This window comes from Oscillospiraceae bacterium (assembly GCA_034925865.1).
Classification (GTDB): domain Bacteria; phylum Bacillota; class Clostridia; order Oscillospirales; family SIG627; genus SIG704.
Genome location: JAYFRN010000025.1, coordinates 1 through 57,671 on the forward strand (window position 1 = coordinate 1; position 57,671 = coordinate 57,671).

The window sequence follows — 57,671 nt, forward strand, 5'->3', positions numbered from 1 at the left end:
CTTGTAGACTACAAGTTTGATAGGTCGCATGTGTAAGCACAGTAATGTGTTCAGCTTAGCGATACTAATTGACCGATAGCTTGAACTACTACATTCCTTATGTTTCATCTTCTTTATTCGGTTTTCAGGGTATTACCTGAATAGAATTAGTCAGTGTCTATATTGAGAAGGGTCCACCCGTTCCCATTCCGAACACGGTAGTTAAGCTTCTCTATGCCGAAGATACTTGGCGGGGGACCGCCCGGGAAAATAGGTCGATGCTGACATTTTTATTCCTCCTTAGCTCAGTTGGTAGAGCGCGTGACTGTTAATCACGATGTCGCTGGTTCGAGCCCAGCAGGGGGAGCCAAATAAAGCAAGTCTTACGACTTGCTTTTTTTTGTCGTGCGCGCAGCGGGCGCGTTTACTCAGCAGTGAAAGTTCACTACAGGCATGGCAGTAGGAACTGTTAGTAGAAGACAAGGGTGTCCATCGCGAGATAGAATCTGAAGAAAGTCGGATCTGGGAAGGATAATAACCCACGGGCAAAACCTTGATCTGACGAACAAAAATTGCATACAAGGCATACCCGAAACGGACGAGTTTCCCACACAAAACGAGGTCCAATACTGTACAAATTTCGGAATGTAAATGCAGCAAATATACGAGGTGAAAGTGAACGAGCTTACCCGGGGAAGTCTCACAGACAGAGAAATCAGCAATAAAAATGAATTGTGAGAAGTCAGCAGAGTCATTACTGTACTGTACGGCGGATATCAGGACTTTGAAAAGCTTAAATGGTTTCTTATATTAAGGCTTGTCGACGAAGCGGATTGGACAGCGTATAACAGGAAGTTCGGAAAAATGAAACCTGATCCGGAAAGGCCGCGCGACGGTAAATGGAGCCTTGTCGGATATGAGGATTTTGATGATGATGTTGATTTTGTAGGCCTGCACGGCGCGGGAACGGATAATGGTTTGAATTTCTACGATTATAAAATTAAATATGCAGGACTTAATCAAAGATGTAATGGAGATTTAAACGGAGATCAGGCAAAAACTCTTGAAAAGTTGCTTCAAGGAAAAGAAAACGAATGCGACCGTGATATTCTCGAAATGATGAAAGTGAGAGGATATTTAAGAAATGACGGTAAAAACTATCTGCCTACATTTCCGATATTCAAAAACGGTTATTCCGCGATAGAGCAAAGCTGTACAAAAGAAACATATAATAAAAAGCTGCTTCCGCTGATCAATCAACTTGAAAAGCTATTCGGTGAGCTTTATATAGTAGTAGCTGATTATGTTTCTGCCGATATTCCTCCGCGGTTTGCCGATTGTCCACAAGTGGCATGTAATACTTTTTCCATGCGGGGACATATGGTAAAAATGGGTCTGGAAAGCGGTATTATAACAATGCCGGAGGATATAATGCATACGACTATTGCCATGGCATGCGGGATTAATTAATTCGGTAAATGATATAAGATACAATCTTGACGGCGCATATGTATTGCGATATAATACATATAATGAAAAAATAAAACGGCAAAAGAAAAGCCCGTCACCTTGCCTATTATGGCAAGATCACAGGCTTTTTCTGGCAGGGGCACTAGGATTTGAACCCAGGGCACGTGGTTTTGGAGACCACTGCTCTACCAGCTGAGCTATACCCCTATAAATAATTATATGCATCCGCTAACGGATTTGCAACGGCGATATTATAACATGCCTTGCCGCAGTTGTCAATAGCGGATTTTCAATTACGAATTATTTTTGTCGATATGTGAATGATAGGCGACAGGAAAAGAGAAGCTTTGTCGATCGTTAATCAAGAAGGATGTATATGAAAAAGAATTTATTGATAGTAGAGGACGATTCCAAAATCAGGAAACTGCTGAGTCTCTATTTCACAGATGAGGGCTTTAATATTTTAGAGGCTGAGACCGGGCGTGATGCTATCATGATCTTCAAAAATGAAAAGATCGATCTTGTCTTTCTGGATATCATGCTGCCTGAGATTGACGGCCTCCGTGTTTGTGAAATTTTGCGGGAAAAATCAGACGTTCCTGTCATAATGCTAACAGCAAAATCACAGGAGGAGGATAAGCTCCGAGGCTTTGAATACGGTGCGGATGAATATGTTACCAAGCCATTCAGCTTGAAAGTACTTGCTGCCAGAGCATATGCTCTAATGAAGAGAGTAGATGGGACGGTCAGCAAAAGCAACAATATTGAAGAATATGCCGGGCTTAAGATCAATTTGGCAAGTGGTGAGGTTTTTATCAACGATATTTCAATAGTGTTGACGCGAAAAGAAAACGATTTGTTGATTTTCCTTATCCAAAACAAAGGTATAATCCTTTCAAAGGAACAGATTTTGGACAAGGTTTGGGGTTTTGATTATGATGGTGACCCAAGAACAGTGGACACTCATATAAAAAGGCTTCGGGATAAATTATTGGATCAGAAAAATCTGATTCAAAATGTACGCAACCGAGGATACTGTTTTGCGTTAAAGGATCAGAAATCCGTTAATATGGAGGAATCTGATGTTTCGAAATAAAATCACAAGGAAGTTGACTCTGCTTGTCGCCACATCCTTGGTGCTGTTGATTGGAATTGTGATTGCGGCACAGTTTCTGATCATCAGCAGAAACTATATGACGACCGAATACAACCAGGAGCGGGTAAGCCGTCTTTTTAAAGACATCTATCCGCTTATTAAACGTTATCAAACGGCCCAAGGCGATTCAAATCAAATTTTATCCGCTCTGAACGATTATGCGCGGGAGAACAGATGCTGCTGTCTGATTCTGAATAAAAGCTATGAGATTGAGCAGACATCGTACAATATTGACATGCTAAATCGCTCTTATCTGGATTATGTTCAGAAGTGGTTCCGCAGCGGACAACACGATACAAATTTGGATCAGACTTATGCGAACTCAGATCAAATATTTCCAAACTCACATCAGATCTTCCAAATTTTAAATTTCTTTCATATGCCTACGAGATATATCGGAATTTATTACCCCATATATATAGCCAATGAGGAGACGGGTTTACAAGAAAAATCCACTTTTGTAGCCATTACAAAAGAAGTATATATAAATGAAAACTATACAATTCTGATGAAATACAGCGGATATCTGTTTGGAATTATTGCGATTGTTGCAATTGTGTTGTCAATTGTTTTCTCTCGTCTTGTAACCAGACCGGTTCTGAAAATTCGGGATGCAGCGGCACACATGATCGGTATGGATTTCACACAGAAGTGCGACTATAAAGCACATGATGAACTGGGTGATCTGGCAAGTAGCATTAATTATCTTGCTGAAAAACTAAATGAAGCCATTAAACAGCTTAACGAAGCCAACGGAAAACTGCAAAGTGATCTGAATGCCCAGCTTGAGATAGACCGGATGAGGAAGAGCTTTATTGCATCGGCTTCACATGAATTAAAAACACCTCTGACGCTGATACGCGGCTATTTAGAAATGATGGAGGATCACCGGCTCCCTGCTGACGAGTTAAAAAACGCCGAGGCAATCATGATCGGTGAAATCGACCAGTTGGACAAGCTGGTACTGGATTTATTAGACTTGTCCCGGCTCGAATCCGATGCTTATGAACTACATCAGGAGAATTTCAACAGCTCAGAGCTGCTGAACCAGATTACAGAAAAATGCAGTGTTGTTATAAGAAAACAAAAGATTAATCTCTGCCTGAAGTGTGAAGCCGATCCATCCGATGTCAGAGCGGATCGACACGGGATTGAGCAGGTAATTACGAATTTCTTGTCGAATGCCATTAAAAATACGCCCGAAAACGGAACTATTGTTGTAAAATCTGAAAATGAAAAGGACCTCATTAAAATTTCCGTTTTCAATGAAGGTTCTCACATTAATGAAATTGATTTGGCAAGAATTTGGGATCCGTTTTATAGGACCGATCAATCCAGAGCCAGGAAAACAGGAGGAACTGGTCTGGGCTTAACAATTTGCCGAGAAATTCTTGAAAAGCATGGATGTTCTTATGGCGCTGAAAATATAGAAGGCGGAGTAATGTTCTTTTTCACTCTGAAGAATTATTATAATTTAAGCAAATAGGAATTCAGGTAAGATGGAAAATTCTCGATTCCACTAAAACTGTATATAGTTATCACTTCTCAGTTATGACGGTATACAATCGTATAGAGCCTCAGATGTTTATTAACTTGGCAATTAAATAATATAAGAAAGAAAAAGCTCTTGTATATAGACTTTTCTATCTTATAAAACAAAACTTATTTATATGCCGTTTATTAAATGCTGGCACCATAAAAAAATAGAGATATATAAATCCAGATAATGCTTTTTATGCTAAATAAAAAGCTTTCGGAGCAAGCCATCGTTTATTAACGATGGCTTTTTGTATTCTGATGTAAAAGTAGTATATGGGCTTTTTTCGTTATAAGCTAGAATATTTCCGCATTTTATAGTTTGTTTTGTCACTTTGGCGTAACACAGCTTTTCTATACTTTATAAACCATAGGTCATCAAATCGGTAATTAAAACCTTGTTTCATAAGATAGAAAAGCCTATATACCATGGCGTTTCCTATTAAAGTGATAATTATTTAATTACCGAGATAATAACATGATCTCTGAAATTATTGCTTTAATATGAGGGATTGATTATGGAAGGAATTAAAAGCGGCAGAAGTGTCGGTATTGATATAATAAAATCGATGGCTGCCATTTTTGTACTCTGCGTTCATTTTTCGTTAAATACCAAATATTATCAAACGCCAATTATCAATACCAACATGTTTATCCAGTCATGTTTAAGATGGCTTTTTTTTGCCGGTGTTCCACTTTTTATAATATGTACAGGATATCTGAATTACAAGAATAAAATCAGCCGCTCATATTATCTCAAAATATTTCGTGTGCTGATACCTTATGTATTGATCAGTATTCTTTGTCTGATTTTAAAAAAGCCTGTCAGCTTTCAAAACGCGGTATACTCAATATTTAACTTTACGGCCGATTCATATTCGTGGTATGTAAACATGTATATCGGCTTGTTCCTGCTGGCTCCTTTATTTAATGTCGTTATAAATACCTTGGACAAAAAAAAGCTTTTTATACTGCTGTGCACACTGCTTTTCGTTATAGCTGTACCGGCTACCTTGAATCCTTTTTTCGTTAACATCCCCAAGATTTCCTTTATTTATTTCCCTGACTGGTGGAAGGGTTTATATCCTATTCTTTATTACTTTATAGGCGCATACATATCAAAATACCAAATAACAATTAAAAAATCCATTAGCTTCGCGATTGTCGTCATTTTAATTTGTCTGCAGACAGTACTGCAGATAATGTTAAATCAGTATAAGTTTAATAACTGGTTTATGTCCGATTACAGTTCGCTATTTGTTGTTGCGGAAAGCATTGGTTTGTTTTTGCTGTTTTATTCATCCAATGTTAAAAGAAAAGCTTTTCAAAGCATTGTTAAATGTGTTTCGATGCTCACGCTTGAAATTTATCTTTGCAGCTATATCACCGATTCTTATTTATATCCGTACTTCAGCAGCCATTTTTATGGACCCACAAATCCGATGTCGCAGGAAATGATTTTTAAAAATTACTTTCTGATGATTGTTCCTTTAACATTTATATCCAGCCTTGCGCTTTCGATTGCTATCTACGCACTGTACAAGCTATGCAAAAAGGTCTTAAGACTTTGATATAAATACCAGACTGATGTATCCGTGTAATGACTATAATATGTAATTTATATAACCGCCGGAGGGTAATCCTCCGGTTTTTTGTTATTCATATTTGTACTTTTGTATATATTGTATAACATCGGCAAAATTACGTCCGAGTAAAATTTCAAAAGAATATTCCTCACTTAATCTTATTAACTCGGCATTTAAATAATTACCACTCAAAGAGAGAAGTCTCTGGTATATGGGCTTTTCTCTCTTATAAAACAATGCTTATTAAATTCCGTTTTAATAACTGATAAAAAACTGCGACAATTAAACTTGCAATTTTTATGCCGTGTTGACATCTCAACAGTCTATTGACAGCGATAACGAAATGTATTATAATCTATTATGAATTGACATAACTCAGACATGGTTTTATTATAAACCGTGAAAAACCGCATATTAAGAAAATAAAACAAAAACGGAAGCGCTGTATGACTTTAAAGCGTATCGGAATGATTTTGTATTTTGAGGAGAATAAAATGCAAACAAGAAAATTTCTGCGGGCGGTTTCTTCATTGCTTGCTGCTGCAATGTGTGTTGCTTTTGTCCCATCCTTCGGGACGATCGGGGCATCGGCCGCTTCTGCTGAGCCGCTTAAAACACGTTCAACTGTATATACGGCGGAAAAGGTCGCCAATGCCCGTGAAAATATAGAGAAATATGACTGGGCGAAGGAAGAAGCCGATCAGGTTATAAAAACTGCAGATACATATGTAGAAAAAGGCCTTGACTTTTGGTGGGGTCTTGTCACCTCTCAGCAGCTTCCGCGTTCATACGGCGTCAATCAGACCTTCGGCTGTCCGAACTGCGGCAAGGAAATTGACGCATACGGCAACTATCCGTATGTATTCGATGTATTGAACGAGGAATGGAAAATGACATGCCCGAATTGCGGCATGAAATTCCCGACAAACGATTTCAGCGCTTATTATAAATCCTCTCTTGATGAAAACGGAAATTTCATCAAGGGCAAGGGCGACAGCTCCCTTTTAAAAAACACTCTTTATCCCGAAAAGGGCGAGAAATGGGGTGTTGACGACGGCTTCGGATATGTTGCTCCGGACGGAAAGAAATATACATTTATTGCTCACTACAATCACTTTGCGCTTTGGTACGCAAACGGAATACAAGAAGATATCCTGCGTATGGCGGCGGAAAAGCTTTCACTCGCGTATGTATATACGGGAGAACAGAAATATGCCGATGCGGCGATTGTGCTTCTTGACAGAGTGGCCGATGTTTATCCGGATATGAGCGTCAGAAATCAAAAGGTTGCTGACGGGTTTTTGCACAGCCACGGCGGCGGAGGTACCGGAAAGGTGGTCGGGTGTATATGGGAAACAGTGCTTGTGGTTCCGTTTTTAAAGGCATACGACGCCGTTTTCAATGCTTTTCCGTCCATGAGCAGCGAGGCAATGAAGCTGCTCTCTGACAAATCCGGCGGCAAAAAGAGCAATTATAAAGACATAATGGTAAATATTGAAGATAATTTCGTAAAACGGATTTTTCCCGCTGTAAAATCAGGCGATATATACGGAAATACAGGCATGCATCAGTATGCGCTGGCACTCGCGGCGGTTGTGATCGACGATAAAACTCTGACAAAGCAATGGCTTGATTTTGATTTTCAATCCGGCACAGCCGCCTCCACTGGAATTACGGGCGGCAATATTTACGCAGGCTTTGTCAACAGTGTCGACAGGGACGGCTTCGGAAACGAGGCCGCTCCGGGATATAACAACATATGGCTTAATATGTACAGCGATCTGGCACAGCTTTTAAAGGGCTATACTATAAACGGCACTGAAATAAGCTATGACCTTTACAACCTGATAAAATATAAAAAAATGTTTTATTCGATGCTCAACCTGATCATCATGAATAAAATGACGCCATGTATCGGCGACAGCGGAAATACGGGCTGGTGCGGTATTGTCGCAAATAATACAAATTTAATTCCGGCTTATTGCGTTTACAAGGACGAGTATCTCGCGCAGGCCATATACCTTGTAAACGGCAACAGCACTGACGGCCTTGTGCTTTCCATTTTTGATAAAGATCCGGAGGCCCTGACCGGTGAAATCAAGGGAGTAATAGAAAAAAGCGGGAAGCTTAAGTCGGGAAGTGTAAATCTCGCCGGATATGGCTTTGTCGCTTTGAAAAACATCTCGGAAGCTAAAACCGAAGAACCAAAAAAAATAGAATACCCGAAATCCGTAAAATATGACTTTTCAGAGCTTAAAATATTAAACGCCTCACTTGTGACAGGCGTTGAAAAATCCGGAAACGGAGTCACATTTACTTCCTCCGAGAATCAACGTGAAATCACCTTCTGCTTCTACCTTGATAATGCCGAAGCTGTATATGATCTTCCTGTTACCTTGGGTAAAGGAAATACATCGGGAAAGTTCGACGTATATGTTGACGGAAGGCTTATTCAGTCCGAATGCGATTTCAAATCCAAGCCTTCGGAAGTGAATGCCGTTTATTTCAAAAAAACAGTAAGCCTCGCTCCCGGTCTGCACATGCTCACCTTTGATTCTGTTGCGGCAGGAGAGAGCATATGCCTCGTGTCATTTGGCGCCATACGCCAAAGCTCAGACGAGGGGTCAGGCGTTGCCGCTTCAATAAACCAGGAAACAGATCTGACCGTTTATTACGGCCGCAATACGGGTCACGGACATCTGGATAACCTCAATCTCGAGCTGTACGCGTTCGGCATGGATTTAATGCCTGATCTCGGATATCCGGAATTTGCGGATACAACTCCGCACCGCATGTATTGGGTGATGAACACAGTCAGCCATAACACCGTGCTTGTAAATGATGCGCCGCAGGACGGCAGCACCATTGCATCCGATATAAAGTATTTTGACGATTCTGAGCTAGTTAAGCTTATTTCCGTTGACGGAGCCGCGGCATATTCTGCCGCGAGCGAATACCGCCGCACGAGCGCTTTAATAAAAGTGTCCGATACGGAATCGTATGCGATCGACCTGTTCAGAGTCAAGGGTGGGAATAACCACACCTATAGCTTCCATCCTGCCGAGTTTATGGGTGATACCATAATTACCGGTCTCAACCTGACGCCGCAGGGAGGAGGTACACTCGCCGGGAAAAATGTCGAATGGGGTACGGGAACATATTCCAGCGGATATCAGTTCCTGTCCGATGTAAGGACCGATGCGGCTCCGACCGGCAGCTTTTCTATAGACTGGAGCATAAAGGATACATGGGGCTCCGCGACGGCAAACGATATTCATCTGAAGCTTTCTATGCTCGGAGCTTTAAGCTCTGTCAATCTTGCCGTTGGCACCCCGCCGCGCAACAAACCCGGCAACCCGAAGGCGCTTGATTATGTGCTGGCTAGACGCGTGGCGTCAGATTCGCTGTTTACCGCTGTTATTGAACCGTATTCGGGAGCTTCGTTCGTCAAGAGCTCGGAGCTTGCCGTGATAAAGAAGGATGGCTCCGAATATACCGGAAACGATGCCCGTGCCGTCAAAGTAACGTTGAAAAACGGCAGAGTTGATTATTTGATGTATTCAGAGGACGGCGGAACGTATGAGGTCGACGGAAAATATGAATTCAAGGGCTTCTTTGCCATTGTGTCGGAATACCAGGGCGACGCAGTCACATATGTTATGGACGCCTCCGTCAACAATATCTCCATCGACAGGCTTACCGGAAAAGTCGCGGATTTTACATCTGAGCTGACAGATAAAAACTATCTGACGGCTTCTCTTGATTCGGATGTCGACCCGTCTGCGCTTGCAGGCAGATATGTATATGTTTCAACAATTTCAAAATCCGTAAACGGAGCGTATAAAATATTTTCCGCAGAAAAAAAAGACGGAAAATACGTGCTTGATGTCGGCGATATTACATTCGTAAGCTCATACAAGAGCGCTTCAGATATCAATTCCGGTTATAATTATTACTTTGCGAAGGACGCGTTGCTGTATATTCCTGTTCCGCTGATAAATGGCGATGCGAGCAAGCTTTATACAAATTCACTCATCGCTCAGAAGCCTCTGTTTTCGGCCTTGACCGCATCACATTCCGTTCGAGCCGACGCGAAAGCCGGAGATTTTGCCGCATCACTTTACGCGGTACCGCTTACCGCCAACGAAGCATATGAGATACCCGAATATAAAATTTCACTTACAGAAGGCGGCGATTCTGAATATTTCGAGCTGCGGGACGGAAAGCTCTATATGAAAGAGGATTGCGACACAGATAAAAAGGCATATGAGCTTGTATTCAATGTAGAAAGCGGAGACTGGTCCTCAGATTTCCCGTTGACGCTTAAAGTAATGTCAAAATCTCAATCAGGCAGCACAAAATATCCGACATTTTCACTCATTAATCTTGAAAAGGCGCCTGATAACAAACCTGGCGATTTACCGATATACGTATACGTTATCATCGGCGCGTTTGTGCTTGCCGCATTGTCTTCGGCTGTGATAATAAACGAAAAAAAGAAAAAATCAAAATAAAATATTAATATAATTCATAAAGCATCGCGGAGGAAATTATTAAATGAAAGCGATAATCAACGGCAAAATAGTTCTCAGAGACAGAATAGTAGGAGACAGCGCCGTCATATTCGACGAAAAGATCAAAGACATAATTCCAAATGAAAAGGCTCAGACGCTTGAGGGAATGGAGCAGCTTATTGACGCGGCCGGCAGATATGTCGCGCCCGGGCTGATAGATATCCATATCCACGGATATGACGGGATTGATGTCAGCGATGGCAGCGAGGAAGGCGTCACGAAAATGGCGCAAGGTTTGCTTGCAAACGGTGTCACCGCGTTCTGCCCGACGACTATGACCGTTGCGAAGACGCAGATTGAAAAAGCTCTGTCTGTTATAAGAGCGCTGAAATTAAAAAGCACGCTTGGATACGACGTGTTCACAGGAGCGCAGATACTCGGCGCGAATGTTGAAGGACCGTTTATAAATCCCGAAAAGAAAGGCGCACAGGCAGAGGAATATATACTGAAGCCCGATGCCGCTTTTGTGAAACAGTATGCCGATGTTATCAAGCTGATCACGATTGCACCGGAAATGGACGAAAATTTTGCGTGCATCAGAGAGCTCGCGCGAGACACAGGCATACTTTTAAGTATGGGACATACGGGCGCAAGCTATGACGTTGCAATTGCGGCGGTAAAGGCCGGCATTTCTCATACCACGCATCTGTTCAACGCGATGACTCCTCTTATGCATCGCAATCCCGGAGTAGTCGGCGCGGCGCTTTCAACAGATGTTTCCGCAGAGCTGATATGTGATACGTTCCATATAAATCCGGGTCTTTATTCGATGGTAGAAAAGCTTAAGGGTGACAAGCTGATATTGATAACCGACTGTATATCAGCCGGCGGGCTGTCCGACGGCGTGTATTCTCTGGGCGGACAAAAGACCATAGTAAAGGGCATTGAATGCAGACTTGAAGACGGAACCATAGCCGGAAGCGTCCTTAAGCTCAACAACGCCGTAAAAAACTTCAGACAATATACGGGGCTTCCGCTTTTCAAGGCAGTATGCGCCGCTTCCATAAATCCGGCTACCGCTATCGGAGTCGCGGATAAGAAGGGTTCGATCGAAAAGGAAAAAGACGCTGACATGATTATTGTCGACGAAGATATGTCCGTGTCAAAAACGCTTGTAAGAGGCAGTGTATATTTTGAAAATTAATTTCGGAGGAAAAAAATGAATCTCAAAGTTAAAGCGGTTCTGGACAAGGATTTCAGTCCGATGTCAGAAGTATACCGTGAATTCCAACAGAATGTTAAAAAATCAGGAAAGGGCGAAGCTCTTGTAATAGGCATTGTCAGAAATAAGGGTTATGTTTCCGCATTTCCGCTGACAGTATTTAAGGATGGCATAAGCGACGAGCTCAACTGTAAGGTCGTGGACCGAATGGTTAAATCTCTGTTGTGGGTGCGTGGCGGATATAAAATCGTTATTGCCGGGAGCAAGGTTATCGGCGATTATATAAAGGCCGCTTATTCGAAAGGCGGAAGCCGCGAATTCGATGTGAATTTCATGTCACGCGTATATGAGCGTCCCTTTGAAGTAGAAAACATCTGCATATGCGAAGCCCCTGCGACGGTGGAATCTGCGACCCCCGTGGGTCGCCATCTTGCCGGCTGCCGCATCGGCTTTGACGCGGGAGGAAGCGACAGAAAGGTTAGCGCTGTTATAGACGGAGACGCGGTGTTCTCCGAAGAAGTCGTATGGCATCCGAAGCTTCAGAGCGATCCAAAATATCATTTTGACGGTATTCGTGATTCAATGAAGACCGCCGCGAAGCATATGCCGCGTGTGGATGGCATAGGCGTTTCTACCGCCGGCGTATGTATTGACAACCGTATAATGGTCGCTTCGCTGTTCATAAAGGTTTCTGACGAGGATTTTGATAAATATGTAAAGAACATTTATCTCAATGTTGCCAAAGAGCTGGGCGACAATATTCCGATAGAGGTTGCGAATGACGGCGATGTAACTGCGCTTGCCGGTGCGATGGATCTCGACGACGACTGTGTCCTTGGAATCGCCATGGGTACAAGCGAGGCCGGCGGATATGTCGATGAAAACGGCAATATCACAGGATGGCTCAACGAGCTCGCGTTCGTACCGGTCGATTTCAACGAAAACGCGATGACAGACGAATGGTCCGGCGATTACGGCTGCGGAGTTAAATATTTTTCGCAGGACGCCGTGATAAAGCTTGCGCCCGCCGCGGGGATAGAGCTTGACGCTTCGTTTTCTCCGGCTGAAAAGCTCAAGGTGGTACAGGAGCTGATGAAAAACAAAGACGAAAGAGCACGCCGTATTTATGAAACGATCGGCGTATATTTCGGATATGAAGTCGCCTTTTACGCGCTCTTTTACAAGATTAAACACGTTCTTACCCTCGGCCGCGTGACAAGCGGAGACGGCGGAGTTATTCTTCTCGAAAAAGCGAATGAAGTTTTAAAAACGGAATATCCGGAGCTTTATTCCTCCCTTGAGCTGAATATTCCCGATGAATCAAGCCGCCGTGTCGGTCAGTCGATAGCCGCCGCCAGCCTTCCGGAATAATAATAATAAATTATAAATACGGCATACGGAGGAAACACATATGAAAAAAAGCATTTATGTAATTATAATAATTGTATGCGCTGTTTTTTCCGTTGCGGCCATAACATATGCCGGTATCTCTGTATATCGCTCCAATCCGCAAAAAAAGATCAATATATCCGATATAGACAAGGCGTATATATGGGAAGGCGCCGAGGATAATTCGAATACGATGGAACTGACAAAAGCTCAGATTTACGAATTTGTTGAAACCTTCAACGCCTCGGATTCATGGCAGCCGCTTTCGGCAGAATCGGTTCCGAATTTCGGCATAATAGTAAATTTTAAAAGCGGTACGCAGCTGCGCGTTAATGAAATAGCGAGCAATATTTCCGTCAGGATTGGAAGGACAATACTCGGTCAGTATGTCGAATACGAGCTGCAGAGCCCGGATATGTGTGCTTTTATAATACGTCTGGTCACCGAAATGTGCGGAGCCGAATAAAACACCCGGAAGTGGACGCAGACGAAGGGGATACGCGGCTTCTTTAAAAAGAAGCCTGGCAAGAAACTTCATATTAATAACACGGCAACAATGTATACCCCGAAACATTTAATTATTGCCGTTTTATATCTGCAAAATAATATAATATTACAATTTCCAAAAGACGAAAGGAATATATTCCAATGAGAGTTTTGTGTATCAGCGCGCATCCGGACGACATGGAAATCAACTGCGCCGGAACGCTGCTTAAATGCAAGGCAAGAGGAGACGAGGTCTTCGTATGCCATATCAACAACGGAGATATGGGGCATTTTCAGATAATGCCTGAGGAACTCGGAAAAATGAGAATAGAGGAAGCACGCCGTTCATGCGAAATGGCAGGCTTCACCGCTCTTACCGCCAATATCGGCGACCTTGATTCCTATTATCAGGATAAAGAACAAAAAGATATAATAGTTGATATCATTCGTCAGGTCAATCCGGATTTTATAATCACGATGTCTCCCAACGATTACATGTGCGACCATACCGCGGCTTCACAGCTCGTGTTTGACGCTGCGTTCATGGCAAGCGTTCCCCATTATGAAACAAAGCATCCCGCGACCGACAAGGTGGTTCCGATATTTTATATGGACAACGCATACGGCGTTGATTTCGTACCTACTGAATATGTCGATATCTCAGATGTATTTGATATGAAGATCAAAATGCTTCTCTGCCATCAAAGTCAGGCGAAATGGCTGATGGAGCATGACAATATCGATTACACGCGCAGTGTAAGAATAATCAGCTCCTTCCGCGGTCTCCAGTGCGGCGTAGAATTCGCAGAGGGCTTTACCCAGTGCAAAACTGCGCTGAAGCTGCTTCCGAAGAGAATGCTTCCCTGAGCATTTATAAAAGAGAAACGCGATAAAAACTTTATACATGGGTAAAAATGCACAATTGCCGTGACAGGCTGAATCAGCCTGTCACGGCAATGTTTTTTATCGAAGGTTCTCAGTAAATCTAGTCTTGCGTAATTAACCGCATCACCTTATTCACCCATAAAGAAACATATGCATATTATAAGATGAAAAACCCGAAAGGAGTGTATTATGTTTAAATCCAACAGGATCAGAGCAAAATGGAATGATGATGAATATCCGGATGAAAATCCTGTCAGAAAAATTGATTATGGTCCCGAGCCATATGTGACAAATATCGAGGAAGATACCGTACAGAACAAATATTTCAGGCGTGCGCTGTGGACGGGAGAGCATCTTCAGCTTACGCTAATGAGCATACCGGTAAACGGTGAAATAGGGCTGGAAATACATCCTGACACAGATCAATTTTTGCGGATAGAAGAAGGCACCGGCATAACAGTGATGGGCGATAAAGAAGACAATCTGCCGTTCAGAAAATGGGTATATCCCGGATATGCTGTTTTCATTCCGGCGGGAACCTGGCACAATCTTGTCAATATGGGCAGAACTCCAATTAAGCTATATTCAATTTACGCGCCTCCGCAGCATCCGAGAGGCACTGTGCATCGCACAAAGGAGGAAGCGGAAGAAGCCGAAAAAACAGCTTTCGAAATCAACAAACAAAATATGGATGATGAAGTATCATATCCGAGATTCAACATGAAATAAGGAAGTCGGATACATATGTAATCAGCATTATCTGCATTAACTCACGAAAGCAAAAGCAAGCCGTCCGAAATCGGACGGCTTGCTTCTTGGCAACAATTCAGTAATTAATTACTTGGATTCTTTGAGCGCTGCAAAGCAATCGCTGCAATAAACAGGGCGATCGTTGCTGGGCTGGAACGGAACTTTCGCTTCCTTGCCGCATCTTGCGCACACGGTTGTGAACATTTCCTTCTGACCTTTTGCTGCGCCTTTTTTGCTGTCACGGCATACTTTGCATCTCTGGGGCTCGTTCTGGAATCCCTTTTCAGCATAGAATGCCTGTTCGCCAGCGGTAAAGATGAATTCTCTGCCGCAATCCTTGCATACCAATGTTTTGTCCTGATACATGATTTTACCTCGCTTCGGTGTTGAAAAATATAATTTAGCCCACGGACGGACTTAAACCGACATCTGAAAACGCTTTGACTTAAGCTACACGGGCAGAATAAGAAAAGTTAATTATTTGACTATTTATATAAAAGAAGAAAAACGCAAATGACTGTAAGACAGATTGATACTAATCAAATAACATCTTAAGCTTACTGCGGATGCGTGAAAGTGCGTTGTCAACACTTTTACGGGAAACGCCCAAAGCCGAGGCGATCTCGTCATAGCTCTTTTCAGTCAGAAAGAGCCGCAAAACCTCGTTTTCGTATCGGGATAGCAGCCCGTCGATTTTTTTGAACAGGAGCTCTGTGCTCTCTTTGTCCAAATAAAGGCTCTCCGGGGTCACCGAGTTATCGGGAAAAACAAAGGTATTATATAATTGCTCGTCTCCGGAGAAATCGTTATCCGGATCCGAAGGGGAAGAGGAATCTGGAATTTCAGCTGAGCCGCTGCGGACACTTTTTCGGTATGCGGAAATAACCGCGCGTTTCATACATAAATAAGAAAAAGTAGAAAATGAGGAATAATCGGGATTATACAGCATCACGGCTTTAAACAGAGCAATCAGTCCCTCTTGATAGAGATCGTCAAATTCGACTCCGGGACGTATAAGCCCCCTGACTATACCGCAAAGCATTGCCTTATATCTTTCCGATATAAAACGAAAAGCATCCTGATCCGATCCGCGAGCTCTGTATATCAAGGAGAGAATATCTCCGTCTTCTCCGGCCGCATGTGGATCGTGAACTGATCTGTCATTCATGAGGACTCTTTTACTCCCATACAGATACGCATATGATTATAACATTATAATACCAAATGTCAAGTCTTTTTGAGGAAATTTTAAAATTATTTTTGCGAAATTTTTAATTATTTGTCGAAACCCATAATATAAGTCTTTATTATTATTGATATTATTATGCCGTTTTATTAAATCCATATTTTGTGTGTGAAAACATTTAAGAATAATCACAAAAGAAAATAGTTATATTTAAATAGAAAAAGTTATCGGCAATGCATGATATTAAAAAATTAAAATTAACTTATAAACTCCCGATTTTAGAATTCAAGATAAATATAAAAGTATAGATGCTTCTGCATGAATTTGAAGCCCGGTATATATTGAAAGTTATGTGAAAAACGCATGCTGCCATGCGGCTATAGTTTTAATACCAAAGAGATAATAGCTATAGGGAACCTCTAAATATTCAATAACTCAAAATTACATCTCTTGTTTTCTTTTATTATCTCTACTTTTCTCGTTTTTTTGAGAGTGGAACAATAGCAAAAATGAGTTCTTAGAGGTTACCTATATGAATGATAGCCGAGACGCCGCCGCGTTGAAATGCGGCGGCGCCGGTTCTTACATTGAATTATCTCTTTCGAGATAAAATTTAATCTGCCGAATCACTCAGATATTCTATTGAATCTCCGACGAAATTCTGAAGCTCGTCTGCGTCGAGCGGCCTTTGCGCAATGACCGCGAGCATATAAATTTGTTTTGCGATCTTTGCTGCTTTTTCGGACTTGGATTGGTCGGAGATCATATCCGATAGTCTCTTAATTAAGGCGTTGGTTTTGTTTATAACAAGCTTTTCGCCCTGCTTTGAGGCATTTCCGGGTATATTCTCACCGCGTGAATACAGCTTCATCATATCAGCGAACCTCCGCTCGCTTTCAGAAAGTGTAACGAGGGCGGGATACGCTCCGCTTTTCAGAGATTCGAATACTATTTCTACTCCTTCGCCTGCGGCGGAGGTAAACAGCTTTTTAAGCGCTTCTTCATTCGCGGGCTTGTTCGTTTCGTCCTTCTGATCGGCTTCTGAGGTATTGCGAAGCGCGCTGTCAACGTCGCTGTCTATGCGCACGAACTTAAGCGGAGAAAGCTTTCCTTCGAGAAAGCTGATAAACTGAGTGTCAATAAGCGCGTCAAGCAGAAGCACATCAATGTTCTGTTCCTTGTACATGCGGATATAGTTTATCTGCTGAAGCTTGTTCGTGGCGTAATAAACGATCTTTTCCGTTATACCGGCTTTTTCAGATAGATGCGCGGAATATTCGGCGAGCGTGACATATTCATCGTCCGCGGTCTTGAAAATGACAGCGTCTTTTGTCTTGTCATAAAATTTTCCGTCGCGCATACAGCCGTATTCGACAAACGGCTTTATGTCGTCCCAGAATTTTTCATAATCGGCTCTCTGCGTGTTAAACAGTGAATTGAGCTTATCGGAGATTTTTTTAGTGATATGCGCCGATACCTTGGAAACATATCCGCTGTTCTGAAGATAGCTGCGCGACACGTTGAGCGGAAGCTCCGGACAGTCGAGGACACCCTTTAAAAGCATCATATATTCCGGAATCACTTCTTTTATATTATCCGCGACGAAAACCTGGTTGTAATAAAGTTTTACCTGACCCTCCAGGTTTTCATATTCGTGAGCGAGCTTCGGGAAATACAGTATCCCTTTGAAATTGAGAGGAAAATCGGCGTTTATGTGAATATAGAACAGCGGCTCGCGCCAGTCGTCAAATACTTTTTTATAAAAATCACGGTACATTTCGTCGGTGCATTCGGACGCCGGACGCAGCCATAGAGGCGAGGTGTCGTTTATCGGCTTTTCGGATTCATTTTCCTCTCCGTCCTTTTTCTCTTTATCAGCATTTGCTTTTTTCTCTTCGGAGCTTTTGTCGATGAAATAAATGGGTACGGACATAAAGGCGCAGTATTTATTCAGTATCCCGTTCAGACGGGCTTTATCGAGAAATTCTTTTTCGTCGTCCGATATGTGCATAACGACTTCGGTTCCTCTGACGGTCTTTTCGCCTTCACCCATTTCAAATTCTCCCGTGTCGCTGCATTTCCAATATGACGCGGGCCCATCCTGAAAGGATTTTGTATTGATCTCGACATATTCGGAAACCATGAATGCGGAATAGAAGCCGAGGCCGAAGTGTCCTATTATTCCCGACGATCCGTCGGAATCGGATTTACTCTCGTATTTTTCAATAAAGTCAAGCGCGCCCGAAAGCGCTATCTGATTGATATACCGTTTGATTTCATCGGCGGTCATGCCAATTCCGTTGTCTGAGACGGTTATGGTTGAAAGATCCTTGTCGAGAGTGACCGTGATGCGGTATTCCGCTTCATCACCGGGCGCTTCGTTCAGTGACACGAGCCTTTTATGCTTTGTTACGGCGTCGCAGGCGTTGGAGACGATTTCGCGCAGGAATATTTCTTTGTCTGAATAAAGCCAACGTTTTATAATCGGAAAAATGTGCTCTGTCTGGACAGAGATCCCGCCCTTTTCAAAAGCTTTTTCTTTATTTTGCTCTGACATACAATTACCTCTTTTGCGTTGATTTATATTTTTATATTATAATGCATTTGGATTGCCTTGTCAATATTTAGGTAAGCATTCGACAGCTTTTTGGCGCGTGTATGCCGCAAATAAAAAACCATTTCAATCGCATTTTGCAGTTATTATTAACTCGGCAATTGAATATTTACATTTAAAGAGAAAAAGGCTTTAGTATATGGGCTTTTCTCTTAATAAGACAATATCATTTAGTTGCCGATTAATAAAACACGGACAGAATCCGTAAAACATAATCAATTTACATAGAAATGTAGATTTTTATTTGTACGTATGATATAATAACCGAAAACAAAGAAATTCGGAGATATAATTGATGAGAACTTCAAAAAGAGTTATTTGCGCCGCGTTGGCGGTGATTACCATACTCATGTGCTCGCTCGTCTCATGCTCTGAGACGAATTCCACGCTGATCAGCTTTAAGGACATGAAGCTTTCGACCAACGTGTTTTTGTTTCTGGTTTCGAGATATAAGACGACTTATCTGCAATATGCTTATCAGACTATGACCGGCAAGACAGTGGCGATCAGCGATCTGACCGACTATCCTGACTTCTGGGCTCAGCAGGTCGGAGACACTGCCGCGGAGACACGCGGTGCGGGCATTCTGCAAATGACGCTTTACGATCAGGAGGCAATTCTTTATTACGCGTGGTATGCAAAGGACAAGGGCATATCGCTTACATCCGCGGAAAAGGCATCGCTGAAGGAGACGCTTGATTCAAGCATCACCTCCGTATATAAAACAAAATCGGCGTTTGAGGCCGCGCTTAAGGAATTCGGGATGACATATAATCTCTATCTCGGATATCTCGAGCTTTCAAAGCTTTCTGAAAAAGGCAAAAGCTCTCTTTATGAAGCCGGCGGCGAGGCTGAAATAAACGACGCAAAGATCCTTGATTATTTCAAGAATAATTATTATACTACAAACAGAATAAAAATAAACGTCAAAACCGATGCCGACGGAAAGGAGCTTTCCGAAGAGGATGCGGCCAAAAAGACGGCGCTCGTTGACGAAATAATGAAGAAAATGGAGGACGGCACGCTGTTTGAGGATCTTTTGGAATACGACGAGACTTCGCCGGATACAGACAAGGCCTCTGCATACAAGGATGCACACAGAACCGAATCGCTCAGCGAAATCGGCGCGTCCGCATATTTTGACACGGTTAAATCGCTTGGCATAGGCGGCATAGGTAAAGCCGAGATCGGTTCAAACATATTTATAATAAAGCGTTATGCGCTCGACGAAGCAAAGGTTACCGATTATACCTCTACAATCAAGGGCATGCTGATGACTAAGGATTTTGCGACGAGATATTCGGCGCTCAGTCAGCTTTTTGTCGTGGATAAAAGCGTTTTTGATCTTTTAAACGTTTCAAATATCCCGTTGAATAAGATGTTTGGTTGAAAAGCAAGGAAAATTGATATGGACGGATACAGAGACGATCTGGAGCCTACCTCAAAGCCGGGAAAGGTTTTGAGATGGGTGGTGCTTGCAATAGCCGCTGCTTTATATTTGTTTTTGTTCGGAAGGCTTTATATTGCGCGGGACACATCGCTTACAAAGACCGTTATACTCGACCCCAATGCTGTATCAAGGCGTACGGAGAGCATTCTACAGCTCCCGATGCCCGATCGCAGCCCGCTTTATATGATTTCGAAAGTTGCGGCCGAAGGACACAGGGAGTTTTTCGGTGTCACACGCTGCGACCCGACCACGACAATGGATCCTGAGGGAAGAATACAGATCAGATATATCACATATCTCACAAGCGCTCACAATCTTCAGTTTTCCATGAAGGTTAATACAAAATATCATCCCGTCGATAAAGACGGATATCTGCCGTATGATATTTATATCACCGCGCGGTGTCCCGGAGGGCAGACGCATAAATATAATATGTCATACTGCGCATCGGAAAACACCTTAGGGTATTATACCTTCCGATTCGGATTCAACGACATAAATATAAACCTCGAAGAAGAAACGGTTTATCTTTATATTAAGGACGGGAACAAGACCCTTTTAAGTCTGAAGCTCGCCGGCCCCCAAACAAACACAAGTGAACTTAACTCTTATAACATCGAATATAGTTATCTTAAAGACTTAAAAAAATATAAAATATACGGAGAGGGAAAAGGAGAAGCAAAATGAAAAAGGGGATCAATATATGGTCGTTTCCCAGCGGCATGACTCTTTCTGAAAAAATTGTCATGGCAAAAAAAGCCGGGTTTGAAGGGATTGAGCTTTCGCTTGATGAGGAAGGAGAGCTTTCGCTTAAATCCGGCGAAAAGGAGCTTGGCGCGATAAAGAAGCTAGCATCCGATACGGGAATTTCTCTTCCGTCGCTCGCGTCCGGGCTTTACTGGGGAAATCCGATCACGTCATCCGACCCCGCGATAAGAAAACGTTCCGCGGAAATAACAAAGCGTCAGCTCGAGGCAGCTTCTATTCTCGGCTGCCGCACGATTCTTGTCCTTCCGGGCGTTGTCAACGCTGATTTTATACCTGGATGCGAGATCGTTGAATACGATGTGGCTTATGAAAGAGCTTTAAACGGGTTCAGGACGCTTTCTGAAACCGCAAAAGAATACGGTGTGTATCTATGCCTTGAAAACGTATGGAACAAATTCCTGCTTTCACCGATTGAAATGAAAACTTTCATAGACGAAATCGGAAGCGAATATGTTTGCAGCTATTTGGATGTCGGTAATACGATCGCTTTCGGATATCCCGAGCATTGGATTAAAATACTCGGCACCAGGATCAAGTCTGTTCACTTCAAAGATTACCGCAGCTCTGTCGGTACACTTGGCGGCTTTGTCGATTTACTTGCCGGCGATGTGAATTATCCGGCTGTAGTGAACGAATTGAACCGTACAGGTTATGACGGATGGGTATTCGGTGAAATGATCCCCGCATACAATCACTATTCCGATCAGATAATTTACAATACCTCCGCGTCTATGGACAGAATATTGAGCGGAAAATGAGCGCCTTGATTTGCCCCGTGTGTTCCTGCCCGTTGGCATTCCGTGAAAACAGCTCATATTCCCGCGCGTATGTGTGCGAAAAGGGTCACAGCTTTGATATATCTTCAAAGGGATATGTCAATTTTATGACCGGTGCCGGCGCGTCCGGATCGGGCGACAACGATGAGATGGCGAGGTCGCGCCATGAATTCCTTGAGGGCGGAGCATATGCGCGGCTTGCGGATTTTATGGCCGCGGAGCTTTGTGGCTTCAGAAACGGCTTATCTGATTCTGTTTTTGCTTTTTCCTTTTCCTTTGCCGATGCCGGGTGCGGAGACGGGTATTATACAGGACGCATGGTCGAGGCTCTGTCGAAAATCGGCGAAACCGATGCATATGGCTTTGATTTGTCAAAACGCGCCGTCATGCTCGCGGCGAAACGACAGGGAGCGTTATTCGCTGTTGCAGGAGTTTTTAAAATGCCGATTGCTTCGGACTCCCTGAACGCGGTGACAAGCATATTCGCTCCGGTCGCCGACGCGGAAGCGCACAGGACGCTGAAACCCGGCGGGAGGCTTTACGTAGTGTCACCCGGAGAACGCCATTTGTACGAGCTGAAACGTATTATATATGACGAGCCGTATGAAAATATTCTCAAAGCTCCCGAAAGAGAGGGATTTGAGCGGATTGAAGAAAAGCGTCTGTCATTTCCGGCGCATCTCAACAGCAACTCGGAAATAAAAGCGCTTTTCAATATGACGCCATATGCATATAAGACCTCAGAGCGCGATGTCGGCAAGCTTGAAAACGTAAACGAACTCGATGTGACCGCGGAATTTATTATTAACATATATGAAAAGAAGCCATGCAGGAAGCTTCATTATTAAAACGGCAATTAAATAATCCTTGTTTTACAGGAGAGAAAAGCCAATAAACATAAATCTTTTCACTTATTAACGGTAATTAATTAAAAGCAGAGTTAATAAAAGAAATGCTGACAGAAAAGAACAATAAATACTTTAAAAGCTTTTACGGGCTTTAAAGTGGCCCGTTTATAAATTGATGCGGGGCCTTTAAAAGCGGCCGTAGCTTATCTATCGAAAGGTGTTTTTCGTCATGACTCAAACAGCAACAAAAACACGGACAGCTTTATCGCTTGAAGAATGCTATGATATTTCCGACAGGATTCTGTCGGGGGTATCCGGCGTTTTTTTAGGAAAACGCGATAAGATAACAAATGTGCTTTGCGCGCTGTATGCGGGCGGGCATATATTGATCGAGGATGTGCCGGGCGTCGGAAAAACGACGTTGGCGACAGCTCTCGCGAAGACGACAGGGCTTAAATGCAACCGGGCGCAATTCACCCCGGACGTAACTGCCTCGGACATAACCGGCTTCAACATGTATAACCGGAAAACCGATGAGTTTGTGTACCGTGAAGGGCTTGCCATGTGTAATATTCTGCTTGCCGATGAGATAAACAGAACCTCTCCGAAAACACAATCGAGCCTTCTTGAGGCCATGGAGGAGAGAAAGGTGACGGTGGACGGGATCACATACGAGCTTCCGAAGCCGTTTATCGTTATCGCTACGCAAAACCCATCCGGTTATGTGGGGACATATCCGCTGCCGGAGGCGCAGATAGACAGATTTCTCATGAGAATTTCACTCGGATATCCCGATGCGGAATCCGAAAAAAGAATGATTATGGACAGAAAGTCCGAAAATCCGCTGGATCTGCTTGGGCCGGCTGCCGAAAGCGGCGGAGAAGCTGTCAGGACGATTCAGAATTACTGTTCGGGCGTATACATTGATGACCGTATTTATTCATATATAGTCGAACTCGTCGCAAAAACGCGTTCTCACCGCAGCCTTGAGCTCGGAGCGAGCCCAAGAGCGTCGGTGGCGCTTATGAAAGCTTCTCAGGCAGCCGCGTTTATAGATAAACGCGATTATGTCCTTCCCGAGGATGTAAAACGGGTGTTTGCGGTGACGACGGCTCACAGATTCGTTTTTAAACAGGAGGCGCGATTCGGAAAGCTCACCGCCGAAGCGGTCGCGGCCGAGGTGTTGGAATCAACGGAGACCCCGTTCATGGGTTCGCGGAGACGGTAATGAAACGTAATCTGCGTCGTTCGCGAATTACTTATCTGTGCATAATCATATTTGCCGTGATCTTCACGCAAGCGCTGCGCACTCCGCTGTCGACAGTGCTTTTTTGGCTTGTACTGACGCTTCCTGCTTTGACTTTGATTTACGCAGTGTTGACGCTTATGGCCGTGAGATACTCCGTCACCTGCCAAAGCCCCAGGATTGAAAGAGGAGGCGTAACGACGGTCTCATGCATAATAGAAAACGCGTCGGTATTTCCGGTGTTTTATCTTGAAGCGAACCTCGTGTATCCTGACGAAGCGGCGATAAATATTAACAGATCCACGCGTGAGCTGACTCTGTTTCCGATGAGCAGGGCCGCGATTCAAACGGATATAACCTTCGGATACAGGGGTAAATTCAAGATCGGCTTTGAATCTATCGTTGTTTACGATCTGCTGAGACTTTTTTCTCTGAGACTCAAAACAGGGCGTTTTGTTGTGATTGAGGTGTCTCCCCGCAGCGAAGCAATTGAGCTGTTTGACAACGGCTTTCAGGCCGCGGCCGGCGAAGCGTCCGGCTCGCATCTTTCGCATATAGAAAAGACCGACATATTCGGAATAAGAGAATATTTACCCGGCGACAGTCTTAAAAGTATACACTGGAAGCTGTCATCGAAAACTATATCCGGAGAATTCAATCCTCTTGTTAAAATTTATGCCAATGATGATACACGCCGCAGATATGTGCTGTGCGATCTTGAGGAGAGAGCCGGCGCGCTGCCGGCGGAAGCAAGGGCAGAAACCGATGCCGCCGTGGAGGTGACGCTGGCATGTGTTTTGTCGGGAGTACGAAACGGCGAGGGATGCACAGTCTTGTGGTATGATCACGGACAAGAGGATATTCACGCAGAGGAAATCACATGCGCACAGGATTATAACAAGCTTTTCAGGGCTATCTCATTTGTTGAAAGCTATCAGGCCGGTTGCTGTCCGGGGCTTTCGCATATGATGGCGGCCTGTACCGGAACGCCTGAATCAATGGAGCTTTATCTGATTACGGCGCAGCTGTCACCCGAGTTATTCAAAGCTGTTTCGGTATCGGTAAATGTAAGAACGGCAGTGTTTCCGGTATTTTTATCATTTAATAATAAAAGCTTTGAAAGTGAAAAGGCATTATTGCGGACGATTGGCATCGGCGCCGATATCGTAAACCGCAAAATGCCGATAAAAAACAATGATTGAACTTGTTGCCACATGCCTTTTCGGGCTGGAAGGCCTTTTGGGAGAAGAAATAGACGCGCTCGGATACGAGCGGATATCGACGATTGACGGCAGAGTCACCTTCAGAGGCGACATATCGGCCATTTCAAGATGCAATATATTTTTAAGATACGCTGAGAGGGTGCTGATACTAGTCGGAAGCTTTCCCGCGGAAAGCTTTGACGCTTTATTCGAGGGTACAAAAGCACTGGGATGGACGGACTGGATCGGACGCGACGACGCGTTCCCCGTTACCGGTCATTCAATTAAGAGCCGTCTGACGAGCATACCAGACTGCCAGAAAATCGTAAAAAAGGCTATCGTGGAAAGCATGAAGCCGGAATACGGCATATCCGTGTTTCCCGAGGAAGGGATCAGATATCGCGTAGAGTTTTTCATACTTAACGATACGGCCAATCTGATGATCGATACTTCGGGCGCTCCGCTTCATAAACGCGGATACCGGCCTGATTCCTCGGTGGCTCCGATAAGAGAGACTCTGGCCGCCGCGATGGCAAAGCTTGCGCGTCCGCGCGAGGAAGTGCTTTTCTGGGATCCGATGTGCGGCAGCGGCACTATTCCGATAGAGGCAGCGCTTATCATGACCAATACGGCGCCGGGAATGTTCAGGGACTTCGCCGCGGAGGAATTTTACGACATACCCGATTCGGCATGGAAAAACGCGCGTGAGGAAGCGAGAAGCGCGGTAATACAAACCGGATTCGAAGCGTATGCTTCGGATATAAGTCCGGAATGCGTAAAGCTGACGGAAGAAAATATACGCCGCGCGGGAATGCAGAAAAACATAAAGGCATTTTGCCAGGATGCGCTTAAAATCGAAACCGGAGGACGGCGCGGCACTATTGTATGCAACCCGCCTTACGGCGAAAGGCTGATGAGCGTGAGCGAAGCAGAAAAGCTTTATTCAGATATGGGGCACGCGTTCTCCGCTTCCGCGCTCGGAAGCTGGCAGATATATGTGATAACATCGTGTGAGGACTTCGAAAGGCTTTTCGGACGCCGGGCAGATAAAAAGCGCAGACTGTATAACGGAATGATCAAATGCACATATTATCAGTTTTTCCGTTCTCCCGCATCTAAAATGGCGCCGGGTGCCCTGAAATAACGCTGAATCGATTTATGGCCATGCCTTTCGATGAGCAACATCTTCAGGCGCTTTCGATTGCTGAATTTAAGATTATTTAACGCGAAAGCAAAAATTTGCTGATTGACAGCTCTGCTTCTGTTATTGTGACAGAAATTATTAAGCCAACATATGAAAAAAAGCTCATTTTCGTAATTTTATATATAATATGGAGTATTATTAATATGGATACTGCACAAAAGACAAAGGTTGCCGTAATAGGTCTCGGAAACAGAGGCTACGGCGAATTATCGCTTCTGCTTTTAATGGACGATGTAGATATCGTCGGAGTGTGCGACCTTTACGAGGATCGGGCCGAGGCCGGGAGGGCACTCGTGGAACAACAACGGGGATATTCGCCTTTTTGCACCACGGATTACAGGCGTGTGCTTGAGATACCCGGGCTTAAGGCGATCGTGACGCCGTCGTCATGGCGCAGCCATATCGGGATCTGTATTGACGCTATGAACGCCGGAATATACGCCGCGACAGAGGTCGGCGGAGCGTATTCGCTCGATTCCTGCTGGGAGCTGGTCAAGACATATGAAAGAACCGGCATTCCTTGCATGCTGCTTGAAAATTGCTGTTACGGACGTGAAGAAATGACCGTACTCAACATGGTTAAAAATGAACTTTTCGGAGAGCTTGTCCATGCCTCCGGCGCGTATCAGCACGATCTTCGCTATGAAGTTACCCACGGGCAGGAAAACAGGCATTACAGGCTCCGCAATTTCAGCAATAGAAACGCCGAGCTGTATCCGACTCATGAGCTTGGACCGATCTCAAAGTGGCTTGATATCAATCGCGGCAACAGAATGCTTTCGCTCGTTTCCATAGCATCCAAAAGCACAGGAATACAGAGCTATGTAAAAGAAAAGCTTCCGGCGGAGCATCCCGTACAAGGGAAGAAATTTACCCAGGGAGATATAGTAACAACAATTATTAAATGCTCGCGCGGAGAGACGATCATGCTTGAGCACGGCACAAGCCTGCCGCGTCCTTATTCGAGGGCAAACCGCCTTCAAGGTACTAAGGGCATATACATGGAGGATAAAAACTACGGCATATTTATAGACGGCATGAGTCCGAAGGAAGAGGTCTGGGAGCATTTGACCGATTATTACGACAGATACGAGCATCCGCTTTGGATGCAATACCGCGTAGACGGAGTTAAAGCAGGGCACGGGGGAATGGATTATCTCGTGCTTCGCGCATTCATCGAGGCGGTTCAGTCCGGAACGGACACACCGATAGATACATATGATACCGCGTCATGGATGGCCGTAAGCATATTATCGGAAAATTCTATTGCAATGGGCGGACACCCTGTCGCCGTACCGGATTTCACGAACGGACTATGGATGGAAAGAGCTCCGGCGGTTAGGAGCAAATACTGCCTCAACGAAGTGTGCGAGGAGTATTTTGAGTTTCTGAAGAAGAACTGACAGTTTTTGCGTTATTCACAACTCAAAAGGAGATGTTCGGAGATGAAAAGCGGCGATGGTAATAACGGCAAAACTGCCATAACAATACTGTCAGTGCTTTTGTTTGCCTGCGCGGCCGCGCTTTGTTTTTCACTTGTATTAAATTTCAGTAATAAAAAGGCCGGAGAAGAAACTGATAAAGAATTTGACGCGATAAATGAAAAAAACATATTGCTTTCCGCTCAGATTGCCGAAGCGGAAGAAAAGTCGAAAGCCTTAAGAACAAGCATAGCTGAAAAAGCCGATGAAATAGAAGAACTCAAAGCTCAGGCGGGAGAAAACGCGTCCAAATATTCAGGAACCATAAAGGAATATGAAAATAAAATAACATCGCTTGAAAATGAAAAGTACCGGCTCGAATCAGAGCTCACCGTCAGCGACCAGAAGATCCTGACCGTGCGCGGAGAGCTTAACAGCATCAATTCACAGGTTAATAAACTAAAAGAAAAAGTCAGCGACGATTCCGTAAAGCTGAAGCTTTACGAGGATATATTAAGCATCCAGAATGGGGCGGCAAATAAGCTCGTATCGCTCCTGTCAAATCCTCCCAAAAATGACAACGGAGACATTGCTCAGGTTTCGCTGTATTATGAAAATCTGGTGACCGGCGAAACGATGGAATACAACGCTGACAGCGAGATGTTCTCCGCAAGCCTTATAAAAGCGCCGTATATTTTAAATATGCTGCAAACAACAGAGCGGTATGCCGTGTGCTCGGTGGATGCGGAATCGGGAGTGAAAACATTTCTGCCCGAAAGCGGGATTTACGACTTGTCAGATATATATGTATATAACAAAGTCTCAGATTACCTCGGAGGCTCGGGCGTTATAAGAAACGCCGAAGACGGAGCGCGGTATACATATTATGAGCTTGCCGAGCTTTCGATCGCAGAGAGCGACAACATAGCTTTTGCGGCTCTCAGAAACAGATTCGGTTATGATGAGTTTTATAATTATTCTGCGTCTCTCAATGTCACGCTGGCAAAGAAGGGCGCTTTCTGGTATTCGACAGCGAGAAATATGGGAAGATATTTCAAGGATATTTACAGATATGTAAATTCAGGAGCGGAATACGCGGATTTTTATTCCGGATGCCTTTTGCGTGCCTCGCTCAGGACAATCATATGTCAGGCGGTGGCTCCGACGCCGGCGCTTCATAAATACGGCCGGGACTCGGCAAATCCGGTGTTTCATGACGCCGCTGTCGTACTTGACGAAAAAGCACCGTATGTCCTTGTAATAATGACCGAGCTCGGAGGAATAACATTTAATGATCAGGACTATGTCAGGCAGATAGCTTCGGCTGTAAACGAAATACATATTTCACTTAATCCGCGCGGTTAAAGCATTATTAAATTTTTTTACCGCAATTACGCTTGAATAAAATTCAAACCTGTGTTGATTTCGAGTTGTCTCCCCCAAAAAACTGTGTTATGTTAAAAGGAAGAGTTGCTGCAATGATTTATAACTTGTCATACTATTCCACACCGCTTGCTGACATAAGGCGCGAAAGATACATACCGTATCCGTGCGAAAATACAGGCAGTGTATTGACCCATTATGTGATTTCTCCCGATGTTTCAGGCAGAGGAGCGGAAATAGGCGAAATACTGCGCACACAGAGCTCCTCCGACAATTATTTGTTGCCAAAAACACGCTTCTCCGGTGACAACGGATGTACTTTTTCAGAGTGGTGTACAGATGAAACGCTAAATGAGGAATGGAAAAATACATCCATGGTGACTCACGAAATATGCCGGCTTTTCGCACCCGAATCCGGGCTTTTATTGCGTTTTACACTGAGAAGGATTTTTATCGGCGATGCTGAAAAAGCATTGTATACACAAGACGGCTATTTTGATCACAGCTTCTGTGAATACAGCCGCGACGGAGGAAAAAGCTTTTTCGGTCTGCATATACTCAAATACGAGCCGGGCGCTGATTATGATCCTGAAAACCGGCTCGATCCCGAATTCCTGACAAAGAACCAAATGTATTCCGGTTACAGCGCGGTGACGGATACAAACGGCAATGTCATAACAAGCGGCTGCGTCAATACGATCCTTGACGGCGAAACTGTGACGGGTGTCGCGGTGATGAAGGGCGTTTATGACAGAAAAAGCGCAGCATACAAATGGCGCGAAGCATCGAGGGTCGCCGTGCCTTTGTCGGTCTCGTCACGCGGATTAATGGAACCGTGGATGGTTTCTCTTTCTGACGGAAGGCTTTTGCTCGAAATGCGCGGCTCGTCAACTCCGTCGGTTGCGGGAAGAAGGTGGATCTCCGTGTCTGAAGACAACGGAGAGACCTGGGATTCTGTCAGAGCGATGACATATTCAGACGCTGCGCCTTTTTGGTCACCGTCGACTTTTTCAAGAATTCTGCGGCATTCACGCACGGGAAAGCTCTATTGGTTCGGCAATATATCTCCGACCCTGCCGGACGGCAACTGGCCGAGACGTCCGCTTTGCATCGCGCAGCTCGATGAAAATACCTGCGGCCTGATAAAAGAGACAAAATCCGATATAGATGATTATTTTCCCGGGTACGACAGCACGGATATGGTTCAGTTCTCTAATTTCTCCCTGAGGGAAGACGTTGAAACAGGTGAATTCTGCCTTTATCTTTCGCGTTACGGCGAAAGGGGCGGGCTGGACGACGGCGGTAAATACTTTGAGTGCGATGTTTTTGAATACAGAATAAAGCTTAAGGAGACAATCGGACGATGAACGTACTTGTAATGACCGATCTCGAGGGGATCACAAATGTAGACAGCATAGATATGATTCCGGCAGAAAATCCGGGTTATCTGATCGCCTGCGAAAATCTTATGGCCGATATTAACGCGGCGATAGAGGGACTTTGCGAGGCTGGTGCCGAAACGATTTATGTCATTGACGGGCATGGAGGCGGAAACAACTTTATTCCAGACACTTTGGACGGCAGGGCGGTACTGCTTAAATATCCGGAATGGGAAAACGCCGTCAGAAACGGCAAAATAGATGCGTTTATAGAGATCGGTGCGCATGCGATGGCAGGAACCCAGAATGCGTTTCTCGACCATACTCAGAACAGTAAAAAGTGGTTTGATTATTCCGTAAACGGGCGCCCGAGCGGAGAGATAGCACAGGGAGCGATATTCGCCGCAGCATACGGAGTACCGTTTGTCATGCTCAGCGGAGACACGGCGGTGTGCGAAGAAGCGCGCAGGTTTTTCGGAGATATCGAATGCGCGGCGGTCAAGCAGGCTACCGGCAGGAACAAAGCCAGAAGCCTTCCCGCCGATGAAGCGAGAAGCATTATTCGGAACTGCGCAAAAAGATCCCTTGCGCTCACAGGTAAAATAAAACTGTATAAGCCTTTGCTGCCGCTTGAGTTAATATTTACATTTCAGAGATGTGATTATTGCGATGAATACGAATCACGTCCCGGCCTTGAAAGAACCGGACCGCGTACGCTGAGAAAGCTTGTCAATAAAGTGGAAAGATATACGGATATTCTGCTTTAACCGTATGATTAAATGGCAATCTCACAAAAGTTATTAATCGGACATTACTAATTTCCGGGTTAATAATTATTTACTGCCGCATTAAAAAATCAATATATTATAAAATGGTAGAAACATGATAAACTGCGCTGAATATATAATTCGGTTTTTTCACGAAAAAGGAATAGACACAGTTTTTGATTATCCGGGGAACGCCGTGATAGAGTTATATCGGGCAATGAGGAGCGAAGGCGGCATATCAGGTGTCACAGTACGCCATGAACAGGGCGCCGTGCATGCCGCCGCCGGATACGCGAAGGCGAGCGGACGCGTGGGAGTATGTATAGCGACCTCCGGTCCGGGTGCGGCAAATCTGGTGACGGGGCTTTGCGATGCAATGCTTGATTCCGTTCCTCTCATCGCCATTACCGGACAGGTTGACCGCGCCAGCGTCGGTCATGATGCCTTCCAGGAGTCGGATATAACCGGGATAACAATACCTGTCACAAAGCATAATTTTTTATTGAAAAGCCCGGATATGCTTCCTACGGTTTTGGACGAGGCATATACGATAGCAACCTCCGGACGTCCCGGACCTGTGCTGATAGACATTCCTAAAGATATTCTCGGTTCTGAATCGCGCGGAGAGCCGCATCCGGTACTTCCGCACAAAAGAACATATAAAAACGCGCTCCCGGATATGAAAGACCGTGTCGTCAGCCTTATGAACGGATGTTTCCGTCCGATAATTCTTTGCGGCGGCGGAGTTGTGTCCGCGGGAGGATCTGACGCAATGAAGCGTTTTTCGGACATAAACGCAATTCCCGTGACGTACACAATGATGGGAAAGTCCGCGTACTGCGGAATTTCGCCGCTTTTGCTTGGAATGGCAGGGATACACGGAGATACAGATGCGAACATGGCGCTGGCAAAGGCGGATCTCGTGCTTGCCGTGGGATGCAGGTTTTCGGACAGAACATGCCCAGATCCGGAGAGATTTACAGACAATAAGATTGTGATACACGCAGATATAGATGCGGCGGAGCTGAATAAAAATGTGTTTTCGATATGTCCGGTAGTGTCGGACGCGCGGGATTTCTTTGAATTCCTCGAATCGGCGGAGTTTTCGGAGGAAAAGCGTTCGGCCTGGGGTCATTGGAGTGAAAAGCTGTCAAAAAAGCGGCAGACTTCAGATGCTTACGAAGAAACAGATGAAGAAGAAAACAAAATGACCGCTTATATGCGGAAGCTAATGAACGTGGCCGGAGATGCCGTTATTATCACCGATGTCGGAGAACACCAGCTTATCGCCGCGCGGGAATTTACACCTATGTCTCCGCGCAGCTTTATTTCTTCCGGAGGATTGGGTACGATGGGCTTCGGGCTTCCGGCGGCGATCGGCGTATATGAAGCAATGAGAAATGATATCCGTCAGAGACCGGTCGTTCTTATCACCGGCGACGGATCGTTTCAGATGTGCATACAGGAGCTGGGGACGCTGAAGCAGAGAAATTCACCTTTGAAAATATTTCTGTTCGACAATTCGTCCCTTGAGCTTGTGGAGAAATACAATAGAAAGCTTTATCCCGGCTCTTCCGAGCTTTTCCCGGAAAGGTTTTTTCCGGATATGTCGTTTCTTTGCGCGTCATACGGAATAAAGTATATTCCGGCGGGCGTAATCAGCGGATTTGAAAATATATGCAGAGAAGCATTCGGCTTTCCGTCAGCTTCGATCGTGCATATTAAAATATGAAATACAGGAAGACTGGTTTATGAGATGAAGCACACAATTGTTGCGAAGGTAGATAACAAGCCCGGCGTCGTATCCCGGATATCCGGCCTTTTTACAAGAAGGGGATATAATATCGACAGCCTTGTGACCGGAGTGACGGAAAATCCGGATATATACCATCTCACGATAACCATGGATGGCACAGATGCTGAAATATCGCTGCTGATCAATCAGCTGGGACGCATAATGGAGGTTATCGAAGTGTACTGCACGGATAATCTGCCGCACGTCACCCGCGAATTCATGCTGCTGAAGGTGAAATGCGGCGTTTCGGAACGCACGGTTCTTTTACAGCTTGCGGATATACTGAAATGCAAAATAGTCGGTCTTGGCGATGAAAGCCTGATTATAGAAGCCACCGGGGATGGCACGAAGCTTGATTCTGTGGTCAGGTCTTTCGAAAGTTATGGGATACTCGACGTCGTAAGGAGCGGAGCGATAAGCGTGCTCGTATAAAGCTGATATTATCACCCTTATATAGTTTCGACATGTCTGTTTTGTGTTCAGGACAAGCTGCTCGCGCATGGTAAAAGACATAATTATGATCATATTCCGAAACAATCCTTGAATGGATGTTTTATCTTATGTATAAAGCTGTTTTCGTAATTGTGTATAATGTAGAAAATACAATATGAAATTTGTGCATAATCTACAAATGGCTTTGTTGTAAGTGTATCAAATTATAAAAATCAAAAATAACCGCAGCGGAAAAGTAATTAAAATATAAATATTATCATTCACAAATCGTAATTATGATAATTTATAACTGCTTCGATTCTATTCTCAATAACGCCGATATAATAATATAATATTTATTTACGGATTTCAAATGCATAATTTATATTACAGATTTGTGCATAATGATATATCGAATAATTGAGATTGTAAAAAATCGGTCATAAAGTTCATAATTCAATTCCGTTTTGAATTCCATGTGACAAAACCATGACCACAATATGGTCGTGCTTGACAAAAAAAGCTGAATATGCTATTATAACCGTATATAAAAATCGGTCAGTGTGTCTGTTAGAGCGGTTTTTGCTCATTTGTCATGCTGTGCCGTTGTATTATTAAGCCTTTTCTCCGTCCGATAAGACGGCCGGAGCTAAAACTTACGCGCAAATGCAAATTCTTAGGAGGAAACCCGAATGAAAAGAGTCCTGTCAAGGACACTGGCCGCGTTCATTGCATGCCTTATGTTCATGAGCGCGCTCGGTGTAAATGTGTCCGCAGCTGAAACTTCCGATACGGATAAAGCTACAAAGCTCGAACAGATTAAAGAGCTTTTGTCCGCGATCACTTATGACGAGTACTCGGCGCGATACAGCAATATCGCCCGCGGTACCTCAAAAGTAACTATCAAGGGCAGTGATTACAACGCATCCGAGACGACCGCGAAGGTTACCGTGAACCCAAGCGATGTCGATGGCAGCAACGGATCCGTGCTTGTGCCCGAGGAAGGCGATGTCACCTTCAATTTCAACATGCAGACGGAAGGCATGTACAAGATTACCATTGAATATTATCCTTATCCCGGAAGATCCACAACGATAGAGCGCGCGCTGCTCATTGATGGGAAATATCCTTTCAAAGAGTCACGCTATCTATCGTTAAGCGGCGTTTGGAAGGACAAATATCTCGAAGGAGAAGGAACGTCACGCGGCTTTGAGCTGGATATGTACGGCAACGAGCTGCGTCCGACGAAAACGGAATCACCGGAATGGCGCACCATGGACTTCATCGAGTCCACCGGTTATTATCTTGAGCCGTTCGAATTCTACATATCCGCGGGAGATCACACTCTCACACTCGGCGAAGTTAAAGAGCCGATCATCATCAAGTCGATCACTCTACAGCCGGCTGAGGATACAATTTCCTACTCCGAATACAAATCAAAATACGACGCAAAAGGCGCGAAGACAGCGGATGCCGAACCGGTAAGAATTCAGGCCGAACATCCGGATGCCTCCTCCGCGCAAATCATCTATCCCTTAAACGACAGAACCTCTGCCATTACGGAACCGCAGGATCCGTCCCTTGTCTGCCTTAACACGATAGGCGGGGATAAATGGCAAACAGTCGGAGATTGGGTAAGATGGAGCTTCACGGTTCCCGAAACGGGCTATTACAGAATAGCTTTGCGTTATTTACAAAACTTTTCATCCGGTCTTTATGTCTCCAGAAAAATAAAAATAGACGGCGAAGTACCTTTCGCAGAAGCCAAGAAATGCAAATTCAATTATAATGACGATTGGAGTGTTCAGACACTCGGAAACGGCGAAACCGAATACGAATTTTATCTTGAAGCCGGCAAGGATCATATGATTGAAATGGAGGTCGTTCTCGGTGATATGGCCGATATCCTCCATCAGGTCGAAGTCGCGATGACAACTCTCAACAACTATTATCTCAAGATATTGATGCTGACTGGTCCCACGCCGGATATTTACAGAACATATAAATTCGACGAACAGCTCCCCGAAGTGTTTATGGGGCTTCAAACATATTCAAAGCTTTTCTATAAGATATCCGATGAACTTGAGGCGATAATAGGAAGCAAAGGCGAAAATTCTGTCATTCTCGACAATACCGCGTTCCTTTTGAGCAGAATGAACAGCGATTATCAGATTGCAAAGAATTTTTCCACTTTCAAGGATTATATCGGAAGCCTTGGTACGTGGATAATGAACACGAAGAATCAGCCGCTTCTTTTAGATTATATCGAATTCACTCCGGCCGGTTCGAAGCTTCCGCAAGCGAACGCAAACTTCTGGCAGGCGTTTGCTCATGAATTCTCTTCCTTTATAATGAGCTTCTTTGCTGATTACAACTCGCTGGGAGCAAAAGACAACGGAACAGGAAAAGATCTTCCCACAGTAGAAACATGGATCTTCTCAGGCCGTGACCAGACTCAGATAGTCAGAAGCATGATTAATGATGATTTTATGAGCGCCTATAATATAAAGATAGATTTGAAGCTGGTCGCCGGAGGCACTCTTCTTCCCGCCACGCTTTCCGGAACAGGTCCTGACATTGCTCTTTCTCAGGGATCCGGAGACATTATTAACTATGCGATACGTTCGGCAGTTATGGGTATCAACCCCGCGGCATATGAACCGGAGGAAGGTAAGACCTATACTGATGCCGAGCTTGATACGATGGCAAAGAACCGAGAAATTTTCTCTGACTATGATCAGATAGTAGCGGAACGTTATGATCCGTCGGCGCTCATCCCGCTTACTCTTTACGGTAAATCATACGGACTTCCCGAAACCCAAAGCTTTTCGATGCTATTCTACAGAATGGATATATTGGCGAAGATTGGTATAGAGGTTCCGGAGACATGGGACGATGTATACGCGATAATACCCGCGCTCCAGAACAACAACCTTCAGTTCGGTATGCCAAACTCTTTGGCCGGCACATTGCTTTTCATGTATCAGAAGAACGAACCATTGTATAAGCCTGCTGTGAACGACAACCCGCTTACATACGGTATGCAGATAAATCTTGACAGCAACGTCGCTCTCGACAGCTTCAAGCAGATGTGCGAATTTATAACAATGTATAATTTCCCGAAGGATTATGATTTCGCCAACCGTTTCCGCTCGGGTGAAATGCCAATCGGTATAGCGGATTACACTACATACAGCCTTCTTACAATATTTGCTCCCGAAATACGCGGACTTTGGGAATTCACTCTTATCCCCGGTACTCCTGACGCATCCGGGCAAGTCAATCATTCTGTGAACAGCGGCGTTTCCGCGGTTATGATGATGCGCGGATGCAAAGACGTTGAAAGCGCGTGGACATTCATGAAATGGTGGACGGGTGAACAGGCTCAGGGAAGATACGGAAACGAGCTTCTCGCTCTTCTGGGACCTTCCGGGCGTCATCCAACCGCGAACCTTAACGCTCTTTACAAACAGCCCTGGCCCAGCGCAGACAGAAAGAACCTTGAAGAAGGCTTCAAACATCTGACCTCAACGCCTGAAATGCCGGGCGGCTATATTATTTCCAGAGACGTTCAATTTGCTTTCCTTAAAGTTTATAACGATAATACGGTTCCGATTGAAACGCTTCTCAATTACATTGAAGACATGAACAAAGAACTTTCGAGAAAGCGGGAAGAATTCAATCTTCCGACGCTTGACGATCCCACAACATGGCAAACAGCCCAAAAATAATAAAGTAAGGAGAGAATTTTCATGTCGGACAACAATGCCGTACAGACAAAAAAGCCCAAGACACGCGGCGAAATGACGAATTTTCAATGGACGCTTCGAGAAATGAGAGTAAATAAGGTAGCTTACTTTTTACTTGCTCCATTCTTCATCCTGTTCTTCATTTTCACTGTGCTGCCGGTTATTTTATCTTTGTTTTTCAGCTTTACAATATTCAATATGCTCGAACCGCCGAAGTTCGTCTTTATGGACAACTACATAAGACTTCTGCTCGACGATGACATATTTCTGCTTTCAGTAAAAAACACATTTTTCTTCGCTGCGATAACCGGGCCTTTATCTTATTTCCTTTCGTTGATGTTTGCCTGGTTCATCAATGAGCTTACTCCCAGAATAAGATCAATCGTAACGCTGATATTCTACGCTCCGAGTATTTCCGGAAATGTATATCTGATTTTTACGATTCTGTTTACCACAGACCAACATGGTCTGGTAAACGGTACTCTTATGAAATATGGTGTAATCACAAAGCCGATAGCATTTTTCGCCGATCCTAAATGGATAATACCCCTCGTAATCGTTGTCGCTCTTTGGATAAGCTTAGGCACATCGTTCCTTGCCTTTATCGCCGGTTTCCAGATAGTCGACAGAAGCCTTTACGAAGCTGCCGCCGTGGACGGCGTGAAGAACAGATGGCAGGAGCTTTGGTTCGTGACTCTGCCCTATATGCGCCCTCAAATGATGTTCGGCGCAATTCTCGCCATAACCGGTTCTTTCAGTTTCGGAGGCATCATAACAGGTCTTTGCGGCTTCCCAAGCCCGGATTACTGCGCGCATACCATGATGCATCATCTTGAAGACTACGGCAATTTGCGTTTTGAAATGGGATACGCTTCCGCGATAGCGGTTCTGCTGTTCATATTGATGATCGGAAGCAACGCCGTCGTCAGAAAATTGCTGTCAAAGGTAGGTACCTGATCATGAGTAAGCTGAGAATCAGAAAATCAAACCATGCCATGAACCGCTCTTTCAGCGGGGATGTCGGAATCAATATTATACTGCTGATATTCGGCGCGTTCATGTTTCTTCCGATGCTTTATACAATACTTCAATCGCTCAAACCTCTTGACGAGCTTTGGATATTCCCTCCCCGGCTCTATGTAGTAAATCCTACCGGAAAGAATTTTTCAGATCTCTTTAAGCTGATGTCAGCTTCGCAGGTTCCGTTTTCGAGATATATATTTAACACTGTGTTTACATCTGTAATCGGAACATTCGGAAACGTAATGTTATCATCTTTTGCGGCTTATGCGCTTGCAAAAATAAAATTCCCAGGAAGAAAGTTTTTCTTCGATATTATAGTATACTCACTAATGTTCAACGCGACCGTTACCGCAATCACCAACTTTATCACAATGAGCCTTCTCGGATGGGTTGATACATATCTCGCAATCGTCGTTCCCGCTTTTGCGTCTACCCTCGGCCTATACCTGATGAAGCAGTTTATGGAAACAAGCGTTCCCGACAGCGTGCTGGAATCCGCGCGTCTTGACGGCGCAAGCGAAATGAGAGTTCTGTGGACAATAGCGATGCCAATGGTAAAGCCTGCGTGGCTCACCCTGATAATATTTTCGTTCCAGGGATTGTGGAACCAGGGCGCATCGCTTTACATTCATAGCGAACAGCTCAAGAGCTTCGGATACGCAATCGGACAGATCATAAGCGGAGGTATCGTCCGCGCCGGCGCAGGAGCCGCGTCCACAGTCGTAATGATGTCGGTGCCAATTATAGTATTCGTAGTATCACAAAGTAATATTATAGAAACAATGTCCACATCGGGCATGAAGGATTAAGGAGGATATGATGAAAAAATTTGCTAGAATCCTTATAATTGCTTTATGCCTGGCAACGGCATTTTCCGTCGCCGCTGCGGCAATAGTACCATATACTTCATATACATATGATTTGGAAAGATGGATGCTTGAAAGCCCGCACGCATATGTTCCGGATCGTGTAATTGATTCTAAATTTATGGGTCTGGTCACTCCGCTCAATGATCCGACTGATATGTTCATCGATGATACTGGAAATGTATATATCGCCGACGCAAAAAATAACAGAATCGTAATATGCGACGGTAACTACAAACCGTTTATGTTTCTCGACACATTTGTCAACAGCGAAGGAGTACTCGATGAGCTGACAACGCCGTCAGGAATATTCGTAAATGAGAAGTATATTTATGTTGCGGATACGGACAATTACAGGATCGTTGTTTTTGAACGCAACACCGGAAAATTTGTACGTATTTTCGAGGAACCGAAGGGTGATGTTTTTCCGGAAAACCATATATACAAGCCTGTCGCTCTCGCGGTTGACCATGCGGATAGAATGTATGTAATAGGTGCAAATACCCATTATGGTGTAATAGCATTGAATTCAGACGGAGTATTCACGGGATTTCTCGGAGCACAGACAGCCTCTCTTAACGCGTGGGAAATATTCTGGATGATGATTCAGACAAAGGAACAGAAAGCCAACCAGAAAAGCGTTGTTCCTACAGAATATAACAATATTACCATAGATCAAAGCGGCTTTATTTATGTAACAACAAATACTGTAGATGAAGGAGCTTTGATCAGCGCAATAGAAGGCAAATCTAAAGCAGGAACATATATGCCGGTGAAAATGTTAAATCCGAAGGGTGACGATGTAATGACCCGTTCCGGATTTTACCCGCCGGCGGGCGAGCTGCTTTGGTTTTTCGCAAACACGAACGGACAATCTGCGGGTGTCTCAAGCATCATCGATGTTGCTCTCGGCCCTGACGGGATGTGGAGTATTGTCGACTCGAATCGTCAGAAGATATACACCTATGACCACGATGGAAAGCTTCTGTTCGTTTTCGGTGAAAAGGGAACTCAGATAGGTCAGCTTCAAAGCGTTTCGTCTATATGCTACAAAGGGACCGATCTTCTTGCAATGGATAAGACGACGGACTCTATTACAGTATATAAACGTACAGATTACGGTGATTTCATAGCAGCTGCTCTCCAAAACAATACAGAGAGAAACTATAATTCTGCTGTAGACTACTGGAAGGAACTGCTTCAGAGAAACGCGAACTTTGATCAGGCTTACATCGGAATCGGCGATTCGCTTTACAGAGAAGGAAAATATCAGGAAGCATTCGAATATTATGAGGTTACTTACTCGGTTCAGAAATGTTCCGATTCCTTCAAAAATATTCGGAAACAATGGATAGAAAAATATATACTCATTATACCGGCGGTTATAATTTTAGTAGTGCTGTTGTTATCAAAATTCTTTAAATATGCTAACAAGGTTAATAAAGCCGGTCAGGTAATGAAGGAAAAGAGAACACTGAAAGAAGCCGTGCTTTACGGATTCCATGTGATTTTCCATCCTTTCGACGGATTCTGGGATTTAAAGCATGAAAAACGCGGTAATTTAAAAGGTGCTATTTTCATTATTGCTTTTACCGTAGTTGCATTTATATACCAGGGGCTTGGAAAGGCATTTATTTTCAGTCCTTACAATCAGGGAATTAACTTCTTCGGCGAAATTCTTTCTGTTTTAACACCGTATTTCCTTTGGTCACTTGCCAACTGGTGTCTTACGACTTTATTTGACGGCGAAGGAAGCTTCAAAGATATATGTATCGCCACGGCATATTCAATGCTGCCGCTGCCGTTAATGATCATACCGGCGACTCTTTTGACAAATGTCATAACTATTGAAGAAGCATCGCTTGTCAATCTCTTCGTACAGATAGCATATATATGGATGGGATTCCTGTTATTCTTCGGAATGATGGTGACACACGATTATTCACTATCAAAGAATATCCTTACATCTCTCGGCACACTTGTTGGAATGGCGTTTATCATGTTCGTCGGAGTTCTTTTCTCAGGACTTCTCGCGAAGCTCTTCCAGTTCTTTTATAACATTTATGTCGAGCTCTCATACCGAATGTAACTGTAACAGAATTAAGAAAGGAGCAAATTATGAAAATCAAGCAAACGATTTCAATTCTGCTGACCACTTTTATGTTGGCGGGAACTCTCTCTTCTCTGTCTGTACAACCGGTATCTGCGGCAGATGATGAAAAAGAGAAAATTAATTATATCACAACATCGTATGCGAATCCTGAAGAAAAGCTTGCGACGATGACAATGGTATATTCCGCCAACGGAACCGAGTTTTATTATCAGAATGAAACCGGTGAAGTAGCGGTCAGGAATACAACGACCGGTCAGATTCTTTTTACTAATCCATACGATGTCGGAAGCGAAAAAACATACGGATCCGAGACCGTTAAACAGAAGATCCTGTCTCAGATATTGCTGAACTATACTACGCTTTCAACAAACACGACGTATGATTTGTCCAGCTATACGGATGCAGCTCTGAAGAATCAGATTGCGCTCAAGATGATAAAGGGCGGAATCAGGGTTGAATATACTATCGGTTCGACATCAAAAAGGCAAATCGTTCCGAGAAGAATATCGAAGGAGCGCTTTGAAACGCAAATTATTGATAAAATAACAGATAGTTTTGTCAAGGGAAAAGTAGCAGCGTTCTATATAATAAAAGATCCAAAAGATCCAAATTTGAATGATAAGCAGCGCAAGGAAATGATTGCGTCACTGCCTATTACTGAGAAATTCCCAGTATATGTTATATCTTCGGATGTTAACCAAAATGAAATCAACACACTGGAAGGTTTCATAAAAAAATATACGGATTATACTCTTGAAGACATGATGGCAGATCACGCGGAAACCGAATACGTTCTCGGAAACGCGTCGCCTCCTGTTTTCAAAATGGCGCTTGAGTATAAGATAGATTCTGACGGCGGGTTTACAGTCACGATGCCTGCGCGCGGAATACAGTTTGACGCCGCGACATATTCGTTGAACAATATCGATATACTTCCGTATTTCGGCTGCGGCAATATCAGCGAAACAGGATACGGCTTTGTGCCTGACGGAAGCGGAGCGATAATAAGATTCGAGGATGTCGCAGACGCAAATGTTACTGTTGCCGCTCAGCTCTACGGCAACGACAGCGCATTCCACGATGAAACGTTTGGAACCGCTTACGGCGGAAACATGGAAATTTGGAGACTGCCGGTATTCGGAATAGTAAGAAACTCTGAATTTTCATATGTCAAAAAAGTAAGCGAACAGGTTCAGAAAAAAGACAGCGACGGAAATCCGATGGTAGATGAAAACGGCTCTCCTGTCATGGAGACTGTAGAAAAGACAGTTACTGAAAAGGACACCGTCACTCACGGCTATGTCGGAATAATCACCGAAGGCGAGAGCCTTTCAAGACTTCAATACAACGGCGGGGGCTCCGTCAATCCATATCAGACAATGTTCATGAAGGTGTTTCCGAGACAGACAGACTCATATCCGCTGTCAGGACTTACCGTTTCAGGCGGCACCGCAACCTATACAGTACAGTGCAAACGCAGATATGTAGGAAACTACACTATCAAATTCAAAATGCTGTATGATAAGGATGCCACATATGTCGGAATGGCAAAAGCATACCGAGATTACCTTATCGGCAATGGAGAGCTTTCAAAGCTTGAAAACACAGGAGATATTCCGCTTTATATCGAAACAATGGGAGATATCGACGCTATCGAAAAGAAAGTCGGAATGCCTGTAAACGTAAAAAAACCTCTTACAACCTTTGATCAAGCCCAGACAATACTTCAGGAGCTTATGGACGCAGGAATAAAGAATCTGAATCTGAAGTATATAGGATGGTACAACGGCGGACTTTATAATACTCCTCCCTGCAAGCTTTCTGTTGATAGCGTTCTTGGCGGTGAAAACGGGCTTAAAGCGCTGAACGAATTTGCGGAAGCAAACAATATAGGTTTATTCCCTGATTTTGATTATCTTTATGTTCATTGGAGAGAGACTTTTGACGGATTCAACATGCGTCAGGATGCAGCTCAGACTGTAGAAGGCAGATTTGCGCGCCAAAAATACTATTTCCCTGCAGCTCAGGCTTACTTTAATGCGGGTCCTCCGCTGATCTCCTCAAATGTAATACTGTCGTTCTATTCTAAGATTAAAGATAAATTCAATTCCTATGGAATTAAAGGCATATCCTTTGAAACAATGGGTCAGGCCCTTAATTCTGACAATAACGATGAAGCTCCGCTTAACCGCGAGGATTCAAAGGAATTGATTATTGATTTTCTTAAAAATGCTGTTGCTGATGGCAAAGAGGTTGTTGTAAGCGGCGGAAACGCATATACCATACCGTACGCAACTCACATTCTTGGTGTTCCGCTTGACAGCAGCAACAGAAACTATGAAAGCGAAAATGTTCCGTTCATAGGAATCGTACTCCATGGTTATAAAGAATTTTCCGGAACTGCAATAAACCTTGCCGGCGATTATAAATACAATTTTCTCAAGCTGATTGAGAACGGTGCTGACCCATACTTTGTTATGTCATATGACAACACAGCCACACTTAGAAATTCGGATTACAGCCGTTATTACTCCGTACAGTACTCAATTTGGAAAGATGACGTCATATCGACGTATAAAGAACTGAATGATGTCCTGTCAAAAGTGAGAACAGCAACCATAGAAGCGCATGGACTTATCGATTACAGAGTTGTTCAGGTGACCTATTCGAACGGTGTCAAATTCATCCTCAATTATAATAACTATGAGGTTGAGATAAACGGCGAAAAGATCCCAGCGCTCGGTTATCTTGTGAAATAGAAAGGGTGGTATGCAGCTTATGAACAGCGGAGCAGCGGTAAAACAAATACCGAACACACAGGTTAAAAAGCGTCGCAAAACCAAATCTCTCGATAAAAAAAAGGCGAGAATGGGTTGGATTTTTGTACTACCCTTCGTTCTCATCTTCGTGCTTGTATATGTCCCGATAGTATTTGATTCAATCAATTACAGTTTTAATGAAATAGAAATCCTTTCCGGCGGCGGATTCGACCTTGACTATGTGGGGTGGGATAACTACACATACGCTTTGATGGAAGACGCAAATTATGTTCAGGTTCTGACGACAGGCATACAACAGCTGATATTTGATATACCGGCAATCGTCATATTCTCTTTGTTTATGGCAGTCCTGTTGAATCAGAAGATGGTCGGACGTACCTTTTTCAGAGCGGTATTTTTCATTCCAGTAATTCTTTCTACCGGTATAATTGAAAGAATTGATACAGACAACCTCATGCGGACGGCAATTGACTCCGGAGTCGGTATTGAGACAGGCGATGATCAGATGAAAAACCAGGCTTCGCAGGTCATATCGATGATGGATGTTCGTGCCTTATTTGAAAACATGAAGGTCGGACAGGATCTTGTTAAATATGTCGTTCAAATGGTCAATAACATATATAACATTATAAACCGTTCCGGCGTACAGATGCTTATATTCCTTGCGGGGCTCCAGTCCATTTCGCCCGCGATTTACGAATCGTGCACAATGGAAGGTGCCACCGCGTGGGAGACCTTCTGGAAAATTACCTTCCCGATGATTTCTCCGATGATACTCGTCAACACGGTTTATACGGTAATTGACGCGTTCACATCACAGAACAACACGGTAATGCAATATATTCAGAAAGTCGGCATAATGACAGACGGTAACGTAAAATCTTCCGCAATGAGCTGGATGTACTTCCTGATCGTAATGCTGATAATATCTGTTGTTGCGGCATTGCTGAGCGCGTATGTATTCTACCAGCGCAAAGATTAAGAAAGGAGGAGACAAAAATGAATAATACCGATATAAAAACAGCTGAAAAGCTCAAGCATTCCGGAAAAAATTTAAATATCAATAAAAACGCGAACGCAAACAAGAAGATCAAGGTTGACTTCGAGGGAAAAACCAGCGCCGGAGAAAGATTCCGTCTTCGTGTATTCTCACTGTATTTTCTTAAAAATATCGTCTGGGTCATATTCAGACTCGTCCTCCTTCTTGGAATATCCTACGTTATAATCCTTCCCTTTGTGACAAAAATCGCCGGTTCGATCATGAGTCCGGACGACTTCCTGGACGTAACCGTAAAATTAATTTCAAAATATCCGACACTTGACACCTATAAGTACATCATTACTGAAAATAAGTATCTTACAGCGCTTTCCAATACGGCTATTCTTTCGCTTTTATGCGCAGTCGTGCAGATGTTGACCTGTGCTGTTGTTGGATACGGATTTTCGAAGTTTAAATTCCGCGGCAACAAGTTCCTGTTTTTATGTGTTGTTTTCACGATGATCGTACCTCACCAGACGCTTCAGCTTTCTATGTTCATGAAGTTCAGATATTTCGATATCTACGGAATTTATAGCTTTATATATAAAACATTTAATCTCGAATCGTTTTATACTATAGGCAAGGATAAATTCTTCAGGTTTGATTCAGTGAATCTCATCAACACATATTGGCCGCTCGCCATTCTCTCTTTCGGCGGACTCGCGTTTAAGAACGGACTTTATATATTTATTATGCGTCAGTTCTATAAAGGCGTTCCTGATGAGCTTGAAGAAGCGGCGTATGTCGATGGCTCCGGTGTTATAAAAACCTTTGTGAAAATCATCATTCCTCTTTCCATACCGATGATGGTCACAGTATTCCTATTCGCGTTTTCGTGGCAGTGGTCGGACAACTTCTATACAAGCTTCTTCTTTACAAAAGAAGGACTTTATTTGATGCCTCACATTGTGAGCGTTCCGAAAACTTTGGAAAAGGCATCTCAGCTGCTTCCTAATGCCGCGGCGTATCAAAACGCAATAACAAGCACATGCGGACTCATGATAGTATTTCCTCTTATTATACTCTATTGTTTCTGCCAGAATTTCCTTATCCAGGGAATTGAGAGATCCGGTATAGTCGGCTGAAATTATAAAAAAAGAGAAGCTCCCCGCGGGAATATTTCCGCGGGGAGAAATTTTTTGAGACAAGATTTCGCTTTTATTTATGAAAATACGAAAAAGTTATTGACAAATAAACCTCTTTGTGATATTATAATAAACTGCATATTAATTCGCGCAAAAAAGAAAAACTGTAACATTTTTGTAAATATACGGCATTCTAAATGTAAAATTTACGCGTTTTCATAGAAAATACAGTTGTGAATATGAACCGGGAATTTTCAAAGACTGATTTTGAATGGAGTGGTTGTTTTATGATGAAACCTTGCCAATTGGGCAACAACGTGCGCATGAGCTTTTCCAAGATCAACGAGACACTGGAAATGCCGAACCTTATCGAGGTTCAACGGAGATCCTACGAATGGTTTCTTAACGAAGGCCTTATGGAGGTGCTGCGCGATGTATCTCCGATAGTCGATTATTCCGGCAATCTTTTTATTGATTTCGTCGATTACAGAATCGAAAGAACACCTAAATATCCGGTAGAGGAATGTAAAGAGCGCGACGTAAACTACGCCGTGCCGCTTCGCGTCAAGGTCAGGCTTTCGAAAAAGGCCACCGATGAAATAAAGGAACAGGAAATATTCATGGGCGATTTCCCGCTCATGACCGACAACGGCACATTTGTCATAAACGGAGCAGAGAGAGTCATTGTTTCTCAGATTGTGCGTTCCCCTGGTATCTATTATGAAAAGTCCACCGACAAAATCGGAAAAAATACATTTGCCGCCACGGTTATTCCTTACCGCGGCGCATGGCTTGAATATGAGACGGATTTAAACGACGTCTTTTATGTCCGCATAGATAAAAACAGAAAATTGCCGGTTACAATCTTCATCCGCGCGCTCGGTCTCAGCACTGATTCCGATATATACGCCATGTTCGGCGAGGATGAAAAGATAAAAAACACAATAGAAAAAGATATGATTTCCGCCGCTGCCGAGGCCAACAAGACGACGCCTTACGAAGAGGCGCTCAAGGAAATATATCGACGTCTGCGTCCGGGAGATCCTCCGCTGATTGAAAGCGCCGAGATACTCATAAACAATCTGTTTTTTGATGCCAGGAGATACGACATTTCAGCGGTCGGACGCTATAAATTCAATAAAAAGCTCGCTTTGGCACGCAGAATTTCCGGATTCAGGCTTGCTCAGGACGCAGTATCAAAGCTGACGGGAGAGATCGTATTTGAAAAGAATACGCTTCTTGACCGTGAAAAAGCTTTAAAGATTCAAGATGCCGGAATATGCGAGGTGTTCGTGTATACCGACAGTGAAAAGCGCGAAAAAGTCCGCAAGGTGTTTTCGAACGGCATGGTCAACATATCTAAAATCCTTGGATATCCGATAGAAGAAAAAACCGGAATCAAAGAAATGGGCCGCCTCAGCATACTTCTGGAAATAATGAACGAAGCTGAGACTGAAGAAGATGTCATTTCTCTCATAAAACAGCGCCGAGACGAGCTTATTCCAAAACATATAACACGCGAGGATATATACGCTTCCATAAACTATCTCATTTGTCTTTCATATGGTATAGGAAATGAAGACGACATAGACCACCTAGGAAACCGCCGCCTCCGTTCTGTGGGAGAGCTTTTACAGAATCAGCTGCGCATCGGTTTTTCGAGAATGGATAAAATCGTCAAGGAACGTATGTCTATTCAGGACAATGAAACGCTTACTCCACAGGCTTTGATCAATATAAGACCGGTGGTTTCGGCAATAAAAGAATTTTTCGGTTCTTCTCCGCTGTCTCAGTTTATGGACCAGAACAATCCGCTTTCAGAGCTGACACATAAGCGCCGTCTGTCCGCGCTGGGCCCCGGAGGTCTTTCGCGTGACCGCGCATCGTTCGAGGTACGCGACGTTCACTATACACAATACGGCAGAATGTGTCCGATAGAGACGCCTGAAGGTCCGAATATCGGTCTTATCTCGTATTTGTCGACATATGCGCGGATCAGTGAGTTCGGCTTTATAGAGGCGCCTTACCGCAAAGTCAACAAAGCGACCGGAGTGGTCACAAGCGAAATCGAATACATGACGGCCGACGTCGAGGACGAATACATTGTCGCCCAGGCCAACGAGCCGCTCACCGAAGAAAACAAATTTAAGAACAAGAAAGTCACCGCCCGTTTCCGCGAGGAAATTCTCGAAGTTGAACAGGAGCGGATAGACTACATGGATATATCTCCGAAAATGGTGGTTTCCGTTGCGACGGCACTGATTCCATTTTTGGAAAACGACGATAACTCACGCGCCCTGATGGGTTCGAACATGCAGAAGCAGGCCGTACCTCTTATGGTAACCGAATCGCCGATTGTCGGCACCGGCATGGAATACAAGGCCGCTGTCGATTCCGGCGTCTGCGTGCTTTGCCGCGAAAGCGGATATGTCGAAAGCGTAAGCTCCAACAAAATCAGCATTGTCACGGACAACGGACGGCATGATACCTATGGGCTTATCAAATTCAAACGCACAAACCAGGGAACATGCATCAATCAGCGTCCGATAGTAAACAAGGACGACCGCGTTGAAAAGGGCATGGTCATCGCGGACGGCGCCGCCACATCCAACGGCGAGCTTGCTCTAGGTAAGAACGTCCTGATCGGCTTTATGACATGGGAAGGATATAACTACGAGGATGCTGTCCTTATCAACGAAAGGCTTGTCCGCGAGGATGTTTATACCTCGATCCATATAGAAGAATATTCGCATGAAGCCCGCGACACTAAGCTCGGACCTGAAGAAATTACAAAGGATATCCCCAGCGTCGGCGACGATGCGTTAAAAGACCTCACCGTCGACGGTATCATCCGCAAGGGCGCGGAGGTTCACGCAGGCGACATACTCGTCGGAAAGGTCACTCCTAAAGGAGAGACCGAGCTCACCGCGGAAGAAAGACTGCTCCGCGCCATATTCGGGGAAAAAGCCAGAGAAGTCAGAGATACATCTCTCAGGCTCCCGCATGGCGAGAGCGGAATCGTAGTGGATGTCAGGACTCTTTCACGCGAAAACGGAGACACGGAGATGTCTCCCGGAGTGAATAAAGTAGTAAAAGTATATGTCGCCCAAAAGAGAAAGATTTCTGTCGGTGACAAAATGGCCGGCCGTCACGGAAACAAGGGCGTTATTTCCCGCATACTTCCGCCGGAGGATATGCCGTTCCTTCCGGACGGCACCCCGCTTGATATAGTTTTAAATCCTCTGGGCGTTCCTTCCCGAATGAACATCGGACAGGTGCTTGAGGTGCATCTCGGACGCGCCGCCCATAAGCTTGGCATCAAGGTTATGACACCGGTGTTTGACGGAGCCAACGAAAAGGATATTGAACAGGCACTGATCGACGCAGGGCTTCCGACAGACGGAAAAAGCGTGCTTTATGACGGACGCACTGGCGAGCCCTTTGACAGCCGCGTCACAGTCGGATATATGTACTTCCTGAAGCTCCATCATCTTGTCGATGATAAAATACACGCGCGTTCGACGGGTCCGTATTCACTGATAACACAGCAGCCTCTCGGAGGAAAAGCACAGTTCGGCGGACAGAGATTCGGCGAAATGGAGGTATGGGCTCTCGAGGCTTACGGAGCGGCTTACACACTTCAGGAGATACTGACTGTAAAATCAGACGATGTTATCGGGCGTGTAAAGACGTTTGAAGCGATCGTTAAAGGTCAGAATATACCTACGCCGGGCGTTCCGGAGTCGTTCAAGGTGCTTATCAGAGAGCTTCAGTCTCTCGGACTCAACGTCCAGGTTCTGAACAAAAACAACGAGGAAGTTGCGCTCAAGGAAATATCCGAGGAAGAGGCCGTGGCACGCGGCATCGATCCCAACGACATAGGCAAGAACATATATGACGACAAGGATCCGATGTACGACGACGAAGAAGGCACTGTGGACGAACCCGAAGGCAGCGAGAAAGACGAATTTGAAGAAGAAGATTTCTTTGAAGAAGAAGAATATAAAGACGATAATATTGACGATAAGGATATGTAAGGAGGCGCGGAATTATGGAACATGTCGATTTTGATAAGATCAAAATAGGGCTGGCATCTCCGGAAATGATCCGTAAATGGTCATACGGCGAGGTTAAAAAGCCGGAAACTATAAATTACAGAACGTTGAAGCCCGAACGTGACGGGCTATTCTGCGAAAGGATTTTCGGGCCGACAAAGGACTGGGAATGCTATTGCGGAAAGTATAAAAAAGTTCGTTATGTCGGTAAAATCTGCGAAAAGTGCGGAGTCGAGGTGACGACCAGCAAGGTCCGCCGCGAAAGAATGGGTCACATTGAGCTTGCCGCCCCTGTTTCGCACATCTGGTATTTTCGCGCTATACCGTCAAGGCTCGGCCTTCTGCTTGATATATCGCCAAGACTTCTTGAAAGAGTATTGTATTTTGCGCAGTATATCGTAACCGATCCGCGAGAAACAAAGCTTTCGCTTAATCAGCTTCTGACGGAATCCGAATACAAGCTCGCGGTGGAAAAATACGAAGGCGATTTTGAAGCCGGTATGGGCGCAGAGGCCATAAAGAAGCTTCTTCAGGCCATTGATCTCAACGCCCTGTCTGCGCAGCTCAAGGAGCAGCTTGAAACTGCCGGCGGACAAAAGAGGCTGAGAATAGTGAAGCGCCTCGAAGTTGTCGAAGCGTTCCGCCTTTCCGGCAACAAACCTGAATGGATGATACTCGATGTCATTCCCGTCATTCCGCCGGACATACGCCCGATGGTACAGCTTGACGGCGGCAGATTTGCCACGAGTGACTTAAATGATCTGTATCGCCGCGTGATAAACCGGAATAACCGTCTGAAAAGGCTCATGGAGCTTCGTGCTCCGGATATAATAATTAGGAATGAAAAGAGAATGCTGCAGGAAGCCGTCGATGCACTTATTGACAACGGCAGACGCGGCAGACCGGTCACCGGCCCAAGCAGCCGCCCGCTTAAATCACTTTCTGAAATGCTCAGAGGCAAGCAGGGAAGATTCCGTCAGAATCTTCTCGGAAAGCGTGTTGACTATTCCGGCCGTTCGGTTATAGTCGTCGGCCCGGATCTGAAAATTTATCAATGCGGTCTTCCCAAGGAAATGGCGCTTGAACTTTTCAAGCCCTTTGTCATGAAACGTCTTGTCGAGACAGGAAAAGCATCAAACATAAAAGATGCGAAAAAGCGCGTTGAACGCGTCAATAACGAAGTTTGGGACGCGCTTGAAACAGTCATAAAGGATCATCCCGTACTTCTTAACCGCGCTCCGACGCTTCACAGATTGTCAATTCAGGCATTTGAGCCAGTGCTTGTCGAAGGAAGAGCCATAAAGCTTCATCCGCTCGTATGTACTGCGTTTAACGCGGACTTTGACGGAGACCAGATGCCTGTTCACGTTCCGCTTTCTCCGGAGGCGCAGGCAGAGGCGAGGTTCCTCATGCTTTCCGCCAACAACCTGTTGAAACCGGTCAACGGCCGCGCTGTCACTGTTCCGACGCAGGACATGGTACTGGGCAGCTATTATCTCACATATGAAAGAGATTTTGTAAACGACAACGAACCGAAGGAACGTCCCGACGAAAAAGGCGAGGGAAAGATATTCCGAGACTTCGACGAAGCTGTAATGGCTTATGAATGCCATGATCTCGGACTTCATGCGCGCATCAAGATCCGTGATAAGAGAATCGATGCCGACGGGAACGAAGTTACCGGGCTTGTTTCAACCACTCTCGGCAGAATGATTTTCAATCAAAAAATACCGCAGAACCTGGGCTTTGTAGACAGGACGAATCCGGACAATCTTTTTAAGCTCGAAATCGACTTTATAGTAACCAAGGATGAGCTTGGAAAAATTATCGACCGCAGTATCAAATATTGCGGCGCATCGCGTACGGCATTCGTGCTTGATGACATAAAGGCGATGGGCTTCAAATACTCCACCAAGGGAGCGATTACGATATCCGTTTCGGATATGACTGTTCCGCCGGAGAAGAAGAGCATCCTCGCCGCCGCCGAAAAGCAGATAGATAAGATCACATTAATGTATAAGCGCGGTCTTCTCTCAGATGAAGAGCGTTATAAGCGTGTCATCAAAATCTGGGAAGATGCCACGAAGGATGTAACAGCCGCTCTTCAGAAGAATTTCAAAAAAGACAACCCGATCAACATGATGGCGGTTTCCGGAGCCCGCGGATCTATCAAACAGATTCGACAGCTCGCGGGAATGCGCGGACTTATGACAACGGCGACAGGAAAAACGCTCGAGCTTCCGATAAAGGCAAACTTCCGTGAAGGCTTGAACATACTCGAATATTTCATCGCGGCAAGAGGCGCCCGCAAGGGTCTTGCCGACACCGCGCTCCGTACAGCGGACTCCGGATATCTTACACGCCGTCTTGTCGATGTATCTCAGGAGGTCATTGTCCGTGAAACGGACTGCGGAACCGAAGAAGGTATCTGGGTTTCCGACATAAAAGAAGGAAACGAAATGATCGAGTCGCTGATCGACCGCATAATCGGTCGTTACTCTGTTCAGGATATCGTCGATCCGTCGACAGGCGAAATAATAATCGAAAAGAACATGATGATCCGCGAAGCACACGCGAAACGGATAATCGCCGCGGGAATAACAAAGGTGCACGTCAGAAGTATTCTGCTTTGCAAATCAAAGCAAGGCGTATGCGCACACTGCTACGGAAGCGACCTTGCCTCCGGAAATCCTGTTAACCTCGGCGAAGCGGTCGGAATAATCGCCGCGCAGTCAATAGGCGAGCCCGGTACGCAGCTTACGATGAGAACGTTCCATACCGGCGGCGTCGCCGGAGCCGATATAACGCAGGGTCTTCCCCGTGTCGAGGAGCTTTTTGAAGCAAGAAATCCGAAGAAATCGGCTATACTTTCGGACATCGATGGAATAGTGACGGTTGACAATACCAAAAAGACGCGTCATATAGTCGTAAAGGATCCTAACACCGGCGAAGAAAAATCATATGCGGCGCCCGCCGGGATCCATCTTGCAGTTTCGGACGGAGACAGCGTGACACGCGGCACCGCGCTTACCGAGGGAATGAGAAAACCGAGCGACATAGTCAGAATCGATGGACTCAACGCGGTATATGAATACATTGTCAAAGAAATCCAGAGAGTGTACCGTTTGCAGGCGGTTGAAATAAACGACAAGCATATTGAAGTAATTGCCCGTCAGATGACACGTAAGGTCAGAGTCGAGCAGGCCGGAAGCACAAATCTTCTTCCTGGATCTCTGGTGGATATAAACGAATTTAATAATGAGAACGAAGCCGTTGAGGCTCGTCTTGCAAAAGGCGAAACGGGAATCGCGGTCGCGGTATCGTCGCCCGTGCTGCTCGGTATCACAAAGGCGTCGCTGTCGACCGAATCGTTCCTGTCCGCTGCGTCGTTCCAGGAAACGACGAAGGTTCTGACTGAAGCCGCGATAAAAGGCAAGGTCGATCCTCTTCTCGGACTTAAAGAAAACGTTATAATCGGTAAACTCATTCCCGCGGGAACCGGTATGAATATTTACAAAAACGTGGATATAGCGCAAGTATCCGGGAAAGACGACAACGACACAGCTGATGTCTGCTATGCAGTAAAGCCGAGTTTGTCCTTAAACGCAAAGAAACCTCACAGTGAGCGATATGGCAATGGATATAATGATGGCAAGGACGACGAAGACATTGACGATGCAAATATCGATGAGCTTGACGAGGATGAATTGGACGAAATAGACTCAGAGCTTGACATCGAGGCAGTAAAAAAGAACAGCTGAGCGTTGCTCGGGCAAAAAATCGGCAAATCAGACCATAAGAAGTGATTACGGATACAAATAATAATAAATTTTCGGAAAAATTGTTGACACAGGCGTATTCTTTGTGGTAATATATTATAGTATGCCAACAGGCATACTATAATACGATATACAAATATTAAAAGTAAGGAGGTGCCACATGCCTACATTTAACCAGCTGGTAAAATATGGTCGCGAAATGCAAACCTACAAATCCAAAGCTCCCGCGCTTCAGACAGGTCTCAATACCATAAAGAAGACGACGGTCGACATCGCATCGCCGCAAAAACGCGGTGTTTGCACCAAGGTTTCGACAAAGACTCCTAAAAAGCCGAACTCAGCGCTTCGAAAGATCGCAAGAGTACGTCTTTCAAACGGAGCTGAAGTAACGGCCTATATTCCCGGTATAGGTCACAACCTTCAGGAGCACTCTGTCGTAATGATCAGAGGCGGAAGAGTAAAGGATCTCCCGGGCGTTCGTTACCACATTATCCGTGGAACCCTTGATACGCAAGGCGTTGCCGGAAGAAATCAAAGCCGCAGCAAATACGGCGCCAAAAAGGCAAAAGCAAAGAAAAAATAAGCTTTTGTCTGTTATTTAACGTGCATTATTATTATTTATATATATATATTCCATAAAGTCATGATCCTTTTACGAGACTCGATGGAAAATAAAATGAAGATTAAAATAATAACGCACTGCGTCATATCCGCACGGATATGACGAACGGGATATTTATCCCGAGTACCGAAGATATCATCATTATTAATGAAGGAGGGAAGTTCAGTGCCAAGAAGAGGACAAATAAGCAAGAGAGATATTTTGCCGGATCCGCTTTTCAATTCACAGCTTGTTACAAAGCTGATTAATAACATCATGTATGACGGCAAAAAAGGCGTTGCGCAGTCTATAGTTTATGACGCGTTTGAAATCGTAAAAACAAAGACAGGCAACGATCCTCTTGAAAGCTTTCAGAAGGCTCTTGAAAACATCATGCCTCAGTTGGAGGTAAAGGCGCGCCGCGTCGGAGGCTCCAACTATCAGGTTCCGATCGAGGTTCGTCCAGAGAGAAGACAGACGCTCGGTCTCCGCTGGCTCATAAGCTTCGCGAGAAAACGCGGAGAAAAGAAAATGTCAGAGAAGCTCGCCGGCGAAATCATGGATGCGTGCAACAATCTCGGCGCAGCCGTTAAAAAGCGTGAAGATACGCATAAGATGGCTGAAGCAAACAAGGCGTTTGCGCATTTCAAATATTAATCAAATCATACTGTTAAAAACCAATTTAAGTATCAAATATTTGCTTTCGGCGACAGCAACATAGAAGCTCGCCGAGAAACGGAGCAAAAATGCCGAGAGAATACCCATTAGAAAGAACACGCAATATCGGTATTATGGCTCATATCGATGCCGGCAAAACGACAACAACGGAACGGATTCTGTTCTATACCGGCAAATCGCATAAAATCGGGGAAGTCCACGACGGGACAGCAACAATGGACTGGATGGAACAGGAACGCGAAAGAGGCATAACGATAACCTCGGCCGCAACAACCTGCTATTGGAAGGGAAACCGCATAAATATCATTGACACCCCCGGCCACGTCGACTTCACCGTTGAAGTAGAACGATCACTCCGCGTCCTTGACGGCTCGGTTACCGTTTTTTGTGCGAAAGGCGGTGTGGAGCCGCAGTCGGAAACGGTATGGCGTCAGGCGAATAAATACGGTGTTCCGCGCATTGCTTATGTCAACAAAATGGACATAATGGGCGCAAATTTCTACCGCGTTGTAAGTCAGATTAAGGATCGCCTAAAAGCGAATCCCGTTCCGATTCAGCTACCTATCGGCAGCGAAGGAAGCTTTTCCGGAATAATCGATCTCATTAAAATGAAGGCTTATATCTATGATAATGATATGGGCACAGAAATTTCTGAGATCGATATACCGGCCGATATGACCCAAAAAGCCGATGAATACAGGATTGGCATGCTTGAATCGCTCGCAGACACAGACGATGTGTTGTTCGAGAAATATCTCGAGGGCGAGCAAATTTCCGAGGATGAAATAAAGGCGGCTATCAGAAAAGCCACCTGCGCAAACAAGATCATCCCCGTTGTATGCGGCACATCCTACAGAAACAAAGGCGTACAAAAATTGCTCGATGCGGTTGTCGACTTCCTGCCGTCGCCGCTCGATGTCCCGCACATTAAAGGCATTAATAAGAATACAGACGAAACAGAAGAGAGACAGACAAGCGACGAAGCGCCGTTCGCGGCGCTGGCGTTTAAAATCGCAACCGACCCGTTCGTCGGAAGACTTTGTTTTATCAGAGTTTATTCCGGAACGATTAATGCCGGCGACACGGTTTACAACGCGACAAAGGGCGGAAGAGAACGCTTCGGACGCATTGTCATGATGCATGCCAATCACCGCCAGGATGTGGATAAGATTTATGCCGGAGATATAGCCGGAGTGGTGGGAGTTAAAAACACCACGACCGGAGATACTCTTTGCGACGAAAAATATCCGATCATCCTTGAAAGCATGAATTTCCCAGAGCCTGTTATTCGCGTCGCGATAGAGCCGAAAACGAAGGCAGGTCAGGAAAAAATAGGTCTCGCGCTTTCAAAGCTGGCTGAAGAAGATCCGACATTCAAGACATATACAGACGAAGAAACCGGACAAACGATAATTGCAGGAATGGGCGAGCTCCATTTGGAAATAATCGTCGACAGGCTTTTAAGAGAATTCCGTGTTGAAGCGAACGTCGGCAAACCTCAGGTTTCATATAAAGAGACAATCCGCAAGGAAGCATACATTGAAAACAAGTATGTCAAACAAAGCGGCGGCAAAGGCCAGTATGCGCATGTAAAAATGACTATCGAGCCCAACGAATCCGGCAAGGGATATGAATTTATCAACAAGGTCGTCGGAGGAAATATTCCTAAGGAATACATCCCCGCGGTCGATGCCGGCATAAGAGGCGCAATGCAGTCAGGCGTGGTCGCCGGATACAACGTAGTGGATGTCAAATGCACATTGCTCGACGGATCGTATCATGAAGTCGACTCCTCCGAAATGGCATTCAAGATCTGCGGATCTATGGCATTCAAGGAAGCGATGAAAAAAGCCGATCCGATACTGACAGAACCTATAATGAAAGTGGTTGTCGATGTCGGAGACGAATATCTCGGAGATGTAATAGGAGATATCTCGTCGCGAAGAGGCCTTATTCAAAGCATCGAAACTCTGCCAGGCGGCGGAGAACAGAGAATAACATCCAGCGTGCCGCTCGCAAACATGTTCGGCTATGCCACAGACCTGAGGAGCAAAACCCAGGGCAGAGGCGTATATACGATGGAGCCGAGCCACTATACCGAAGTCCCGGCAAATATTCAGGAACAAATAATTAAAGGCTCAGTATAAAAACAAACACACATAATTCAGGAGGAAATAATAATGGGAAAGGCAAAATTCGAAAGAACCAAACCTCACGTTAACATCGGAACCATTGGTCACGTCGACCATGGCAAGACCACTCTTACCGCTGCAATAACCAAGACCCTTGCTCTCACAGACCCGTCAATTCAATTTCTTGCTTACGATCAGATCGACAACGCGCCGGAAGAAAAGGCAAGAGGTATAACAATCAATACCCGTCACGTCGAATATTCCACAGCGAACAGACACTATGCTCATGTTGACTGCCCCGGCCACGCCGACTATGTTAAGAACATG

38 protein-coding genes, 2 tRNA genes, 2 rRNA genes and 1 pseudogene (1 of these 43 running past the window's edge) are annotated in these 57,671 nt (G+C 44.7%); 39 read left to right on the plus strand and 4 right to left on the minus strand.

Going from position 1 to position 57,671, the window contains the following annotated elements:
* The 4 genes from VB118_09005 to VB118_09020 form a co-directional block, all read left to right on the plus strand.
* A 23S ribosomal RNA gene (locus tag VB118_09005) occupies nucleotides 1-88 on the plus strand; the annotation flags it as partial.
* Nucleotides 89-149: 61 nt separating this feature from the next.
* Nucleotides 150-266 (plus strand): 5S ribosomal RNA (rrf, locus tag VB118_09010).
* Between the two features lie 7 nt (nucleotides 267-273).
* Nucleotides 274-349, plus strand: a tRNA-Asn gene (locus VB118_09015).
* 494 nt (nucleotides 350-843) lie between these two features.
* Nucleotides 844-1,449 (plus strand): hypothetical protein, encoded by a 606-nt coding sequence (locus VB118_09020; protein MEA4832737.1) that lies wholly within the window; start codon nucleotides 844-846, stop codon nucleotides 1,447-1,449.
* Between the two features lie 131 nt (nucleotides 1,450-1,580).
* Here the strand turns inward: VB118_09020 and VB118_09025 are convergent.
* Nucleotides 1,581-1,656: transfer RNA gene (locus VB118_09025), tRNA-Trp, on the minus strand.
* Nucleotides 1,657-1,825: 169 nt separating this feature from the next.
* Between VB118_09025 and VB118_09030 the strand changes: the two genes are divergently transcribed.
* From VB118_09030 to VB118_09070, 9 genes are all read left to right on the plus strand, one after another.
* On the plus strand, nucleotides 1,826-2,545 hold the full coding sequence (locus VB118_09030) for a response regulator transcription factor (protein ID MEA4832738.1): 720 nt from the start codon (nucleotides 1,826-1,828) through the stop codon (nucleotides 2,543-2,545).
* A complete protein-coding gene (locus VB118_09035; protein ID MEA4832739.1) occupies nucleotides 2,532-4,091 on the plus strand; it encodes a HAMP domain-containing sensor histidine kinase in 1,560 nt (519 codons plus the stop codon). Before VB118_09030 ends, VB118_09035 begins: the two co-directional genes overlap by 14 nt.
* Nucleotides 4,092-4,659: 568 nt before the next feature.
* Nucleotides 4,660-5,712, plus strand: coding sequence for an acyltransferase family protein (locus tag VB118_09040; protein ID MEA4832740.1), 1,053 nt, complete (start codon nucleotides 4,660-4,662; stop codon nucleotides 5,710-5,712).
* A 509-nt stretch (nucleotides 5,713-6,221) separates the two neighbouring features.
* Nucleotides 6,222-10,241 carry a heparinase II/III family protein gene (locus tag VB118_09045; GenBank protein MEA4832741.1) on the plus strand — a complete coding sequence of 1,340 codons (4,020 nt, stop codon included), beginning with the start codon at nucleotides 6,222-6,224 and terminating at the stop codon, nucleotides 10,239-10,241.
* Between the two features lie 43 nt (nucleotides 10,242-10,284).
* Complete coding sequence (gene nagA / locus VB118_09050; protein ID MEA4832742.1) at nucleotides 10,285-11,445, plus strand: N-acetylglucosamine-6-phosphate deacetylase; 1,161 nt, start codon at nucleotides 10,285-10,287, stop codon at nucleotides 11,443-11,445.
* A 15-nt stretch (nucleotides 11,446-11,460) separates the two neighbouring features.
* A complete protein-coding gene (locus tag VB118_09055; GenBank protein MEA4832743.1) occupies nucleotides 11,461-12,834 on the plus strand; it encodes an ROK family protein in 1,374 nt (457 codons plus the stop codon).
* A 40-nt stretch (nucleotides 12,835-12,874) separates the two neighbouring features.
* The gene (locus VB118_09060; GenBank protein MEA4832744.1) at nucleotides 12,875-13,318 is read left to right on the plus strand and encodes a hypothetical protein; all 444 of its coding nucleotides are present in this window, start codon (nucleotides 12,875-12,877) and stop codon (nucleotides 13,316-13,318) included.
* A gap of 182 nt (nucleotides 13,319-13,500) precedes the next feature.
* The gene (locus VB118_09065) at nucleotides 13,501-14,205 is read left to right on the plus strand and encodes a PIG-L deacetylase family protein (protein MEA4832745.1); all 705 of its coding nucleotides are present in this window, start codon (nucleotides 13,501-13,503) and stop codon (nucleotides 14,203-14,205) included.
* Between the two features lie 207 nt (nucleotides 14,206-14,412).
* On the plus strand, nucleotides 14,413-14,952 hold the full coding sequence (locus VB118_09070) for a cupin domain-containing protein (protein MEA4832746.1): 540 nt from the start codon (nucleotides 14,413-14,415) through the stop codon (nucleotides 14,950-14,952).
* 108 nt (nucleotides 14,953-15,060) lie between these two features.
* Here VB118_09070 and VB118_09075 read toward each other — a convergent pair whose 3' ends face one another.
* The 3 genes from VB118_09075 to htpG form a co-directional block, all read right to left on the minus strand.
* Complete coding sequence (locus tag VB118_09075; GenBank protein ID MEA4832747.1) at nucleotides 15,061-15,339, minus strand: zinc-ribbon domain containing protein; 279 nt, start codon at nucleotides 15,337-15,339, stop codon at nucleotides 15,061-15,063.
* Nucleotides 15,340-15,508: 169 nt separating this feature from the next.
* Entirely contained in the window at nucleotides 15,509-16,141 is a 633-nt protein-coding gene (locus VB118_09080) for a sigma-70 family RNA polymerase sigma factor (protein ID MEA4832748.1), read from the minus strand.
* Nucleotides 16,142-16,772: 631 nt separating this feature from the next.
* Nucleotides 16,773-18,716, minus strand: coding sequence for a molecular chaperone HtpG (gene htpG, locus VB118_09085; GenBank protein MEA4832749.1), 1,944 nt, complete (start codon nucleotides 18,714-18,716; stop codon nucleotides 16,773-16,775).
* A gap of 352 nt (nucleotides 18,717-19,068) precedes the next feature.
* Between htpG and VB118_09090 the strand changes: the two genes are divergently transcribed.
* From VB118_09090 to tuf, 26 genes and pseudogenes are all read left to right on the plus strand, one after another.
* Nucleotides 19,069-20,163, plus strand: a complete 1,095-nt coding sequence (locus VB118_09090) for a hypothetical protein (protein MEA4832750.1) — start codon at nucleotides 19,069-19,071, stop codon at nucleotides 20,161-20,163.
* Between the two features lie 18 nt (nucleotides 20,164-20,181).
* The gene (locus tag VB118_09095) at nucleotides 20,182-20,910 is read left to right on the plus strand and encodes a hypothetical protein (protein ID MEA4832751.1); all 729 of its coding nucleotides are present in this window, start codon (nucleotides 20,182-20,184) and stop codon (nucleotides 20,908-20,910) included.
* On the plus strand, nucleotides 20,907-21,749 hold the full coding sequence (locus VB118_09100; GenBank protein MEA4832752.1) for a sugar phosphate isomerase/epimerase family protein: 843 nt from the start codon (nucleotides 20,907-20,909) through the stop codon (nucleotides 21,747-21,749). The genes VB118_09095 and VB118_09100 overlap by 4 nt, the downstream gene beginning before the upstream one ends.
* Nucleotides 21,746-22,615, plus strand: coding sequence for a methyltransferase domain-containing protein (locus tag VB118_09105; protein MEA4832753.1), 870 nt, complete (start codon nucleotides 21,746-21,748; stop codon nucleotides 22,613-22,615). Before VB118_09100 ends, VB118_09105 begins: the two co-directional genes overlap by 4 nt.
* Before the next feature lie 229 nt (nucleotides 22,616-22,844).
* Nucleotides 22,845-23,843, plus strand: a complete 999-nt coding sequence (locus VB118_09110) for a MoxR family ATPase (protein MEA4832754.1) — start codon at nucleotides 22,845-22,847, stop codon at nucleotides 23,841-23,843.
* Nucleotides 23,843-25,063, plus strand: coding sequence for a DUF58 domain-containing protein (locus VB118_09115; protein ID MEA4832755.1), 1,221 nt, complete (start codon nucleotides 23,843-23,845; stop codon nucleotides 25,061-25,063). Before VB118_09110 ends, VB118_09115 begins: the two co-directional genes overlap by 1 nt.
* Nucleotides 25,056-26,207 carry a class I SAM-dependent RNA methyltransferase gene (locus VB118_09120; GenBank protein MEA4832756.1) on the plus strand — a complete coding sequence of 384 codons (1,152 nt, stop codon included), beginning with the start codon at nucleotides 25,056-25,058 and terminating at the stop codon, nucleotides 26,205-26,207. Before VB118_09115 ends, VB118_09120 begins: the two co-directional genes overlap by 8 nt.
* A gap of 203 nt (nucleotides 26,208-26,410) precedes the next feature.
* Nucleotides 26,411-27,670: a gfo/Idh/MocA family oxidoreductase gene (locus VB118_09125; protein MEA4832757.1), complete on the plus strand. Its 1,260-nt coding sequence runs from the start codon at nucleotides 26,411-26,413 to the stop codon at nucleotides 27,668-27,670.
* 42 nt (nucleotides 27,671-27,712) lie between these two features.
* A complete protein-coding gene (locus tag VB118_09130) occupies nucleotides 27,713-29,053 on the plus strand; it encodes a serine hydrolase (protein ID MEA4832758.1) in 1,341 nt (446 codons plus the stop codon).
* A gap of 113 nt (nucleotides 29,054-29,166) precedes the next feature.
* A complete protein-coding gene (locus VB118_09135) occupies nucleotides 29,167-30,438 on the plus strand; it encodes a sialidase family protein (GenBank protein ID MEA4832759.1) in 1,272 nt (423 codons plus the stop codon).
* Entirely contained in the window at nucleotides 30,435-31,217 is a 783-nt protein-coding gene (locus VB118_09140; GenBank protein MEA4832760.1) for a M55 family metallopeptidase, read from the plus strand. The genes VB118_09135 and VB118_09140 overlap by 4 nt, the downstream gene beginning before the upstream one ends.
* Before the next feature lie 115 nt (nucleotides 31,218-31,332).
* Complete coding sequence (locus VB118_09145; GenBank protein ID MEA4832761.1) at nucleotides 31,333-32,949, plus strand: thiamine pyrophosphate-binding protein; 1,617 nt, start codon at nucleotides 31,333-31,335, stop codon at nucleotides 32,947-32,949.
* A gap of 24 nt (nucleotides 32,950-32,973) precedes the next feature.
* A complete protein-coding gene (ilvN, locus tag VB118_09150) occupies nucleotides 32,974-33,444 on the plus strand; it encodes an acetolactate synthase small subunit (GenBank protein ID MEA4832762.1) in 471 nt (156 codons plus the stop codon).
* 692 nt (nucleotides 33,445-34,136) lie between these two features.
* A complete protein-coding gene (locus VB118_09155; GenBank protein MEA4832763.1) occupies nucleotides 34,137-37,175 on the plus strand; it encodes an extracellular solute-binding protein in 3,039 nt (1,012 codons plus the stop codon).
* Between the two features lie 21 nt (nucleotides 37,176-37,196).
* Nucleotides 37,197-38,150 carry a sugar ABC transporter permease gene (locus VB118_09160; GenBank protein MEA4832764.1) on the plus strand — a complete coding sequence of 318 codons (954 nt, stop codon included), beginning with the start codon at nucleotides 37,197-37,199 and terminating at the stop codon, nucleotides 38,148-38,150.
* 2 nt (nucleotides 38,151-38,152) lie between these two features.
* Entirely contained in the window at nucleotides 38,153-39,025 is an 873-nt protein-coding gene (locus VB118_09165; GenBank protein MEA4832765.1) for a carbohydrate ABC transporter permease, read from the plus strand.
* A gap of 7 nt (nucleotides 39,026-39,032) precedes the next feature.
* Nucleotides 39,033-41,171 carry a YIP1 family protein gene (locus VB118_09170; protein MEA4832766.1) on the plus strand — a complete coding sequence of 713 codons (2,139 nt, stop codon included), beginning with the start codon at nucleotides 39,033-39,035 and terminating at the stop codon, nucleotides 41,169-41,171.
* Between the two features lie 29 nt (nucleotides 41,172-41,200).
* Nucleotides 41,201-43,954 carry a DUF5696 domain-containing protein gene (locus VB118_09175; protein ID MEA4832767.1) on the plus strand — a complete coding sequence of 918 codons (2,754 nt, stop codon included), beginning with the start codon at nucleotides 41,201-41,203 and terminating at the stop codon, nucleotides 43,952-43,954.
* A 10-nt stretch (nucleotides 43,955-43,964) separates the two neighbouring features.
* On the plus strand, nucleotides 43,965-44,957 hold the full coding sequence (locus VB118_09180) for a sugar ABC transporter permease (GenBank protein ID MEA4832768.1): 993 nt from the start codon (nucleotides 43,965-43,967) through the stop codon (nucleotides 44,955-44,957).
* Nucleotides 44,958-44,974: 17 nt separating this feature from the next.
* Nucleotides 44,975-46,099, plus strand: coding sequence for a carbohydrate ABC transporter permease (locus tag VB118_09185; protein ID MEA4832769.1), 1,125 nt, complete (start codon nucleotides 44,975-44,977; stop codon nucleotides 46,097-46,099).
* Nucleotides 46,100-46,386: 287 nt separating this feature from the next.
* Nucleotides 46,387-50,136 carry a DNA-directed RNA polymerase subunit beta gene (locus tag VB118_09190; GenBank protein MEA4832770.1) on the plus strand — a complete coding sequence of 1,250 codons (3,750 nt, stop codon included), beginning with the start codon at nucleotides 46,387-46,389 and terminating at the stop codon, nucleotides 50,134-50,136.
* 14 nt (nucleotides 50,137-50,150) lie between these two features.
* A pseudogene (rpoC, locus tag VB118_09195) lies at nucleotides 50,151-53,696 on the plus strand (DNA-directed RNA polymerase subunit beta').
* Between the two features lie 397 nt (nucleotides 53,697-54,093).
* A complete protein-coding gene (rpsL, locus tag VB118_09200) occupies nucleotides 54,094-54,516 on the plus strand; it encodes a 30S ribosomal protein S12 (protein MEA4832771.1) in 423 nt (140 codons plus the stop codon).
* A 204-nt stretch (nucleotides 54,517-54,720) separates the two neighbouring features.
* Entirely contained in the window at nucleotides 54,721-55,191 is a 471-nt protein-coding gene (gene rpsG, locus VB118_09205; protein ID MEA4832772.1) for a 30S ribosomal protein S7, read from the plus strand.
* An 89-nt stretch (nucleotides 55,192-55,280) separates the two neighbouring features.
* Entirely contained in the window at nucleotides 55,281-57,359 is a 2,079-nt protein-coding gene (fusA, locus tag VB118_09210) for an elongation factor G (GenBank protein ID MEA4832773.1), read from the plus strand.
* 33 nt (nucleotides 57,360-57,392) lie between these two features.
* Nucleotides 57,393-57,671 carry the beginning of an elongation factor Tu gene (gene tuf / locus VB118_09215; protein MEA4832774.1) on the plus strand. 927 nt of this gene lie beyond the right edge of the window, so only the first 279 of its 1,206 coding nucleotides appear in the window; the start codon lies at nucleotides 57,393-57,395; its stop codon lies beyond the right edge, outside the window.

What these genes read in the sequence shown, in the direction of transcription:
- VB118_09020 (MEA4832737.1), top strand. Translation starts at nt 844, where the DNA reads ATGAAACCTGATCCGGAAAGGCCGCGCGACGGTAAATGGAGCCTTGTC.
- VB118_09030 (MEA4832738.1), top strand. Translation starts at nt 1,826, where the DNA reads ATGAAAAAGAATTTATTGATAGTAGAGGACGATTCCAAAATCAGGAAA.
- VB118_09035 (MEA4832739.1), top strand. Translation starts at nt 2,532, where the DNA reads ATGTTTCGAAATAAAATCACAAGGAAGTTGACTCTGCTTGTCGCCACA.
- VB118_09040 (MEA4832740.1), top strand. Translation starts at nt 4,660, where the DNA reads ATGGAAGGAATTAAAAGCGGCAGAAGTGTCGGTATTGATATAATAAAA.
- VB118_09045 (MEA4832741.1), top strand. Translation starts at nt 6,222, where the DNA reads ATGCAAACAAGAAAATTTCTGCGGGCGGTTTCTTCATTGCTTGCTGCT.
- nagA (MEA4832742.1), top strand. Translation starts at nt 10,285, where the DNA reads ATGAAAGCGATAATCAACGGCAAAATAGTTCTCAGAGACAGAATAGTA.
- VB118_09055 (MEA4832743.1), top strand. Translation starts at nt 11,461, where the DNA reads ATGAATCTCAAAGTTAAAGCGGTTCTGGACAAGGATTTCAGTCCGATG.
- VB118_09060 (MEA4832744.1), top strand. Translation starts at nt 12,875, where the DNA reads ATGAAAAAAAGCATTTATGTAATTATAATAATTGTATGCGCTGTTTTT.
- VB118_09065 (MEA4832745.1), top strand. Translation starts at nt 13,501, where the DNA reads ATGAGAGTTTTGTGTATCAGCGCGCATCCGGACGACATGGAAATCAAC.
- VB118_09070 (MEA4832746.1), top strand. Translation starts at nt 14,413, where the DNA reads ATGTTTAAATCCAACAGGATCAGAGCAAAATGGAATGATGATGAATAT.
- VB118_09075 (MEA4832747.1), bottom strand. Translation starts at nt 15,339, where the DNA reads ATGTATCAGGACAAAACATTGGTATGCAAGGATTGCGGCAGAGAATTC.
- VB118_09080 (MEA4832748.1), bottom strand. Translation starts at nt 16,141, where the DNA reads ATGAATGACAGATCAGTTCACGATCCACATGCGGCCGGAGAAGACGGA.
- htpG (MEA4832749.1), bottom strand. Translation starts at nt 18,716, where the DNA reads ATGTCAGAGCAAAATAAAGAAAAAGCTTTTGAAAAGGGCGGGATCTCT.
- VB118_09090 (MEA4832750.1), top strand. Translation starts at nt 19,069, where the DNA reads ATGAGAACTTCAAAAAGAGTTATTTGCGCCGCGTTGGCGGTGATTACC.
- VB118_09095 (MEA4832751.1), top strand. Translation starts at nt 20,182, where the DNA reads ATGGACGGATACAGAGACGATCTGGAGCCTACCTCAAAGCCGGGAAAG.
- VB118_09100 (MEA4832752.1), top strand. Translation starts at nt 20,907, where the DNA reads ATGAAAAAGGGGATCAATATATGGTCGTTTCCCAGCGGCATGACTCTT.
- VB118_09105 (MEA4832753.1), top strand. Translation starts at nt 21,746, where the DNA reads ATGAGCGCCTTGATTTGCCCCGTGTGTTCCTGCCCGTTGGCATTCCGT.
- VB118_09110 (MEA4832754.1), top strand. Translation starts at nt 22,845, where the DNA reads ATGACTCAAACAGCAACAAAAACACGGACAGCTTTATCGCTTGAAGAA.
- VB118_09115 (MEA4832755.1), top strand. Translation starts at nt 23,843, where the DNA reads ATGAAACGTAATCTGCGTCGTTCGCGAATTACTTATCTGTGCATAATC.
- VB118_09120 (MEA4832756.1), top strand. Translation starts at nt 25,056, where the DNA reads ATGATTGAACTTGTTGCCACATGCCTTTTCGGGCTGGAAGGCCTTTTG.
- VB118_09125 (MEA4832757.1), top strand. Translation starts at nt 26,411, where the DNA reads ATGGATACTGCACAAAAGACAAAGGTTGCCGTAATAGGTCTCGGAAAC.
- VB118_09130 (MEA4832758.1), top strand. Translation starts at nt 27,713, where the DNA reads ATGAAAAGCGGCGATGGTAATAACGGCAAAACTGCCATAACAATACTG.
- VB118_09135 (MEA4832759.1), top strand. Translation starts at nt 29,167, where the DNA reads ATGATTTATAACTTGTCATACTATTCCACACCGCTTGCTGACATAAGG.
- VB118_09140 (MEA4832760.1), top strand. Translation starts at nt 30,435, where the DNA reads ATGAACGTACTTGTAATGACCGATCTCGAGGGGATCACAAATGTAGAC.
- VB118_09145 (MEA4832761.1), top strand. Translation starts at nt 31,333, where the DNA reads ATGATAAACTGCGCTGAATATATAATTCGGTTTTTTCACGAAAAAGGA.
- ilvN (MEA4832762.1), top strand. Translation starts at nt 32,974, where the DNA reads ATGAAGCACACAATTGTTGCGAAGGTAGATAACAAGCCCGGCGTCGTA.
- VB118_09155 (MEA4832763.1), top strand. Translation starts at nt 34,137, where the DNA reads ATGAAAAGAGTCCTGTCAAGGACACTGGCCGCGTTCATTGCATGCCTT.
- VB118_09160 (MEA4832764.1), top strand. Translation starts at nt 37,197, where the DNA reads ATGTCGGACAACAATGCCGTACAGACAAAAAAGCCCAAGACACGCGGC.
- VB118_09165 (MEA4832765.1), top strand. Translation starts at nt 38,153, where the DNA reads ATGAGTAAGCTGAGAATCAGAAAATCAAACCATGCCATGAACCGCTCT.
- VB118_09170 (MEA4832766.1), top strand. Translation starts at nt 39,033, where the DNA reads ATGATGAAAAAATTTGCTAGAATCCTTATAATTGCTTTATGCCTGGCA.
- VB118_09175 (MEA4832767.1), top strand. Translation starts at nt 41,201, where the DNA reads ATGAAAATCAAGCAAACGATTTCAATTCTGCTGACCACTTTTATGTTG.
- VB118_09180 (MEA4832768.1), top strand. Translation starts at nt 43,965, where the DNA reads ATGCAGCTTATGAACAGCGGAGCAGCGGTAAAACAAATACCGAACACA.
- VB118_09185 (MEA4832769.1), top strand. Translation starts at nt 44,975, where the DNA reads ATGAATAATACCGATATAAAAACAGCTGAAAAGCTCAAGCATTCCGGA.
- VB118_09190 (MEA4832770.1), top strand. Translation starts at nt 46,387, where the DNA reads ATGATGAAACCTTGCCAATTGGGCAACAACGTGCGCATGAGCTTTTCC.
- rpsL (MEA4832771.1), top strand. Translation starts at nt 54,094, where the DNA reads ATGCCTACATTTAACCAGCTGGTAAAATATGGTCGCGAAATGCAAACC.
- fusA (MEA4832773.1), top strand. Translation starts at nt 55,281, where the DNA reads ATGCCGAGAGAATACCCATTAGAAAGAACACGCAATATCGGTATTATG.